Genomic DNA, 57,671 nt, shown 5'->3' with positions numbered 1-57,671 from the left:
GACCCAAGGCATGACACAAAAAGCGGCGGCGGAACGCCTCAACAGCAGTGAGGCGTTCGTGCGCCGGATGATTCAGAAAGGCCGGTTGGTGCCGGACGAGCAAGGTCTACTGGACCCGGAACGGGTGGCGGATCTGGCCCAGCTCCTGGACCGACTCCGTGCCAACGGGGTGGGCACGGTGATTGGTCTGATTGGCGAGGAGCTCGGGCCCGAGGAGCGGCACTGACTTAGAACGTCATGGCCGCCATCAGCCACAGCTTTGAGGTATCGGTGGCGTACTCATCGGCACTGTAGTCGGCGTATTTGAGGGTCAGCCCCACCGGTCCCACTTTGGTGCCGGCGACAAAGCCCAGCTCGGTGCCGTAATCCATATCCCCTTCATTGGCGCTCAGGCTGTGGTAGACCACGGTCAGGTTCACCGGGCCGATCGGGTGGCCGGCACTGACATAGAGGTCCTCGACGCCGGTGGCGGGGGTGCCCAGAAACTTGTCGGTCCAGCCCTGGAAGGCGTGCAATGTCGCCAGAGAGGTGGTGAAGGCGGCGTTGCCCTCATCAGAGCCCAGCACTTCGTAGCCCAGCTTGAACTTGAATTTCTGCACGCCAGCGATGCCTTCGGCCAGCATGTAGTCGGCGGAATAGTTCACGGGGTTGTCGCCCGCCTCGGTCTGACTGGCATACTCGAGGTTGTAACCAAGACTGTCGGTCAGTTTGCCTTCCCAGCGTACCCCAAAGGTATCGCTGGATAGGGTCTGCGCCGTCTTGTTTTCAATCAGATAACCATAGCCCACCAGTTTGCCGGCATTGAGACCGCTGAAGCTGGCGTTGAGCAGGTGGGTTTCGTGGTTGTGGTCGCCGGCGGGTGAGGCTTCGCCGAAAATACGGTTGACGTTGTGCACGTAGGCATAAAACAGCTCGACGTTGTCGATGCTTTTGTTGGTAAACGACAGGGCGTCGTAGGTCTGCTCGTTCTGACGCCAACCCACACCTCCGACAAAGCGCTGATTGTCCAACAGAATACGCTGGCGCCCGTAGCGGGCTTCGGTGCCCCCCATTTGATAACTGACATAAACCTGGTTGACTTCCGTGCCCTCCGGGTCGGCGATCACCGCGGTGCCGGGATTGATGCCTGAGCCGGTTCCGTCGTTGTAATCCACATCGGTGATGGCCGTGGTGTCGTCCATTTCCAGCAGGAAACTCAGGTTGTTGAAGCTGCCTGACTGGAACGTCAGTCGCGTCTTCTGGGTCAGCGCGCTGGAGGATTCCACGCCGTCCTGGTCCACGTCTTCAAAACGGGTGCGTAAGTGCAATTTGGTGTCGCTGTTCTCAAGTGCTTCGGTCAAGGTATCCGCCGCCAGGGCGGGCGTGGCCGATAGCGTTGTCAGAGCGATGCAGGCCGCGAGCGGGCGAAGTGTCTGGGTCATGCTGGGTCTCTCCGTAACGGTTCATCAATCAGTCAAAAAATGTGTGTGTGTTCTGGCGAGGCAGGGCCCCACCCAATTAACCGGTAATTTTGAGTTTTTGCGCCCAGGATTTGCGCGGTTTGCGCTTGGCGTCAATGGACTCGACTTTCTTCTGTTTTTCGTACAAAAAGCGTAGCACCGCACTGCGGCATTCGTTGTACTCGCGGCTGTCCACCAGTTCCAACCGCTCCCGAGGGCGGGGCAGGTTGACCGGCAGAATTTCCCCGATGGTGGCGGCCGGGCCGTTGGTCATCATCACGATGCGGTCCGAGAGCAGCACGGCTTCGTCCACATCGTGGGTGATCATGATCACGGTATTGCCCAGCTCGTTCTGGATGTCCATCAGCGAATCCTGCAGATGGGCGCGGGTGAGGGCGTCCAGAGCGCCGAAAGGCTCGTCCATCAGCAGTACCTGAGGCTCCATCGCCAGCGCCCGGGCAATCCCGACGCGCTGTTTCATGCCGCCCGAAATTTCCTGAGGCTTTTTGTGCATGGCGTGGGTCATCTGTACCAGTGCCAGGTTGTGTTCGATCCACTCGCGCATTTCGGCCCGGCTTTTCTGGCGCTTGAAGACCTGTTTGACGGCAAGCTCAACGTTTTGGTAGGCCGAAAGCCAGGGCAGCAGAGAGTGGTTCTGGAAAACCACGGCGCGTTCCGGACCGGGCTGGTTCACTTCCTTTCCGCCCAGCACCACACCGCCGGAGGTGGCCTGATAGAGGCCGGCGACGATATTGAGCACGGTGGATTTGCCGCAGCCCGAGTGTCCGATCAATGAAACGAATTCGCCTTTGTCAATTTTCAGGCTGACATTGTCCAGCGCGCGAAACGGGCCTTTGGGGGTGGGAAAATCAATACCCACTTGGGTCAGTTCGAGATGAGTCTGTGACATTGGTTGCTCCTTCCTCTGAATTCGGTGTGCGATTAGCGGACCACGGCGGACTTGTCCCAATTGACCCAGCTCTGCAGGAACAGCAGGGCTCGGTCCAGGAGGAAGCCGATAAAGCCGATCATCAGTACCGCCATGCAAATGCGACCCAGAGAGTCCGAGGAGCCGTTCTGGAACTCGTCCCAAACAAATTTCCCCAAGCCTGGATTCTGCGCGAGCATCTCGGCGGCGATCAATACCATCCAGGCGATACCTAAAGAGAGGCGTAAGCCGGTGAACATCATGGGTATGGCGGAGGGGAGAACAATGGTTTTCACATGGCTGAGCCAGTTCAGGCGCAGTACCCGGCTGACGTTCAGCAAGTCGCTGTTGACGCTGGCGGTCCCCACCGCGGTGTTGATCATTGTCGGCCAGATACTGCACAGCGCGACGGTAATGACTGAGGTGACAAATGACTTGGCGAACAACGGATCGTCGGTCACGTAAACCGCGCTCACGACCATGGTGACCAAGGGTAGCCACGCCAACGGCGAGACCGGCTTGAAAATCTGGATGATGGGGTTGAGCGCGCGATAGGTGGTGTTGCTCAACCCGATCACAATACCCAGCGGGATCGCGATGGCCGTTGCCAGAAAAAAACCGGTCATGACGGTGCCCAGGCTGGTCCAGATCTGATCGAAGAAAGTGGGCCGGCGGTTGTACTCGCGAAAGCGAAGCTCGGTGTTCGGGTCCTGGGCGAGTTGGCGCTCATGCCGCGCGTCCTGACGTTCATAGAAGGCCGCCGCCCGGAGGTTCTCGGCCTGGTGCTCGTCCACCAGGTTGTTCCACTGTTCGTATACGTCCTGGGGGCCGGGGAATGTCCCCAGAGATGTGTCGACCTGTTGCGCGCCCCAGTGCCAGACGCCCAGAAACAGAACCAGGCCGACGATGGGGAGGGTCACGGCACGAATAATTTTACCGATTTGGAATCGCTCCAGATCCCAGCTCAGTTTGTGTTTGACAATGGTTGCGGGGTTCATGAGGGCTTTGCTCCTAAAGCTGTTGGCGTCCGGTCGTGGCGACGCCGAAGCGCCGCCGGGGTAGACCGTGGTATTACAGGGTCTCGTCCGCTTTCAATCCGATGTTCAGCTTGTCGAGATAGGCATTGGGCTTGCTGCCGTCGTAGGTAATGTCGTCCAGAAACTCGGTCTGCGGTGGCTTGAAGCCGGTTTCGCTGGCAAAGTCGGGGAACTCGTTGGTGTCGGCGTGGCCTTCTTCAATCAGCGCTTTGGCGGCTTTCGCATAAATGTCCGGACGGTAAACCTGCTCGGCGGTTTTGAAGTACCAGTCATCGGACTTGTGCTCACTGATCTGGCCCCAGCGACGCATTTGCGTGAGATACCAGATGGCGTCGGAGTAGTAGGGGTAAGTCGCGTTGTAACGGAAGAACACATTGAAGTCCGGTACCGAGCGCTTATCGCCCTTTTCATACTCGAAGGTGCCGGTCATGGAGTTGGCAATCACTTCGTAGTCCGCCCCGACGTAATATGGTTGTGACAGAATCTTCACCGCTTCGGGCCGGTTGGCATTGTCATTGGCATCGAGCCATTTGGCCGCGCGAATCAGCGCCTTGGTCAGCCGCACGGTGGTGTTGGGGTATTTCTCGGCAAATTCTTTGGTGATGCCAAAGACTTTCTCCGGGTTGTTCTTCCAGATTTCATAGTCGGTAATGACCGGCACGCCGATACCCTTGAACACCGCCTGTTGGTTCCAGGGCTCGCCCACGCAGTAGCCATGAATGGTGCCAGCCTCCAGGGTCGAGGGCATTTGCGGCGGAGGTGTTACGCTCAGCAGCGCGTCCGCCTGAAGCTGCCCGGAGGTGTCGCCCTTGTGCGGGGCGTAGTAGCCCGGGTGAATACCGCCTGCGGCGAGCCAGTAGCGCAGCTCATAGTTGTGGGTAGAGACCGGGAAGACCATGCCCATTTTGAACCGCTCACCTTTCTTGCGAAACTGCTCGATGACGGGCCTGAGCGCGTCGGCGTGAATGGGGTGCTCGGGCAGGCCATCCTCGCGTTTGGGAATGTGCTTCTCCATTTCCTTCCAGACCTCGTTGGAAACGGTGATGCCGTTGCCGTTCAGGTCCATGGAAAAAGGTGTAATGATATTGGCCTTTGTGCCGTAGCCGATGGTGGCGGCCAGGGGCTGGCCGGCGAGCATGTGGGCGCCGTCCAGCTCACCGGTGATTACTCGATCGAGAAGCACTTTCCAATTGGCCTGCGCTTCGAGCTCGACGAACAGACCTTCTTCCTCGAAGTAGCCTTTCTCCAGCGCGATGGCCAGCGGCGCCATATCGGTCAATTTGATAAACCCGAACTTCAGGTCGGTTCTTTCCGGCTGACCGACGGCCAGTGTCTGTTGGCTGGCTGCGACAAACAAGGCCGCCATACCGAGGTGCTTGGTGACAGTGCTCAATGAGTTGGATCGACGCAACAATGATCGACAGTTCGAGCATAGAGCGTGAATAAAAGCGTGCATAGTGTGCTCCTGACGTAACAGGCTTGGTTCAGCCAACGCGCTTGGGCTTGTGCCCTGAAGTCAACGTGACCATGGCTCGAATTGCGATCGCAAAAATTTGGAAGTTTTCATTCCGTGTGCACGCCTTGGTCTATTCAAACTCTGTGCCAAAGGCCGGAAAAAGGCCAAAAAAACTGATTTTCTCCCGTTACAAACGATTTTTCGGAGCGCCTGCACTTTATTGGGATTCGAAATATGGCAGTGCGTCAATATGGCTCATCTGAAAATTGGATTGCTTGCCTCATATTCGTTCACTTTTGACGCCGGTGTGCGCGAAAATAAAACAGCAATTGTGAATTTCTAATGCGCTCTTTTAAGGCACGGTTGGCTCTCGTCGTCCTTGACGAGCACTAAAGCGGTGCCTTCGGGCGCTTCGATGTTTTGGCGCGGAGGGTTTACCAGTGCTTGTAGGGAAGAAACTTCCCGTTCAGGGTAATCACCACCCGGTCGCCCTTTGGGTGGTCCTCCTTGTCGATGTTCATGGTGAAGTCGATGGCGCTCATGATGCCGTCCCCAAACTTTTCGTGGATGAGCTCCTTCATGGTAGTGCCGTAGACGCCCACCACTTCATACAGTCGATAGACCAGTGGGTCCTGGGGAACGGCCGCTTCCCAACTTTTGCTGGGGAAAGCCATCAGGGCTTCCTTGGCGCCGTCTGGCAATCCGAGTACTTTGCACAGCGCGTTTGCCTGAGGCTCCGGTGCGGAGTTCATACCCAGGCAAACCGATGTGGTCCACACAGGTGACATATCAATCTCGGCGGCGATTTTCTCCCAACTGAGGCCTTTGGCCTGTTTGGCGAGTATGACGGTCTCTACCAGTTCGTGTTTCTTCATGATGAGTCTCCAGAATCAGGTGTGTATGGCCCGGGCTGTACTGAATGGACGAAATCCGGGCAAACGTATCGAGCGGTCCTCTTTTGAGGCAGATACCTGGATTGAATCCGGGCGTGAACCACTCGGAGAAGGTGTTGCGAGGAGCGTGCCAATGTTGAGGCTATGCGTTGCTTGTCGGCGATGGTGTGTTTGCGTTTTGGGTGGGACACTGCAGGGGGCGATGGTGCAGTGGGGCACTAGCCCACTACGCCCTCTAGCATTTGAGGCAGTCGGGTACTGATCGGCAATCAAGTGTTGGGGGTCGTAGGCTCCGCTGTCTTGGTACCGGCCGCGATAACAGATTCTACTTCGGGCTCCTTGGCGTGGGTGTGGATTCGGCGTGCTTCCTCCACATCTCTGACCAGGACAGAGCCCCAGGCTCTCAGCTTCTCAAAGCCCAGTAGACACAGGAGCAAAGCCATCACGGAGAGCACCATGCCGGCCATCCCCAAGGTATTGCGCTCGTCGTAACAGGTCCAGACAAATTGCCCGACGCAAAGAAACGCTACCACAAGAAGCGTGGGCCGACGTCCAATCAACTCCACGATGAAAACCCCGAGCGGAGCGCCCAGTATTACCACCGGGGCGGCGGCCAGCCAGTTTTCGTACACTCCCGGCTGCCAACTTCCCGAGAGCGATTTGACCACCACGCCACACACCGAGGTAAACGCCATAATCAGCACTGAAGTGGGAATCGCGATTTTGAGGTCGGCGCGGCACAATAAAACCAGTGCGGCGTAGATCACCATATCGATGCCGACCCCCGTGACCGAAACGGCAATGGCGCTGGAAGCCAACCCCAGGGAAAAGCCCACCTTGTGGTCCCAGTGCTCGTCGAAGTCGGTCATGCCCGTGTGACCGGCGATTTCATTCAATCGGTATAAATGAAGAACGCCGAAGCTTCCCCAGAGTACCGCGAAGGTGACTTTGATCCACAAGTCCGGAATCAGTGGTGCAAACCACAGAATGCCAAGGGGCGTACCGATGATGGCGCCCAACATTGCGCCCTTTAATAGTGGCCATGCTAATGGCTGACGACGAGCAAGAATGAAGATGCTGGCACTGACCATACCGATGGACTGAACCGCAAAGCTGAAATCCCGGCCCAGGCTGGCGGGCAAATCGAAAAACAAAACCAGTACAGGAAAACCCACCGTGCCCCCGCCCATTGGCGTCGATCCGGCCGCATAGCTACCAATCGCCATCGCCAACGCAATGGGCCAATGTTCCCGAGCGCTGTCCCAGGCGCCATCGGCCTGAAGGAGAAGCAGCCAGACGCCGTAAAAAAGGACAACCCAAAGAAACCAGACCCAGAGGTGTTTGCGGGGGTGGGGCTTGATGGACATCGATAACTTCCTCGCCCCGGGGTGGGACTATCGCTTGGTTGTTATGGTGATATTGTACCGGGACGTAACAAACCTTGGGCAGTAAAATCTTAACGGTAAATCGACACCACACATTTATAAGATCATAGTATTTAATGGGTTTCGCATTGAGGACGTCATTTCTCATTGCGTAGCGGAAAGAGTACTTCTACGCTTAAGGCAGCTCTGGCGCGACATTCGGTTATAAACTCTTCAGTATTTCTGAGGATTGGTTATTGACAAGGCATAGTCTCGGGTGTAATAGTCTCGAAGACTAACAATTATAGTCAAAAGTACTTTTATGTTGATTTAGGCGGCAGCAGTGGTCGCTTTTTAGCACATGACAACCGGTAAATTTCTAATCCGAATAGTTTGCTGGTATGTTAATACTGAAAAGCGATTAGCCCTCTGTCCAGAAGAAATGACACCGTTTACGGAGCGTATGGTGGTTGGTGTTCGGCGTGTGGGAGCGTCAAGATGCCGACAGGATCTTAATAAAAACAGTAGGGAAGCACGGGTGGGCTCTAAAAGCGGTAATAATCAACTGGAACACTGTACAACAGCTATTTTCGGATTGCTGGCGAATGATTTGCGGCATGTCGATTGCCGACAATAATAACCTGGTCTCATTTAAGGAGAGTTCCATGAATCCCAATAGAAAGTATTTCCAAAAGCGCCTGATCGCTTCTGTGGTTGCCTCATCGGCCCTCGCTGGTTTCAGTGGTGGTGCTTTGGCGCAACAGGGCGAGCCGGTGCTGGAAGAAGTGGTCGTCACCGGTATCCGCGGCTCGCTTGAGCGGGCAATGGACATCAAGCGTGACGCCTCGGGCGTGGTCGATGCCATTTCCTCTGAAGATATCGGTAAATTCCCCGATACCAACCTGGCTGAGTCGCTGCAGCGGATCACCGGTGTGTCTATTGACCGTGTAAACGGCGAGGGTTCCACGGTAACCGTGCGTGGTTTCGGCGGTGACTACAACCTTGTGACCCTGAACGGTCGTCACATGCCCGCCTCTAACTCAAGCATCATTGGTGCTGACCAGAGCGGTGACTTCAGCCAGCCTCTGAGCCGCTCTTTTGATTTCGGTCTGCTCGCCTCTGAAGGGGTAAGTGGTTTGGAGGTCTACAAGACTTCTCGTGCAAGCCTCCCCTCTGGCGGCCTGGGCGCTACCATCAACGTGACAACTCATAAGCCGCTGGACAATCCCGGTACCCAGCTCAGTCTTGGTGGCAAGCTGGTCAACGACAGCAGCGTGGTTGATGGTGACGAAGTAACTCCGGAGGTCTCCGGTCTGTTCAGCTGGACTGATGACGACGAGACGATTGGTTTCTCCCTCTTCGCCAGCTACCAGGAGCGTCAGTCGGCCAGCCCGAGCGCGACCAGTAATGACTGGGCGATTATGCCCTACTCGGTGTTCTCCGATCCTGCCACTGGCTTGGTTACCGAAGATACCGTGATCCAGAATGCTCCGGCCAATCCCGATCAGTTGGTTTCCCGGCCCCTCGATACTCGCTACCACTTGGCCGAAGCGAAACGCGAACGCTTGAACGCTCACGCCACCTTCCAGTTCCGCCCGATGGACACCCTGACATTGACTGTCGACGGTTTCTTCGCAAACAACGAACAGGAAGAGCAGCGTGCGGACCACACCATGTGGTTCAATACACCGTTCAGCCACGTGCGTTTCAATGACAATATTACGCTGCCAACCACCACTTTCTTGCGCGAAGACATTAATGGCGTCAAAGATGTTGGTTTTGAGCAGCAGTATCGTGCCATGGAAGATTCCATGGAATCGTTTGGTTTCAATGCCGAATGGGATCTCACCGACGACTTAACGCTCACCTTCGACGCGCATACCAGCGAGAATGAAACTTCACCCAATAACCCTCTCGGCCACAGTTCCACCCTGTTTGGTATGGGTGCGGTTGTCATCTCCGAGCATTCGCTGGAGTTGGAGCGAGGCAATCAGTACTTCCCCGTCTGGAATATCATCGATATTGATGACAGCCCGCAAACCGAACCAGGTTCGGACCGTCATCCAGCGCCGAACGGTAATGGCATGATTGATAAGGGTGACCTGGGTGGTCAGGTGCTGCGCTCCAATACCGCGAATCAGGTCACAACCATGGACCAGTTCAGCCTGGATGCCAGCTGGGATCTGAACGAGAATGTCGGATTTGATTTTGGTGTTGAGCAGCGCACCCTGGAGATGAACCAGACTCGCATCCAAACTCAGGACGTGTTGGGCGGTTGGGGCATCGAAAACCCGGGTGACCTAAATACCGATCTGGTCGAGACCTACTGCTTGGCCTGCCTTTTCGACGACTTCAAGTCCTACGCTGACTCAGGAGATAGCGAGGGAACTTCTTTCAAGGGCGACGCAACCGCCTTGTTCACTGATCTCTTTGACTACTATGGTGTTGCCAGCCCCAACGTCACGGGTACTGAAAACAACTGGGTAGAGGAAGAAATTTCCGCGGTCTTTGCTCAGGCGGATCTGAACTTCCAGATCGCGGGGCTTGACGCTGAATTGCTCGCGGGTGTTCGTTACGAGGAGACCACGGTTACCTCTACCTCCTATGTTACATTGCCCGATCAGATTCTCTGGACCTCGGACCAAGACTTCCAGCCTGACTTCGAGGGGGGGGCAGGCGAGCCTGAGCCCGACAGTATCCAAGGCGAGTACGACAACGTCCTGCCCAGCCTGGACTTTTCAGTTAACCTGACTAGCGACCTTATTGCTCGTGCTTCCATCAGTAAGAGCATCGGCCGCCCGGGCTATGGCGATCTGATCGCCGCGCGCAGCGTAGGTACTCCGCCTCGGCCGACAGCGCTTGGTGGTGTTGCGAGCGCCAGTCAAGGTAATCCGGGTCTGGCTCCGCTGGAGTCGCGCAACTTGGACCTCTCTTTGGAGTGGTACTACGGGGATGCGAGCTATGTGTCCGCCGGCTATTACGAGAAGAAAATTGAGAACTTCGTCGGTACTAGCTCAACCGTCGTGACTGCAGACGGTCCCAACTCTCCGTTGCAAGTCGCGCTTCGTGACGTTTCCGCCGGTGCAGAGGGTAGCCGTTCTGGTATCGCACTGGATGAACTGGAAGCTTTGGGCATCAACCCGACTGAAACTCGTTTCTTCACAATGACCGCTCTGGTCGATCAGGAGCAGAAAGGAACGATTGGCAATATCCCGGGTTGTGAGGCCGGCGACCAGGCCAGCGTCTGCTTCCAGAACAATCTGGATGGTGACGGTAATCTGCCACAGACCTTTATTGACGATGTCTACGGAGAGGTCAACTTGGCGCCGAACGACAGCGATCCGTATATGCAATTCCGGATGACTCAGCCGATCAATACCGAGGAAGCTCGTATCCACGGTATGGAGCTGGCCGCTCAGCACTTCTTTGGTGATTCCGGCTTCGGTGTTCAGGCTAACTACACGACGGTGAACGGCAATGTGGGTATTGATGTTGCCGCTGACCCGAGTGAGAATGAATTTGCCTTGACGGGGCTGAGCGACACCGCCAACGCCTCTCTGATCTATGAGAAGTATGGCTTCTCCGCGCGGTTGGCCTGGAACTGGCGCGATACTTACCTCAACAGCACAGGTCGTGGCGGTAGCAACAGCCCAGTGTTTGTTGATGAGTATTACCAATATGACCTGAATGTTGGTTATGAGGTGACCGATAATCTCCAGGTCACTTTCGAGGCCATTAACCTGACCGGCGAAGATGTAAGTCATTTTGGCCGCGACGAGAGCAATATCTGGTTTAAGCAGGAACTCAGCGCTCGCTATATGCTGGGTGCTCGTTACTCCTTCTAGACCGGGGAACGGCAAAAGGACTCTGCCGGAAAGGCCGCTGCATAGCAGCGGCCTTTTTTCTTGCCTGAAGGGTGCAAATATTTCATGATGTGCGCTTGAGGGCACCATTAGTGTCAAAATAAATGCAAATCAAATCGCTTATTGGTCGTTACTATGTCAAATGTAGAATTACTGGATAACGTCAAACACAAGGATCTGAAAGTCGATCCTCGCTACCGCGCCGAGTACGGCGATAGTATCAATCAGGTATTGGTGTTTCCCTCGGAATTTGCTGAGCTGCAAAAAGAATACCCCATTCTACTCAAAAAGGATAAGGAGACCGGCCAGTTTATGGCTGTGGTCTTGTTGGGGTTGGATCTCGATGAGAACCTGTTTCTGGATGATTCGGGCTGGAACGCACACTATGTGCCCGCCATTCAGGCGAGGGGGCCCTTTTCCATTGGTCTACGACGCGAGGAAACAGCCGCTCAAAAAACTGTTGAGGCCATGATCCAAGTAGACCGCAACGACCCGAGAGTTCGCGAAGAGGGCATGCCAGTGTTTCTGGAGCATGGCGGTTACAGCCCCTACCTGAAACAGATCTCCAAAGTTTTGAAAGTCATCCATGAAGGCTGGGCGGTGGCCAAAACACTGTATCCGACTTTGGATGAAATGGGATTGATTGAGCCGGTCACCATCAACGTCGATCTGAGCGATAATCAGACCTACTCAATCACTAATTACTTCAGCATTAGCGAAGAAAAGTTGGCCCAATTGAGCGGCGATCAACTGAAAAAGCTCAATGAAGTGGGCTATCTTGAGTCGGCCTATCACTTGCTGGCATCGCAAACCAATATTTCACGTCTGATCGGAATGAAAAACCGTAAGCGCGCCAAAGAACATGCGTGATAAATGAATTTCCGACCTGAAGACTACTCGAAGGTGTCGCTATGGCCGTGACAGAGCGCCGGACCCGAACAATCGAAGCCCAACCCGGTGAGCCCGTTTGTTTTCAGGAGTGGGTAGACGCCGGCGAGCCGGTGATCCTCAAAGGGTATGCAAGGAATTGGCCCCTGGTTCAGGCTGGCCTGGTCTCCTCTGGAGAGGCGATGGCTTACCTGCAGCAATTCTCGGTGGATACGCCCGTCACCTACTATGAGGGAGAACCTGAAATGCGAGGGCGCTTCGCTTATAACGAGGATCTAACAGCCTTCAATTTTAGCAGTGGACGTATCCGTTTCAATGAGTTCATGGATCGGCTATCCGAGCAAAAAGGGTCTGAGGGTCAATATCTGTATATCGGCTCGAGCACCCTGGACAGGTACTTCCCCGGTATACGTGAAAAGAATGATTTGAACCTCTCGGATCCCGCCTTGAAGGCCAGCCCTCCCTTGGTCAGCATTTGGATGGGAAACAGAACCATCGCCTCCGCGCATTACGATCTGGCAAATAATATTGCATGTTGCGCAGTTGGTCGCAGACGCTTCACCCTTTTTCCGCCCGAGCAGGTGCACAACCTCTACCCCGGTCCACTTGAACCCACTCCGGGCGGACAGGTGATCAGCATGGTCGACTTTCGCAACCCGGACCTGGATCGCTATCCAAGGTTCGCGGAGGCGATGGAAGCAGCCCAGGTGGCTGATCTGGAAGCCGGAGATGTATTGGTCTATCCGAGCATGTGGTGGCACAACGTCGAGGGGCTGGACGATTTTAATGTGCTGATTAACTACTGGTGGAATACCGTACCCGGTTATATTGATACACCTCAAAATACCTTGCTACATGCGATGTTATCATTGCGCGACCGCCCTGAGCACGAAAAGCGCGCCTGGCGCGCTCTGTTTGACTATTATATTTTCGGCGAAATCGAACGCTCCAGGGCCCACATTCCAGAGCATGCCCAGGGGCCCCTTGCACCGGTGGATGAAACAACCGCCCGCCGTCTGCGAGCTCAGTTGATGTCCAAATTCAATCGTTAATCACATGATAAAGGAGACGCTCAGTGAAGCAGTCGAAGCCCGTTCAGAAAGTGGTGATTGCCGGTGGTGGCACGGCTGGATGGGCGGTGGCCGCTGGCTTGTCAAAGCAACTGGGTCATTTGATAGATATTGAGTTGGTTGAGTCAGCGGAAATTGGCACCGTCGGTGTGGGCGAGGCAACGATTCCTCCCATGCGCTCTTACCATAGAATCGCAGGGATTGACGAACAGGAATTCATGCGTGAAACCAGTGCAACCTTTAAGCTGGGTATCCTTTTCAAAGGATGGCGGGATAAACAATCGGAGTACATACACTCTTTTGGCGAAGTGGGAAAGGCCAGTACTTGGTTAACTCATTTCCATCACCTTTGGCTCGAAGCGCGAGAGCGTGGGCTGGCGGGGCCTTTGGATCGGTACTGTCTGGAAGCAACCGCTTCGTGGGAGCACAAATTTGCGTTCTCCGAGCGCGGGGGCCCCAATTTTGCTTATCACTTGGATGCAGGACGCTATGCGCAATTTTTGCGCGGCAAGTGTGAAGCACGGGGAGTTAAACGTCGCGAAGGAATGATTGAGCAGGTCGAACTGGATCCGGACGATGGCTTTATCCGACGACTGCATTTGAAAGATGGCAGCCTGGTTGAAGGCGATTTTTACATTGACTGCACCGGTTTCAAGGGGCTTTTAATAGAGGGCGCTTTGAAAACCGGCTATGATGACTGGAGTCACTGGTTGCCTACCAACAGAGCGCTTGCGGTTCAGACTCGGGCTGTGAGCGACCCTGTTCCTTATACCGTTTCCACCACTCGCTCAGCTGGCTGGCAGTGGCGAATTCCTCTACAGCACCGGGTGGGGAATGGAATGGTTTACTGTAGTGACTATATGGACGACGATCAAGCCAGAGAGGAGTTGCTGGCCAATATTGAGGGCGAGATGCTATCGGAGCCCCGACCGATTCGCTACACCACTGGAGCCCGGCGTAAACAATGGAACAAGAACTGTTTGGCTTTGGGGTTAGCCAGTGGTTTTCTCGAGCCGCTTGAATCTACCAGTATTTATCTGGTGATGATCGGAATCAGCCGCTTCATGCAAATGTTCCCTTTCGACGGCGTGACCGAGTCCGCCATGGAACAGTACAACTCGACGTGCCGACTTGAGCTTGAGCGAATCCGGGACTTTATTATCTTGCACTATAAAGTGACGAACCGTTCAGATACCCCTTTTTGGCGCGACCGCCAGCAACAGGCCATTCCCGATACGCTGGCGCACCGCCTAAAGCTGTTTGAAGAGACCGGTCAGATTGAGCAGGCTGAAGCCGATTTATTCCAAATCTCCTCCTGGCTACAAGTGATGCTGGGCCAGGGTATAGAACCCAGAAGCCATCATCATTTGGCGCGAGCAATGCCCGACGACAAGCTGCGGGGAATGCTGGACGACCTTGAGACCAACATCGCCAGAATGGTAGATAGTATGCCTAGCCACAAAGCATTTATTGAAAAGTTCTGCCCAAGCTCTTCTAATAATGCCCATAGCGCGTAGAGAAAGAGGGATTTATGGCGACGGAAACGAGCGTTAGTGTGAATCGGAGCCCAAAAATCCAAGCCTACCGGCTTGGGCAGGAAAAGGCGCCGTTACTCGTTGTAGATTCATTCGTTGACCACCCGGACCATCTGGTCTCGCTCGCTCGAGACCTCGATTTTAAACCGCCCAGAATGGCGTACCCCGGAGTTCGAGCGGTTGCTCCGACAAGTTACCAGGAGGCTCTGTTATCCTTTGTTGGCGCAATGGTCGAGCCATATTTCGGCATCCGACCCCGTGGCCTGAAGCTGTCGATGTGTCATTATTCGCTGGTGACGACCGCACCAGAAGAACTTTCCGTTGTTCAAAGGGTGCCACATGTGGACTCTTTTTCTTCTGAAGAGCTGGCAACCGTCCATTATCTGTTTCACGGAAATCACGGAGGAACATCGTTCTATCGACACCGTGAGACAGGTTACGAAGTCGTAAATGAGGATAGAAGATCACATTATTTTGGTGCCCTGCAACGTGAGGTCAGTGGCGCTAGGCAGCCCCCCGCCGCGTATATCAATGGTGATACCGAGTTGTTTCAGCGTATTGCCTCTATGGAGGGGGTTTTCAATAGGCTTCTGGTCTACCGGAGGAACTCCCTTCACTCTGGTAACATTGAAGAACAATTCGTGCCGGATCCCAGCCCAGATACCGGGCGTCTCTCCATTAATGGTTTTATCGATCCGGTTTTCTAGAGGCCCCTTCGACTGACTTGTGAGTCAAAGGGGCTTCCTGATCAAGTTAATCGTTCAGATAAACTCGCCAGTTATCGCAGTTCCCGCTGACGTAGTAGCTGTCATCTCCTGGGTAGAATGTGCAGGATGTCCAATCTTGGCCCCATGAGATCGGGGTTATGGCGGTATACACTCCAACCTCGTAGGTGCCATATGAGGGACAGGTAATTTCGTACTCATCGTACAGGTAACCGGCCCCCCCCGTTCCATAGACTTTTTCGAACTCGCAATCGTTGTAGTCATTGCCGATCACGGGGTCGCCGTATTCGGCGACTTTCGTGGCAGAGGCGTTTGCGGAAGCCGCAATGGCCGCGGCGGCGAACAGCATTTTATACTTCATGATTCCTCCTGATTCATATTAATAGAATGACGGCTGTGCGTCCTGTCTCGCCCCTGAGTAGGGTTTGATAAATCCAGCCAAGATTTACCGCGATACCACTCCTTGTTATTTATCAGGCCTAAGGTCCGAATAAGGTTTCGACTCCACTCTCAGAGACGTACATGAGGAGTTGCCCGTTTTGTGGATCGTTGAAGTAGGAGACGGACGTGTTTTCTCCTTCTCCGGACTGCTGTATCGAAGCGTTGAGAAAAGCGTTGTAAATGGCCCTGCCTTTCTGTTCGTTACCGGCCGCCATCACTATCTGACACGTTTCGGATTTGCAGCTGACATCCAAGGGGGCGTAGTTATCAAGTGCCGCTTGGCTTTCAAACAACGAGAGCAATTGCTCTTCCTTTTGCATGGCCCACTGATAGTCCACAGGCTGAGATTGATATTGGTGTTTTACGGCTTCAAGGGGCGATTCTTCTTTCAATGCTGCAATGTTCTTTCTAAAGCTGCTTACTTGGGATTCCTGGTGACGAAGTTGGTCCAAAGAAATCTTCGGAGCTTGGTTTTCTTGAGGGCGGCTTTCTCTTGCTAATGTTTCCGTTGGATGTCGATTGTGGTTCTTGTCTTGATTTGTTGCAGGTGCCTTGGCGAAACAACTGTCGCTGGATTGATGGGCCTGCTGCTCAGCTAACTCGATTGTCTCCTTCCGGGAAGAATCCTCATCTGACGTTTTTGAATTTTTCTCAGAAGCGTACTGGAGAGAGGTGATCCAGGCCCCGAAAGCTGCACTGATTATGATAAGAACAAGCGCTTGGGCAAATTTCAATTTTCAGACCTCCAATTCGAGTCGTTTGATCGAACTTTCGAACTTTATGGCTAACCTTAATGTCTTTGGGAATATATCACGGGGGCGAAAACTGTAGAACGGAGACGGACGCCAACTCATGGACTACTTTCGAATGACGTGATATATCGATTCGAACTAAATGTAATGAGGAGTTTTCCGGCTATTGGCAGAGGGCTGAGAAGCCGGGCGAAAAAAGGAATCGATAATAGGGCGGGAAGGTTTTCTAGGAAGTGAGCCAAACCTCAGTGAGCTGTGGTTTTCTGTTTTCCACAGCGAGCGCATTCATAAACCGTCACAAGCCGCCCCTGTTTGACGTCAAACTTTTTCTCGGTCACGATTTTCCATTTGTGAAATCCGGAGCGGCACAATGTTTTGCCCTTGTGTTTGTCCTTGGCGCTGGGGCGTTTGAAGGGGATGATGTTATCGTTCACAGTAACTTGTCCAGTTCAGCAATGGATTTCAGTGTTTTTACCCAGGGGGCAATGCGGTTTTCATCGCCCGTCTGGTACTTGCCGGTTTTGACCAGTCGGGCCTGGAGACCGGCGTTGAGAGCGCCTTCGATGTCACCGAAGACATCGTCGCCGATCATCATGCATTGCTCAGCCGTGACGTCGGTGGAGGCCACAACTTGATTGAAGAAGGCGCTGCTTGGCTTTCCCATGATAACGGGTTCGACGTCAGAGGCCCAGGCGATCGCTCTGACAAACGGGCCTGCATCCAGGCAGAGCTGATCCCCATCGGAGAAGTATTTGTTGTCGCCAATGGCTATCAGAGTCCGGTGCTCCAGGGCATACCGAAAGGCCTGGTTCAAATTGGCGTAGTTGAGATCTTCGCGCGCATCTCCCAGAACGACGCAGTTGGGCTCCTCTTCGGCTTGGGCGTCAAACATGGGCTTGATGCTGGGGTGTACCAGGGCGTAGGGGCGTAAGTTTTGGGCTTGAAGGTAGGACAAGGCCGCGTCCGGAGCAGTGAATAGCTCCTCCGGCTCAACGGAAAATCCCATGGTGGCGAGGTTTTCGAGAATGGTCTCCCGGGATTGGGTGGCGGTATTGGTGACAAACCGCAGGGTCAGCCCTTTTTGCCGGGCGTGGCTCATCGCCTCCAGCGCACCGGGTATGACGTCTTTCCCATCGTACAGAACACCGGAAAGGTCGATAAACAGGGCTTTAACGGGGGTGGTCATGGTGCACCTCTTCAATACAGTCGGGTACACCTGAACGCTACCCCAAATTGAAGATAAGGTACAGTTAGTCGCTTTGAGCGCCCTCGCTCCCCCCTGCGATATAGGCGGCCACCGGGTCGTAGGGGCGAGTGTTCAGGGTCAAATTCCCATGAAAGCCTGATTCCACGCCCTCCATATCCGGCAGTTTGTGGGCGATGCCCTTGTGGCAGTCGATGCAGGTCTTTTCGCCACTGGCCAGCAGCGTGCTGTGCATTTCCCGGGCGCGGGGTGACTGCTGGGTAAAGTCCATGGACTCCACCTGATGGCAGTTCCTGCACTCTCGAGAATCGTTGGCTTTAAGTCGGGCCCATTCCCTTTCCGCCAGCATGCGCCGTTTTTCCAGGAATTCCTCCCGGGTATCGATCGTTCCGAAGATCCAGCCCCAGACTTCTTTGGAAGCTTCCATTTTACGGGCGATTTTGTAGGTCCAGTCATGGGGCACGTGGCAGTCCGAGCAGACCGCGCGAACCCCTGAGCGGTTCGTATAGTGAATGGTGGGAATCAGTTCCTCGTAAGGGTTGGCTTTCATCTCGTGGCAACTGATACAGAACTGTTCGGTGTTGGTGTATTCGAGCGCGGTATTAAAGCCGCCCCAGAAGATGATTCCGGCGATGAAGCCACCCATGGCCAGTACGCCAAGGCTAATGTGGGTGGCGGGACGGTTGAAGGTGCGCCAGTAGGCTTTGATGGTTCTCCACATAAGTTGCCGGTCCTCGTTTACCCGCTATCGCTCAGTTGCCCGTAATTGCTCGGTCGTTACCGTCATTGCCTGATGTTGGTAACGCTTGGGTCGGTCTGGTTATTGCTCTTCCGACTGCCGTTGCTCAATGGCCTTCTGCAGTACCTGGTCCATGGTCCGGAAGGTGTTGCCAACCACCGGTTGAACGTCGTGTTGGGGGACATGGCACTGTTGGCAGAAGTAGCGGCGCGGTGACACGGCGGCCAGAAACTGACCCTCGCGGTCGCGAAAGTGGGTAATGCTGACCATTGGAGCGCCGCTGACCTGAGTGTTGGAGCGGCTGTGACAGCTGAGGCACTGGTTGAAGTTCTTGTCCACCTGGTACCCGCGGATATTGTGTGGAATCACTGGTGGCTGCTGGGGCCAGTTGCGGACCTTGCGTGGGAGCCTGGTGTCTTGGGCGGCAATTGGTGGTGCCTCAAAGTGTTCTTTCAGCGTGCCGCCGGGCCGCACACCGTCGGGCGCGGGGGCGTTTCCGCGTTGGGTTACCGGCCCGGCCTCAGTGTCATCGTCTTGCGAAATCGTGTCTACCGCCAGCAACGCCAGTGGTAACAGCAATGTCATCAGTGCCAGAGTCCTCATGCTTTGGCTTTTCATCGGTAACCCCCTCAGGCCAGGCTGATCAGTTCGAGCCGGACGGCGCATTTCTTGAAATCGGTCTGTTTGGAAATTGGGTCCGTGGCGTCCAGGGTCAGCTTGTTGACCAGTCGATTGGCATCAAAAAACGGCACGTAGATCAGGCCCGGCGGTGGCTTGATCCGGCCTCGAGTTTCAATGCGGGCGCGAATGCTGCCGCGGCGGCTGATCACCCTGACTTCACTACCGCGTCGGAAACCCTGATTGCGGGCGTCGTCGAAGTTCATGTAGATCAGTGCATGCGGCACGGCCAGGTTCAGTTCCTCGACCCGCTGGGTCATGGTGCCGGTGTGCCAGTGCTCCAGCACCCGTCCGGTACTGAGCCAGAAAGGATATTCCTCATCCGGCATTTCCGCCGGCGGTTCGTAGGGTAGCGCGAAAATGATCGCCCGGTTGTCGGGCTTGCCATAGAACTGCACGCCGGTGCCTTCCTTCACATAGGGGTCGTAGCCTTCGCGATAGCGCCATTTGGTCTCCTCTCCATTGACCACCGGCCAGCGCAGGCCGCGTTCGTCGTGATAGCGCTCGAATTGGGCCAGATCGTGGGCCTTGCCCCGACCAAAGCGGGCGTATTCCTCGAACAGGCCTTTCTGGATGTAGAAACCGAAAGCGTCGGCCTCGTCGTTGCGAAAACCCTCTTCGATTTCCGAGTTCGGATAGGCGTTGACCTGGCCGTTTTCGAACAGGATCTGGTACAGCGTTTTGCCGCGGAAGTCCGGCGCCTTGGCGAGCAGCTCCTCGGGCCAGACGTCGTCGGTGCTGATGCGCTTGGAAATCTCCACCAGCTGCCACAGATCTGAACGGGCCATGCCCGGCGGCGGCACCAGTTGGTGCCAGAACTGAGTGCGGCGCTCGGCGTTGCCGTAGGCCCCTTCCTTCTCCACCCACATGGCGCTGGGCAGTATCAAATCCGAGGCCTGGGCTGACGTGGTCGGATAAACGTCGGAGACCACCACGAAGGCCTTGGGATTACGCCAGCCAGGCAGGGTTTCCTGCATCAGGTTGGGGCCCGCCTGAATATTATTGCTTACCTGAGTCCAGTAAAAGCGGATGACGCCGTCATTCAGCTTGCGGCTTTGTTCGACCGCGTGGAAACCGACCTCGCTTGGCACAGTGCCCTCGGGCAGCTTCCAGATCTTTTCCGCAAGGGCTCGGTGCTCGGGATTGGTGACCACCAGATCCGCCGGCAGTCGATGGGCGAAGGTGCCTACTTCGCGCGCCGAGCCGCAGGCCGAGGGCTGGCCGGTGAGCGAAAACGGGCTGTTGCCGGGTTCGGAAATTTTGCCGGTCAACAAGTGGATGTTGTAAACCATGTTGTTGGCCCAGACTCCACGGGTGTGTTGATTGAAACCCATGGTCCAGGTGGACATCACCTTGGTGTTGGGGTCGGCGTAGAGCTTTGCCAGCTCTTCCAGCCGGCGAGCGGGGACGCCGGATTCCGCCGCCGCCTTCTCCGCCGTATAGGGCTTTACGAACTCGGCGAACTCCTCGAAGGTGATGTCGGTCCAGGTGTTGGCCTTGTCCGCGCCTTCGGCGCTCTGCTGGCGGGGGTCTTCCGGGCGCAGGCCGTAGCCGATGTCCTGCTGGCCTTTGGCGAAGCGGGTGTGCTGGTTGACGAAGTCCTTGTTCACACTGCCGGACTGAATGATGTAGTTGGCGATGTAGTTGAGGATGTACAAATCGGTATGCGGCTTGAACACCAGTGGCAGATCGGCCAGCTCGAAGCTGCGGTTCTCGTAGGGCGAGAGCACCGCGACCTTGACGTGGTCGAAGGACAGTCGGCGATCGGTGATCCGGCTCCACAAAATGGGGTGCATTTCGGCCATGTTCGAGCCCCAGAGCACGAAGGCGTCGGCGTGCTCGATATCGTCGTAGCAGCCCATGGGCTCGTCGATGCCAAAAGTGCGCATAAAGCCGGCAACCGCCGAGGCCATGCAGTGCCGCGCGTTGGGATCAATGTTGTTGGTGCGCAAACCGGCCTTCATCAGTTTGCTGGCGGCATAGGCCTCCCAGACGGTCCACTGGCCCGAGCCGAACATGGCCACGCTTTTCGGTCCGTCTTCGCGAATCGCTGTTTTGATTTTCTCCGCCATGATGTCGAAGGCTTGGTCCCAGCTGATTTCCTGAAAGCTGCCCTGCTTGTCGTACTGACCGTTTTTCATCCGCAGCAGTGGTTGGTGCAGACGATCCCGCCCGTACAGAATTTTCGACAGGAAGTAGCCTTTGACGCAATTGATACCGCGATTCACCTCGGCCTTGGTGTCGCCGTGGGTCGCCACCACCCGGTCGCTATGGGTCGCGACCATGACGCCGCAGCCGACGCCGCAGAAGCGGCACGGCGCCTTGCTCCATTTCAGTTCGGTCAGGTCGCGGTTGGCTACCAGGTTGCTGGCCTCGGCGGGCAGAGCCATACCCAGTGTCGAGGCCGCCACGGCGGCGGCGTTGGCTTTGGCAAATTGACGGCGAGTGAGGTTCATGCTGTGGCCTCTTCCGATGGAATGACTTCGTGATAGACGAGGGCCGCATTGACGACGCCGGGCTGCTCAACGGCGTCATCAATCAGGTCGAGGATGTCCTGTGGGTTGTCACTCTCGGTTACCACGACGAGTTTGCCCTGGGGGCTTTGGGCGTGCACTTCGGTTCTGGGACGGTGCTCCAGCCACTCAATGGTCTGGCCCAGCGCCTCTGGTCGGGCATGGATCGCCACGCTGGCCACATGCCACTCAGTACCCAGACTCTTGGTCGGAATACGGGCGGGGTGCTCCGAGTCTGCTATGAACATCCGAACTCCTTGTCAGCCGCCGGGGTGGCCGGCGATCAATTGATACATCCAGATGGAAAAGCCGTAGGCACCGACAAGCGCCACAGTGAGAATCGGGAACAGGAACACGACGATGAAGATGAACAAACGCCATTCGCGGCGCTTGTTGTCCTGTGTGTCAGCGTTGGGGGCGCGCTCGAAATCTGACATGGCCGCTCCGTCTGCGAGTATTAAATGGGTGCATGCTTCTACAGCGTAGTACAGATCGCGTGCTCTGCTTTGATGCAGATCAAACAAAAATGGATCGAAAAGTGGGCGCCGCCCTTAGCAAAAAAAGAAATAAAGGAGGCGTTGTTTTATTCGGTCGTTGCGTTACGTTTTTACGCGGAGGCAGTGTTTAATCAGGCGACCTGAAAATTACTTTCACAAAAACAAAAAAGTGTTGATATTTTATTTCACGATTGCTATGTTCGTTTCATGACCTCTTTTTGACCCATTTTCAAAAGGGGGTATTGCCTTGGGAAAAGAGCCTGAGTGATGGGGCCGGGGCGGACTCCCCGGAGTGATCTCATCGCGCCAGAACAACAATTTCTGTATGACCAAAAGCCAAAAAATAGGGGATTGAACACATGCCAACTGCGTTTAACAAAAAACTGCTGAGCCTGGCCGTCTGCGGTGCGATCGCCTCCGCGACCCAGCCGTTGATGGCCGAGGAGCAAGAAGGCACCGCCATGCTGGAGGAAATTGTCGTCCGCGGCATGCGGGTCAGTATCGAAAATGCCCAAGAGATCAAGCGCAACGCCGGTACCGTGATGGACGTGATTACCGCGTCGGACATTGGGGCTCTACCGGACAAAAGCGTCACCGAAGCGCTGCAGCGCGTACCGGGCGTAACGATCGAGCGCTTCGCCGCCTCCGATGATCCGAATCACTATGCAGACGAAGGTACCGGCGTGTTGGTGCGGGGTCTGGACCGGGTGCGCAGTGAAATCAACGGGCGCGATTCATTCAGTGCTAACCCCGGCGGAGGTTTGAACTTCGAAGACATTCCCCCGGAGCTGCTCGGCTCTGTGCGAGTGATCAAAAACCAGACGGCCGACATGATCGCCGGCGGTATTGCCGGCACGGTGAACCTCGTCACCCGTAAGCCTTTTGATACCGACGGTCAGGTGTTCGGCGCGACGGTCAAAGCCAATTATGGCGACTTTCGTGAAGAGTGGACGCCCAGCGCCTCCGCGCTCTATAGCAACAACTGGCAAACCGACGCCGGTGAATTCGGCTTTCTGATTTCAGGCTCGCACTCCGAGTACAAAACCCGTGGCGATGGTGTCGGGGTAGCCAACTACTACTCCCGTGGTGACGCTTTCGAGGGCATCTATGACCAGTGGGGTGGCCTGATCGGAACGGCGGAAGATTCGCCCCTGGAGGGACCGGCCGTCTATGGCCAAGAGCCTGGCAGTGTGGTGTTTGTACCCGGCCAGTTCTCTATCAGGTCGGCGGAAAATGATCGCGAGCGTACCGGCGTTGCGACATCCTTTCAGTGGCGAAACAATGAAGGCACAGTTGCCACCACTGTGGAGTACATAAAGTCAGAGGCCTCTCTGGAGTATCGCGAGCGCGTTATCGGTACTCAGGGTCAGGGGTTTGATGCGGCCACGAAAAACACCGTGACGGTTGTTGATGAGCCGGGATATCAGCCCACGTTCAATAACGCCGGTTTCTTTACCAGTGGTGTCTTGGCCGCCGGGGCCAACTTGCCCATGAGTGCGTCCAGTCGATTCAATGAAACCTCCAACGACGTGGAGGACCTGTCCCTCAATATTGAGCTGACGCCCACCGACCGGCTGACGGTCGACTTGGACTTCCAGCGCATTGAAGCGACCCAGTCGGTACAGAACTATGGCGTCAACGCCCGGCATCAACCCCCTACCAGCAATGCGTATCTTGACCTGCGAGGTGAGTATCCCACCGTTGAGTTCATGAACAGTCGTTTCTATGAGCCGGAAACCACACCCAACTGGGATGGCGATAGAGACGACCTGTTCCTGGCCACGGCGCTGGATCAGAACGTCGATTCGGATGCGACCTCGGACGCGTTCAAGCTGGACGTGGAATATCAGTTGGATAATGGTTGGGCGAGAAGCGTAAAAGCCGGCGCCTACTACTCTGAAAAAGAGTTGACCATTCGCGATACGGAATATTCGAACTGGGGCGCGCTTAACGAAGGCTGGATGACCACGAGCATCAACGCCGGCGGCTATGCTAACAACCCAGACGAGTTTGAACGGGTGGATTTTGGCAACTTCTTTGGCGGTGGCGTATTGGATGGCCGCGGCGACTTCCTGTTTCCCAAGATGAGCAACGCGGAGAACTTTGTCGAGTTCACCCGCCGCGGTTGCGGTGACTTTATTGTGGCCGCCTATGGTGGCAATGTCGCTTCCGAAGATGCGCAGAACAATCCCGAGTGCTACTTGGCCCAGCCGGATCTTGGCGGTCGTGTCGCCGAAGGAAGCCCCTACGCGCCGCATCATATCTCCTCGTCGACTGAAGAGCGCAGCGAAGCCTACGTACGTTTTGATTTCGGGTTTGACAACGTTGCCCTGCCCATCGACGGTAACGTGGGTTTGCGCTACGTAAACTATCAACTGTCCTCCACGGGTTACACCATCATGCCCGCGGCGGTCGGCGGCAACGGCGCCGAGCTTTTTGCCGAGGAGTATCCGAACTTGGCCGCTCTGGCGGACGGCAGCGGTCAGCTGCAAACCGTCGACGGCACAGACTATGACACAGTGTTGCCGAGTTTGAACCTGGCATTTCATGTGACGGACGAGGTCATGTTGCGCTTCGGCGCTTCGAAAGGGTTGTACTTCCCGACGCTGGATCAAACACGAAACTCCCGCGTGGTGTTTCTGACCAAAAACGACGTGCTTGAAGACAATACCCAGCCGGCCAGTGAAGACAACCCCGTGGTGGGCTTTAACAATGTGGCGCTCAATGGTGTTGCCCGCAATCCATTTCTGGAACCGGAAGAGTCCACCAACCTGGACCTCACGGCAGAGTGGTATTTCTCCGAGAGTGGCTCGCTGACCCTCAGTCTCTTCCACAAGGAGATTGAAAACCTGTTCCGCGAACGTAGCTTCCGGGCTCCGGTGACCAACGAAAACAACGGTGCGACCGAAGTGGTGAGTTTCACCGGTCCGGCCAACGAGGGTTCTGGCTCCATCCAGGGCTTCGAAGTCGCCTACTCCCAGTTCTTTGATCAGTTGCCGGGCGCCTGGAGTGGCCTGGGGGTTCAACTGAACTATACCTACATTGATCAAGAGGATCTGAACGACCCAGCGGGAGACGATCAGAAAGGCCAGGTTCGGTTTGATTCGGCGGGCAACCCCATCAGTGACGAGCGAAACTCATTTCGTGCGTTTACTGGATTGCCGCTGCCAGGCTACTCCGATGAAAACTACAACATCGTCGGTATGTACGAGTACGAAAAAATCTCGGCTCGTATAGCCTATACCTGGCGCTCGGATTACCTGGTTACGCGCCGGGACTCCAACGAGTTCGCACCCATTTACAGCCAGGATGCCGGTTACATGGATGCATCCATTTATTACACCATCAATGACAATCTGAAGATTGGCTTGGAGGGCAGTAACTTGTTGGATACGATTACCACCACAGAAGCACAGTTCAACCAGGAAGGCTATCGCACCGAAGCGTTGAACTTTAAAACCGACCGGCGTTATGCGCTGAGTCTTCGCGTAAACTTCTAACGGGTATGCCTGCGAACTTGAGCGCAGGGACGCGCTCCTCTTTTTTTATGAATACAGCGAACCGGACTCATCATTGGATTATCGTCGGCGGCGGCACCGCAGGCTGGATGGCCGCTGCCGCCTTTTCCGCCAAATTGGACGCTTCGGAACATCGCATTACGCTGATCGAGTCGGATGCCATCGGCACGGTGGGCGTTGGCGAGGCGACCGTGCCGCACCTTCGTTATTTCAATCAGGTTCTGGGTATCGATGAGCGTGATTTTATGCGCGAAACCCAGGCCACCTACAAGCTGGGCATTGAATTTGTCGACTGGGGCCATGTTGGGGATCGATACCTCCACCCTTTCGGCGTTTACGGTGAACCCGCTCATCAGGTTGGTTTTTTCCAAAGCTGGTTGAAAGCCCGCTCGCTGGGAGATAAAGCGCCTTTGGAAGCGTACGCCCCCGGTGCCGTCATGGCCCGGCACGAACGGTTTGCCTATCCGGGTTCCAGTGCCCATCCGTTTTCCCGCAAATACAGCTATGCCTTTCACATCGATGCCAGCCGGTACGCCCGGTTTCTGCGTCGTTACGCCGAAGCGAGAGGCGTGGTCCGGATCGAGGGTAAAGTCTCGGATGTGCAGCGCAGTTCGGTTACTGGCGACATTCAGCAGTTGACCCTGGACTCTGGCGAGCGGCTGTGGGGCGATGGTTTTATTGATTGCAGTGGTTTTCGGGCAGTGCTCCACGGCCAGACACTGGGTGTCGGCTTTGAAAACTGGAGCCAATGGCTGCCGTGTGACCGGGCCGTCGCGATTCCTTCTGCCAGTCAATCGGCGCCGCGCCCTTACACGCGGGCGATAGCGCATGCGGCGGGCTGGCGTTGGCAGATTCCTCTGCAACACCGAACCGGTAATGGCGTGGTGTACTGCAGCGAACATATGAGTGCTGACCAGGCCACCCGAAAGCTTCTGGAGTCGATGGATGGAGAGCCGCTGGCCGAGCCCAACCATTTGCAGTTTACCACCGGCGTGCGCTCGAAAAGCTGGTCCCACAACAGCGTCGCCATCGGGCTGTCGGCCGGTTTTCTGGAGCCGCTGGAGTCGACCAGTATCTACCTGATTCAATCGGCGATCATGAATTTCCTTGAGTGTCTGCCCCGTGGCGAGGAGAACGCGGTCGAGGCGTTGCGGAATGAGTTCAATCGTCGGATGGCGTTGGAATACGAGCGGGTCAGAGACTTTCTGATTCTGCACTACACGCTGACTACCCGCGATGACAGTGCCTTCTGGCACAGAATGCGCACCCTGGAAAGGCCGCACAGCCTGGAGCGAAAAATCGCTTTATTTCGCGAGCAGGGCCAGGTTGAACACTATGAGCTGGGCATGTTTCTGGAACCGAGTTGGCTGGCGGTCTACGAGGGCCAGGGGTTGCTACCCGAGCGCTGGCACCCCGCGGCGGATCGAGCCGCTGAGGGGGCATTGCTCGCCTCGCTCCGACGCTTCCGCGAGGAGACGGCGCGGTGGGTGGATACCCTGCCGGGCCACGACCACTGCCTGACGCAACTCGGTATGGAGGCCGATGAAGCGCCTTGGCCTCCGGCCGCCATGAGTCTGTACGGGGTTTTTTCATGACAGCGGTGAACTCGATTCTGGTATATGGCGGGAGCCTCGACGGCTGGATGGCGGCGGCGTTACTCGCCCGCAGTTTGCCCCTCACCGTCACGGTGTTGGATACACAACCCCAAGAGTCGGGCGTGGAAGCGACACTGCCCGCCATTACCGGCTTTCACCACCGCCTGGGGCTGAATGAGCGGGCTTTGATAGACAATGGCATTGCGACTCCGACGTTGGCCACCCATTACCGTGCCAGTGATTCGTGGGTGCCGTTCGAGGCGCCGGGGTTCACGCTCGATGGTCTCCCCTTTCATCACTATGCCGTGTACGGCCACTTGAACGGGCGTCTGGAGGCCGCTTTTGATGCGTTTTCGCTGCCGGCTCAGGCCGCGCGTCGGCAGCGTTATCACCCTCAGTCGAACGACGCCGGCTCCCTTTTGGCGACATTGAATAGCGGCCTGCAATTGGACCGGGACCGATACCGCTCGGTGATTATGGCATTGGCCAAAGAGTTGGGAGTGCACCGTCGCACCGGCGCACTGTTGAAGGTAGAACGGGCGGGCGACGATGTGGAAAGCCTTCTGCTGGAGGACGGCGAGCGTTTGAGTGCCGAGCTGTTTGTCGACGCCGACGGCGCTCTGATGAGCGATGCACAGAAGGAACAGACCGAGCGCCTCGCCAGCGCAGAGGGTTTTGCGGTTGAGCGCCTCGTCGCCCCGCAGACGGAAGTGGCTTGTCCCTGTACTCGTGTGACCCAGAGGGAGGAGGGGTGGGAGCTGGAACGCGGGACCGCGGCGTGCGTTGAGCGCCTTCGGTTGGGCGCTGAGGACTCGCCTTCGGAATTTGGTCGTTACTGCCCCACGCCCTGGATGGGCAACACCCTCGCGGTCGGTCAAGCAGCGGGAGAGTTGGAGGCGTTTGTTACCGGCCCGCTGCACTGGTTGCAGACCGCCGTCGTCCGCCTGCTGGACGCCTTTCCCGCCAGCACCGATTGGCGGGCGACCCGCGCGGAATACAATCGGCGCACGTTATTGGAGTGGCGAGATCGACAGGCCTTTTTTGAGCTCCACCTCTATCTGGCGGCGCACTCCCAGGGCGCATCCGATGTCTGGCGCCAGCGTTGGCACAAGGTCGATAACCCCGAGCTGCTGCGCTGGTTGACGCTGTTTCAAACCGCCGGGTTGGTTGCCTCCCGAGAGCTTCAGGCCCTGCCGGACGCCCTGCGAGTTTCGTTGCTGCTGGGTCACCAGCTGTGGCCGCAGGCGTGCGATCCTCAGGTCTCGGCGCGCGAGCCCGCGGCGGTCGCTCACGAGTTGGCAAAAATGCGCCAGATGATCGACCGCGCCGCCACGCAGCTTCCGCCGTACCCCTAGCAATCCAGGTTTTCCCCGGGGCTGATGCCCATCGTCTCGGTCAGGGTGCGAGGTTGAAAACCTCCACCGCGCCGCGCTGCTGCAGGGTGACGTAGGCGCGGGGCTGGTCGCCCAGATCCAGAGCGATATTGGTGGGGTAGCGGCCCTTGAGCTGGATGCGATCGATCAATTGTCCCCGAGGCGAAAGCACGGCGATTTCTCCGGCGCCGTAGCGGGCGATATAGAGATTGCCCTCCGGGTCCGTGGCCATGCCGTCGAGACCGTAATCGTCGAACTCGAAAAACAGCCGCTTGTTACTGAGCGCCCCTCGGGCCGAGACGTCGTACACCCAGACGCGGCGCTGAGCGCTTTCGTTGACGTACAGGCGGCGCTGGTCCGGACTCAGCTCAATGCCGTTGGTGGTGCCCATATCGGCTTCCAGGCGGGTAAAGGTGCCGTCCGGGTCCATGCGCCAGAGCTGCCCGGTGCTGTCGGCCCAGTTGGGGTCGCTGGCAAAGATCGCGCCCCAGCGGGTCACGGCGATATCATTGGGTTGATGCATGTCCGGGTTGTGGTGGATGGCCAGTACCTCTCCGGTTTGATGATGTAGGCGGATCAGGGTGTGACCCGTGTAGTCGGCCAGCCAGAGCTGTCCGGCCGAGTCGAAGCGGATGCTGTTGGCAGTGCTGCCCTCTGGCAGGGCGGCGAACACTTCCCCTTCTCCCTGTGCCGTGACCCGGCCGATGGTTCCCTGCCGCTTGAAGTTGACCGCATAGAGGTGGCCGTCCGGTCCCACGGCGGGACCTTCGATCCCGGAGGTGAAGCTGCCGTCGGGCATCCAGTCCCGGGTCTGGGCTGGTTCGGGCACCGCATTGAGCAGCTGCTCGATCGGATAGGCGGCCGCCACCACCATTTCCTCGTCGATCCTCTGTGCCCGCCGCAAGGCCTGCTGGGCCGCACTCCGCAGCCCGTGACTCAGGCCTTTATGCTGTTCCCAATGGTCCGACAAAACGAGGCCCCACTCGGCGACAGTAAGCACTTGCTCCGCCTGATTCTCAATGGCTTGGTCGCCATCGAACGGCAGCTGTTGCAGTAGTTGTTGAGCGGCATCCCGCCAGCGGGTCAGCGTGGTGCGAATGGCCCGGGCGTGCTCGGTGTCGTTGGGGGCGGCCAGCCATTGGTCGATCTGCTGGGACAGCGTACGTACCGCCAGGCTCTCGGCCGGCAGGGCGTCGACCAATCGGTTCAATGGGTCGCGCCGGGAGTAGGTTTCATTGACGGATTTTTCGTGGTGACGGTGGTAATACTGGGCGGGCTCGATTGCTTCGAGCAGCACCTCCACCGACGGCCGTTGGCTGACGGGGAAAAGCCGCTCCAGGGCCTGACGAGTCTGCGCCTGGTGGCGCAGACCGACTGAACTGGCGGCCCAGTCGGAGACCGCTGGCAGGCGTTGGTAAAGAGGGTCAAGGTCCCGTCGCTCAACGGGGGACCAAAGCCGTTCCGCCACCACAAAACCACGGGGCCATAGGCGATGGTCGATACTGTTCTCGTCAATCAACTCCGCCCAGAGGGCGATTTCACCACCGAGAATCCGAGCCCGATCCGCGTCGGAGAGTTCGGGCTTGGCGATGGCCTCGGGGATTTGGGCTCCGGTTTGGCCACTATGGGCTTTGCGCTTGCCGGTGACGGGGTAGGCGGCATTACCCACCACCATGTCGCCGCTCAAAACGGCATCGCTCCGCTTCAGCCGAGCCCGCACCGGACCCATCCAGGTGTCCAGTTCAAAGGTAATCCGGTCATCAATCAGTCGCAGTCGGTCCAGCGCCTGGCGGGATTTGCCGGCAAAGTCGATAAAGCCCCGTCGCTGGTTGGCCGGCCCCTCGATCAGCGTGAAGGTGCCCCGCACGGCCGAGCCCCGTTTGCGTGGGAATTCAAACGTCCAGCTCTCCCATTGTTCGTCGGCGCTGGCAGTGGCTTCCATCGACAGTGGTTCGGGGAATAGGCGGTTACGGTAGTGATAACCGGCCGGTTGGGGCTGGTCCAGATAAAAACCGGTGGACAGCACCGCCGGGTGACCGGCCGCCGCCGCTTGGGCCAGGGCGTCCGGGCCACGCCAGGACTGTACGGCGGTAGTTTTCGGTAGCGCCGGGTGCAGCACCTCATCCCAGCCCATCATCTTACGATCGAGCTGGCCGAGAATAGCGGACAGCCGCTGATTGAAGTAAGCGTGAAGGTCGCCCGCGTCCGCCAAATCCTGCTCGCGCATAAACGCCTGAATCTCGTTGTTCTGGTGCCAGTGTGCCGGGTCGACTTCGTCACCGCCGATGTGGATATAGTCGAAGGGAAAAAGCGCCGCGACTTCGGTCAGTATGGCCTCGGCGAACTCATACACCGCGGGGTTGGCCGGGTTCAGCAATGCCTGATGAACGCCCCAGCGGTCTTCGGGGTGGAAGGGGCCGTCTGAGGACATCAGCTGTGGGTAAGCGACTGCGATGGCGCTGCTATGGCCCGGCATATCGATTTCCGGCATCACCTGAATGCCCCGATCGGCGGCGTAATTCACCACCTCCCCTACCTGCTCCCAGGTGTAGTACTGCCCATTTGACGCGTTCTGATGCAGTTTGGGATAGGCGCGGGATTCCAGACGCCAGCCCTGGTCGTCGGTCAGGTGCCAGTGAAAGATATTGAGCTTGGCCGCTGCCATGCCGTCCAACTGACGCTTGATGGTTTCGACGGAAAAGAAATGGCGCACCGAGTCCAACATCAGACCCCGCCAGCCAAAGCGCGGCTGATCGTCGATGCACATCACCGGGAGCGTGTCGGTATCGCCCTCTCCCAGCAGTTGCAGCAAGGTTTCCAACGCGTGGCCGGCGCCGAGCTGGGTGGTGGCCTGGATGTGAATACCACTGTCCACCACATGAATCTGATAGCCCTCCACCTGAGGCTGCAGCTCGGTGGAGGTGCGAAAACGCGGCGCTCCCTGTTCGATGTGAATCATCAAGGGGGTGGCGCCCTCAGTGGGCGTTTGTCCATGTGAACTTGCGTGATGGGTGCCGTGAGCGCCGTGATGGTGGCCTTCGCCCTCTATGCGCTCGACGTTCATTCCAGTCTGGCGCTGGAGCCGTTGCGTGAAGCTTGCCAGTACCGGCTCGGGGAGCGCTTCTGCGGCGCCGTCGGCGAGTGTCAGTTGGAAGGTATCCGAGAGCACCAACTCGCCCTCGGCGATCTCGATGGAAGCCGGATAGGGCATCAGCGGCCACTCAGGGGCGGCGGCGTGGGCGGGACTGCCGGCCAGCAGTCCGAGGAGCAAGAGACTGAATAGCGTTTTCTTATTCTGGGGCATGAGCGGGACTCGTTAGAAGTGAGTGTCAACGCGGCGCAGGAGCTGGTACTGGTCGTCAATCACCAGCAGCTCGCGCCACTTGTCAAAGGTCAGGCAGGGGTGGGAGGTGGAGAGTGCGATGATGTCGCCCACTTTCAGATCGGCGTCCTGCGGTATCACCAGCCGACTGTGGTGGTCCATGATGTGGTCCAGCTTCCACAGAGCGGGCGCGGCCTTGGGCTTGGTGTCGGCGCCGGGGCGAAAGTGCAGAACCGGCTGGGGCAGCCCCGCATCGAAGGCGACTTCCCGTTTTCCCAGGGTCAGAATCGCCATCGCCGGCTCCGGTATCGACTGCACATAGGCCCAGACCTCCAGGCTGGACTCCAGGTCGCCGCCGGGCCGACAGTCCCGAGGTAGCCGGTCCATGATGCGGCTCTGGGCGTCCCAGTAAATGCCTTTGTCGTGAATCAGATAGCAGCCGGGGCGCAACACCGGGCGGAAGCCATCGGCTCTGGCCGGTCCGAACTCGTCCATGACGACGTCATACCAGGCGGAGCCCGCACCGGTGAGGATGGGGGCTTCATCGCCAAAGCGGCCCGCGGCCTTGAGCTCCCGGCCTAACTCCCGCACCCACTGCAGGTGTTGACGCACGGCCGGTTCGGGATCGTCGCCGTGGATGACCCCTTCGTAGGTTTCAATGCCGGTCAGTGTCAGCGCGGGGGCGTCCGCCAGCGCGTCGAGCACGGTGTGCACCTGTTCGGCCGTGCGGCAGCCGCAGCGGCCGCCGGGCACGCCGATCTCGAGCAGGACCTTGAGGGTTTGGCCTTTTGGGTGGAAGAAGTCATTGAGGGCGCGAATGTTGTCGGCGCTGTCGACCAGGCAGTAGTACTCGAGCCCGTGGGCGATCAGTTCGCTGATGGTGTTCATGTTGGCTTTGCCGACCAGTTGGTTGGCCATGAGCAGGCGTGTGAGGCCGGCGTCGGCGGCGGTTTTTATTTGGGGGACGGTGGCGAGTGTGAGGCCCCAGGCGCCGGCGTTGATTTGCCGTTGGAAGAAGTCGGGGGTCATGGTGGTTTTGCCGTGGGGGCAGAGGTAGACGCCGTTGTGTTCGGCGAAGCGTTGCATCCACTGGACGTTGTTGTCGAGCCGGGATTGGTAGATGACGGCGGCGGGCAGCGGGAGGCTTTCGTCGAGTAAGTTCGGTTTGCTCATAAATTGGCCTTGGTAGCTTGTCCAATGTTTATTGACTTCATCGTGTCGGGAAGCCCGGCGGGGTCGGGGTATACCGTTTGGTGACCCGCCGTGAACCCATCCATGGGGGCTTCTCATCGGCATCCATGCCTCAGAGAGTCACCAAACGGTATACCCCGACCCCGCCTCAGTGCCATTCAGCAAAGGTTGAAGTGAACTATGCCATGGTCTGTTTCCAAACGTTAATTTGGCACAGAGGCCCGGAGTGGGTAGCACCGATTCGAGACCGTCGGAGGCAGGACGCCGACGCAGAGCTACATGGATGTATTCATGCGGGTCCGAATCGGTGCTACCCACTCCGGGCCGAAAATTTCTATTGGCACCATACCTTGCGTTCAATGATAGAAATTACCATAAATCAAAGTCAAGTATTGAAAATAACAAACACGGTACCTATACTGAGCTCAAGTTTCGTATGATCGGCGCAGGGGCTTCGGGAGCGCGATGTCGGTGAATCCTGGAGCGACGATCTCAAACGAACGATCTGATAACGATAGGACGGTGCCCGTGAGTCACGAGCCAGATATTATTTCCCGGATCAACGCCCTGTACAGCCACTTGCGCGATGCGGAACAGAAGATTGCCCGGCTGGTGCTGGATGATATGAGCTTTGCCGCTCAGGCCAGTATCAGTGAGATGGCGGAGCGGGCCGGGGTGAGTGAAGCCACGATCACCCGGTTTGCCAAGGCCATTGAGTGCAAGAACGTGCGGGATTTGAAGATGCGTCTGGCTCAGGCCGAGGCGGTGGGGCAGCGGTTTTATGCCGAGGTGCGTCCCGAGCCGGGTGGTATTTATGGAGTGTACGAGACCATCAAGGCCACGCTCGATCACAACGCGCAGTTGGTGACCGAGGCAGTGATACGCCCGGCGGTGGAGTGGTTGTCGAAGTCCCGTCAGATTCTGATTTTCGGGGTGGGCGGCGGCTCGACGGTGATGGCGCAGGAGTGTCAGCACCGGTTTTTTCGGTTGGGCTTCGCGGCCACCGCTTATTCGGACCCGATGTTGATGCGCATGGCGGCGTCGGCCATTGATACCAACGATGTGGTGCTCTGCCTGTCGCTCGGTGGCTACAGTCCGGATGTGCAGGACGCGGCGGAAATTGCGAAAGAGTATGGCGCGCGCACCATCGGGATTACGGTGGCGGATTCGCCCCTGGGTAAGGCGGTGGATCATCTGATTCCGATGCAGCCGCTGGAGACCGATTATATTTTTAAACCGAGTGCATCCCGCTATGTGATGCTCGCGGCCATTGATGTCTTGGCCACGGAATTGGCGGCCAAGCATAAGCGCAAAAGCCGGGAAGCGTTGCGGCGAATAAAACACACGCTGGACAGCCACAAACGCGGACAGGATCGTCTGCCGCTGGGGGACTGAGCCGGCTCTGTCAATGGGCTAGTCATGATGTATCACACGCTGATTCGTGGCGCGCAGGTGGTGGATGGCACCGGCGCACCCCCCTACCGTGCCGATGTGGCGATTGAGAACGAGCGTGTGGTGCGTATTGCCGAACACATCGATGCACCCGCCCGGAATGTGATTGAGGCCGAGGGGCTGTACCTTGCGCCCGGTTTTATCGATGTGCACACCCATGACGACCTGGAAGTGATTCACCGCCCGGAAATGACGGCGAAGCTGAGCCAGGGCGTGACCACGGTCATCGTCGGCAACTGTGGCATCAGCGCCAGCCCCGTCAAACTGGGTTCCGAGCCGCCCGATCCGTTGAACCTCCTCGGCGAGCGTGCCGACTTTCGGTTTCCCCAATTCTCTGATTACGCCCGAGCGGTACAAGCCGCTAGGCCGGCGGTTAACGTGGCGGCGTTGATTGGCCACACGGCGTTGCGTGTGACGCAAATGAGCGAGTTGCAGCGCACGGCTACTGAGTCTGAAATTGTCGCCATGCGCGAGCAGCTGCGAGGCGCGCTTGAGCAGGGAGCCATCGGTATGAGTTCGGGGCTCGCCTATTACAATGCCAAGCAATCGGACACCGCGGAAGTGATGGCGCTGGTGCGAGAGCTCACCGCCTTTGATGCCATCTATACGACGCACCTTCGCACCGAGTTTGATCAGATCATTGACGCAATGGATGAAGCGCTCGAGACCGCCCGGGAAGGGCAGGTTCGGTTGGTGGTGTCGCATCTGAAGTGTGCCGGCAAGGGTAACTGGGGTCGCAGTGGCGAAGTCTTGTCGCATCTGCAAAGCGCCGCCTCGCGGCAACGGGTTGCCTGCGATTGTTACCCCTACAGCGCCAGCTCCAGCACCCTGGATCTCGAACAGGTGACGCCGGAGAGTGAAGTGACCATCACCTGGTCCCGCCCCTTCCCCGAGCAGGGTGGCCGCCCGCTCGCCGATATTGCAGAGCAGTGGGGGCTGTCACTGCAGGAGGCGGCTCAAAAGCTGCAGCCGGCCGGTGCGGTCTATCACTGCATGGACCCGAATGATGTGGAAACGATACTGCGTCACCCACTGACCATGATCGGCTCCGATGGCCTACCCAAAGACCCACACCCGCACCCCCGTCTTTGGGGCGCTTTTCCGCGAGTGTTGGCGCACTACTGCCGCGAACGAAAGCTGTTCGATCTGGCCACGGCCGTTTACAAGATGTCGGGGCGATCCGCCGAACAGTTCCGGCTGCGCGATCGCGGGGTGGTGAAAGAAGGAGCCTTCGCCGACCTGGTGCTACTGGACTTTGAACGCATTGAATCCACGGCGAGCTTTGAGCAGCCGCAGCAGGCCGCTCGCGGTATTGAGGCGGTATGGGTCAATGGCACCCGGAGTTATGAGCCCGGCAAAACCGGACTGGCCCGAAACGGGCGAATGTTGTTGCGAGATCATTAACGGAGGAGAACAGGCGTGAGTATTGAACGATACGGAGCGGAAGGTGGTGTGGGTACCGGTGGCCAGGCCCTGCCCTTCGCCAAAGCGGCAGGCGCCGATGGTTGGCTGTACGTCTCGGGCCAGACGCCCATGCGCGACGGGGAGGTGGTCGAAGGCGGCATTGTCGAGCAGTCCCAACTGGCGATCGATAACTGTTTTGCGATCATGCGCGACGCCGGTTACGGCCCGAAGCACGTCGTGCATGTCACGGTGATTTTGACCGACGCCCGTTATTTTCAATCGTTCAACAAAGTGTTCAAGGAAAATTTCGGAGCTAACCCCCCGGCCCGCATCTGCTCGGTGTGCGATCTGGTAGTGGATTGCAAAGTGGAAGTGGGATTGGTGTGCTACAAAGCGGATAACGCATGAGCCCCACGTTGTTTCTCAGTGTATTTGCCGCCTACATTGTGTTTCTGATCGGGCTCAGTTGGTGGGTCACCCGTCGCCATGAAGGCGGTGAGGATTTCCTCCTGGCCGGCCGAAGCCTGCCGGTGTTCTTAACGATCGGCACCACCGTGGCGACCATGGTCGGCACCGGCTCCTCAATGGGCGCGGTGGGGTTTGGTTATGCCAACGGTTGGGCCGGCGCGCTGTACGGTATGGGTGGTGCTATCGGCATATTGTTGCTCGCGCTCTGGTTTGCACCGGTGCGCGATTGGCGCTTCATGACCATGAGCGAGGAGCTGTCGTTCTACGTGGGTGCCAACCGGTTGGTGAAGAACCTGGTGGCGGTTCTGATTTTTCTGGCCTGCATCGGTTGGCTTGGGGCGCACATTTTAGGGGGCGGTTTGTACCTGGCCTGGATTGCGGATATTGAGCTCAGTTGGGCGCGCACCATTGTGGCGTTGGGCTTTGCGGTCTATGTGATCGTCGGCGGCTACCGGGCGGTGGTCTGGACCGACACCCTGCAAGCGATCGTTCTGTTCGGTGGCTTTTTGTTGATGGCGGCCATGGCCGTTCATGCGGTCGGAGGCTGGGAGGCGCTGATGGCGGCTCAGCCTGATGATAACGTCACGACCCTTGCGCGCGAGTCCATCGGCGGGCTGCCCGCTCTTTCGCTGGTGTTGGTTATTGCGGTGGGCGTTCTGGCGACGCCCTCGTTTCGTCAGCGGATTTATTCCTCCAGGAGTGTTGGGGCGGTGCGCCGCTCCTTTTTTATTTCCGGCACCCTCTATCTGTTCTTCTCCTTTGTGCCCGCCATTATCGGAATGGGCGCTTACGCTCTGAACCCCGAGCTCGACAATCGCAATTTCGCCTTTCCCTTTATTGCCGTGGAAGTATTGCCGGTGGGGGTGGGCCTGGTCGTGTTGATCGCCGGTTTATCGGCCACCATGTCCAGTGCCAGCTCCGACGCTATGGCGGGTGTGGCGGTACTCATGCGCGACCTGTTCGTGATGGTCACCGGCCGAATGCCGCCGCGGGCTTCGGTGGTGCGCGATTCCCGCTGGGGTCTGGTGGTGGTCATCGGTACCGCCTGGTTGATGGCCTCATTCTCTGACGATTTGATCGGCTATATCACCGGCATGATTTCCACCGTAATGGCGGGCATGTTTGCGGTAGGCCTGCTCGGTCGCTTCTGGCCACGGTATAACTGGCAGGGCGCCGTGGCCTCGTTGGTGAGTGGCGCCGTCGCCTCGCTGATGGTTATGAAGTCCTTCACAGCGTTCTGGGGCAACCCGGTCATTCCGGCTGTGGTCGCGGCGTTGACGACGGGCGTTGCGGTAAGCCTCATGACTCCCGCACAGCGCATGACACCTGAGCAGGCGCTCGCCCAGCTGGACCTTGAACGCGAGCAGATGGAAGCGACGCATTCGCCATAAAAGGCGGGCTTGCGTATCATTTCTCCTGACGACGAAACGATTGGGGAGGATGACACTGTGACTGATCAAGAACGCGCTCTGGAATTGGCTCGCGCCGGGGAGTGGGACAAAGCCCACAGCCTGGTGCAGGCTAATAGTGACTCACTGTCCTGTTTGATCCATGCGTACTTGCACCGGGAAGAAGGGGATCTTGCAAACGCCAACTACTGGTACCGCCGGGCGGGTGAAACCATGCCCGATAATACCTTGGAGGAAGAGTGGGAAAGGCTCCATCAGCGCACCAGGCATTGATTGGGCCCAAGCCGTTCTCGGATGAACCGACGTATTAGTCTCGCTCCGTTGTTTGAGTAGCACTGCTCAGGCAGGCTACTCAATATTCTGGATCTGTTTGTTGAGTGCTGAAAAAATATTAATAAAAACAACAGGTTGCGGGTGTTGTGGGTAAGATTTTGCCGTTTACTCACCGTTTTAGTGACCTGTCACCGATTTTATCAGAATTTTGATCTCGGCTCTTGGTGTTTACCGGTGGGGAATGATACCCCGGTTCCGCATCTATGTGGGGAACGGCCCTGGCAGTTTCCGCTCGAATGGTCGCCACATGGGGAATTGGGGTCGGGTTCCCCACATAGATGCGGAAACCCGAGGGCGTTCCCCACCAGCTCGATATTTTGCTAACCGCCTTAAGTTGGTGGGGAACCCGAGCAGTTCCCCACATAGATAGTAATGTGGGGAGTGACTGGCATTGTGGTGTAGTTTGGTTTCCGGAGAGTTGGCTTGATTGAACGGCACGGCAATGGTTAAAAGCGTCTCGTTGGTACAAATCAAACTCCCAGTTCGTGCGATAGCCATCCTTATATCCGTTATGTCGAAACCTCAGGCAGTTGTGTCTGCTATCCGCTGGAACTCGCGGCCTAAACTACAGACGTGGTTTCGGTTGATCCCTTTCAATTGTCGTGACATGGTGAACGGGGCTCCGGTTCTCCACATAGATGCGGAATCGGGTGGGCATTCTCCGCCAGCTCAATATTTCGCTAACTGTTATAAATTGGTGGAGAACCCGAGCAGTTCTCCACATAGATAGTAATGTGGAGAGTAACTGACGTTTTGGTGTAGTCTGATCTCCGGAAGGTTGTTCTGATTGCACCTCACGTCGATGGTGAAAAATGTCCCATTTGTACATTCCAAAATCCGAATTCATGCTAAAGCCTTTGGCCTATATCCAACGCGTCGAAACATCGGGTCATACCGTTGTGATCACGGACTCTGGTGCACCAACTATTGAGGTTCGCCGCTATCGCTCCGGCAAACGTCCTCCTCTGGAGGTTCTCCGAGGCAGTGTCGTTAGCTACATAAACCCGTTGGAACCAGTGGGTTGGAGCGAGTAGGCATGCAGGACGTAATTGACGCGACAGTCCTAGGGAGTGTCTGATACCCCGAATTCCCGAGCTTCAAGAGCGCTTCCCTGGTGTTCTAACGCTTCATTTGACACGTTACGACATTGCTTCGGGGTATCAGACACGCTTAGATTACATGGGTACCCGACTGTAGAAGTCTTCTGGTAGAGGTCCCGAAATCGTTCCGAACCCTATACCCTTGATGCCTAGATTTCGGTTTAGTGCTGGTTGATTTATGGCTGCTTACATGCCAGTCTTTCGGAAAATCTGGGCGGCGCCCAAATATCAACCCACTCGCGCGAGAGACTGAAATTGAAGGATACTATCGACAACGGTCTGGTTACCTTTGATCAACTAATGAACCCATTGCTGGCGGCTCTGGTCAATCTCGGGGGCTCTGCGTCAGTCGATGAAATGTATGAGGCTGTTGTTGAGCAGGAAGGGTTCTCAGATGACGTGCTGTCACAGATGCAGAACCCGGAGCGTTCCAACCAGACAAAAATTGCATACCGTCTCGCTTGGGCACGCACTTACCTGAAAAAAGCGGGATACCTTGAAAACTCCTCTCGTGGTGTATGGGCTCTAACCGACCATGGCAGGCAGCAACCCCATGTTGATCCCTCTGAGGTTGTCCAACTCGTCAGGGCGATGGATAGCAAGCGATCCTCCCCGCAGGTCGAAGGTGGGGCCAACGATATGCAGTCGCACCCAGACGAGGCGTCTGAGTGGAGAGAAATGCTCCACGAGATCTTGATTGATAAAATGGAGCCAGCCGCTTTTGAGAGGTTAGCACAGAGAATTCTACGGGAGTCGGGATTCATCCATGTCGAAGTAACTGGACGTACCGGAGATGGAGGGATTGATGGACGTGGAATAGCTAGAATTAATGGATTGATGAGCTTTCATATTGCGTTTCAATGTAAGAAATACAAAGGCTCCGTGGGGGCTGGAGAGATCAGGGACTTCCGAGGCGCGACGATTGGTCGGTCAGACCGAGGACTTTTTCTCACAACGGGTACATTCACCAAGGCCGCTATCGATGAAGCTAACCGGGACGGTGTTGCCCCTATTGATCTGGTCGATGGTGAGCAGCTGGCAGACAAGCTAAAGGAGCTGCAACTCGGGGTGAGCACTGAGCTGGTAGAGAAAGTGACGGTAAAGCCAGATTGGTTTCTGTCGCTGTGACCAAGTTATTTGGATTTGACTGGAAATTCTTGTTGGTCTAGGGAGCCCAGCCTGTCCAAAAAGTCTTCGACAGTTCTCCACCCTTCTTTAATTCTAATATCTCGCACCTTCAGTAAATCTGGACTGTCAGTTTTCAAGTAGCCTCTAATTTGACTCTCGATTCGGAAGTATATGTCACACAAAAGAGGCGTGGTGAAAGTATATTTTCCGCAACTAAACCCTGAAATATAGCTTCTAAAAGCTTCTTCCTTGCAAGAGTGTTTGTTTTGAATCAAATCTGGCGATTTCGTTTTGAACCTCTTGATATCCCTTTGTACTCCGTTGTCGGTCAGCTTGCCCGCCATTTCAAAAATATTACTATTTGCGATAGCAAAACCACTGTAAACGAGTAGGTAGTCATCTCGTTTGAAAGTTGCCGCATTGGTTGGAATGAGAAGGCCTTCGTGAGCAACATTGTTGCGAAAAAGTTGTATGGCAAAATGTTGCCCTGGGCTGAGGTTTAGGAGGCTCTTCGCCAAGCTTTCGTTCTTCATATATGCAAACACTATAGTTAAGACGAGAAACGACCTGGCGTACTCGATGTGATCTGCTTTTGTTTTTGGCTTAACTGTCGTGGCATGCTCATTGAGAGCAATAATATTCTCCATTTCCTTGTTGGCAGCTATCAAGTCTACGACTAGCTTGGTTAGCTCTGAATAAAGCTGACCTTCCTCAGACCTAAATGCCGTCTCGTGATTGTCTAATCTTTCAAAGGCTCTCATTTGACTTTCGCTTAAGGACATCGTGACACTCCACGCTTATGTGAAATTTCAGATAATTGTAATCTATATTCAAGCCCCGAATATTGAGTAGGAGCCGGTAAGCCAGGTGAATCAGAGCTCTGACTCGGTTTGATAACCCGAAAGCGAACGATAGTCACCAATAACCTCACCGAAATGGCACGAGGATCGTAAATTGTTCCGTTGGTGCATTGTACCAGTAGTACAATTGACGTCAGAGTGGGGGGCTAGATCCAGAAGAGAATTCGGATTGCCGCAGTTGACTTGAGAGAGTCCAACTCTCAGAATATTTGGAAATTACCGGGTACGTATATTCATATGTCCATGACCTTAGCGCTAACAGCCTATCTATCATTCATCCTGTTTCTCACGGTGGTATGTGTTCTCGGAATAGTTCATGGCGACCGTCTTGAGCGGTTGGCTTACAAAAAGTTTAAAGGTAGCCATTGAGGCCACCTATTTTTTGGGAATTTGATCGCAGTCAGAAAATCTGGCTCTCAGATTGTCAGATGCTTTTTATCCATGACTGTATATCGGATAGCCTCCACAGAGCCTTTCTTATTCCACGAATTTTTCTAGGTACAAGCCCCTGACGCTCTCTTCGCCACCACGTGGTTTTGCTGATCCCGGTGATTCTCCGGCGCTCTTGCTCATCTATCAGTCTGTCCTCAATATTCATTACATTCTCAGTCATTTGATACCTCAATTCTATTTCGCGTTATCCACTGAATGATTTCCGGCCGTAGAAAGTAGATTTTCTTTCCGTTTGGGCGATAGTAGGGAATCTTTCTAGAGCTGGTAAGTTTGTACAGGTAGGACAAACTAACTCCCAGTAGCTCCGCGCATTGGTGGGAGCTAATCAGATCATTTGTATCCATAAGGTTACCCTCTCGTTGTAAGTAGGGTTTAATTATCTCAGAAATAATTTATCAGTTTGCTTCGGTTTCCCGCCCATTTTGGGCGGGAAACCGCGACTAAGAGCGTCCAATAGACAAAAAATGAGGATATGAGAAAAAATTAACCACTAGGTCGCGTAAAGCACCCAAAATGGGCGAGAAACCGAGGCCAACAACCATACGATGCTGTTTACTATAGCTGTTCCCGTTAGAGAGTTGATGCGAGAACATTATGAAAACAGTTGCTTCCCTCCGAGAGGAAAGCCTAAGCGAATTTATGGCCAATCGGCGCCTTCTGTTCGCACCCACCTTCATTTGTAAGGTTTCGCCGTTCCCGGAGGTTATAGTCTCAGGTCAAGGCGGGGATACGTTTTCTCGAGAGAATGGACGAGATTCGGTATCTGTCGTCTGCCATGACGACTATGGAATGCCATATGGTATTTTTTGCCGATTTCTTCTGATACTGATAACCACAGTTGGCTGTGTGAAGAAAACAACTGAAATTGATCTTGGGTCAATAGCACAGGTATTGGATGCACTTCGAACACCCAAAAGTGCAGAATACTATAGGGCTATTCGAAAGCAGATCTTAGCGCTATCTCATTGCATCATCTGCATTAGGCATCAGGAAGGAAACAGGATTATATCGATAAGAAACCACCTTCCGGTGAAGGAATCAATATCGAAAAAAGTGCCAAAAGGCGGGTTCTGGCCGGCACGAATAGTGTTAAGCGGGGATTTTCTAGCTGATGCGCTACGAAACGCGATGCCGGTAAAACCTGAGGTACTGACCAGCCTTAGGTCGCCACTAGCGCTGGATGTATATCTGTGGATCTCATGGAGGTCGGGCTCAATATCTGGCCCGTTGATTCGTGTTGGCTGGCTTAACTTGCGAAACCAGTTTGGTTCACAAACTCAGTCACTGAGGGCATTTCGGTCGAGGTTTTTGAGGGTGTTAAGGCGTGTTGAACTTGTCTATCCAGAACTGTCTGGCAGGTACTCCGCTGACGCAAAGCATTTTACTCTACTGAAATTGCCGTCTCCGGTGAGAAGGGGGCGTAAACCGTCCTGTGGATAACTTTGGGGATACGAGATTATTGGTTGTACATTCAGTTACGCTTGGATTTGTGCCGTTTGTACAATCGTTTACACCTTGTTTGTATATTTGATTACGGGTATTTGTACATTCGGTTACGCACTCCGGGCTCATGTGATTGATAACTGATTGATTTATAACGACTTATTCAGGTTGTTGAGGGTTGGCAAGTAGTTATACAAGTAGGGTTCAAATAGTGAAAGATGACAAATAGTATTGGGGCTGTGGAATTTGGGGATAACACCGTGTCATTGAGGGCTTGGAGTGGTCTGGTCACGGACTGAGATCATAGGTTATTCTGGGCGCCAATCATTTGTCTCGGTGCGACAAAGCACTTAATGCGTCAAAATATGTGATCAGCCACTCCAAAATGAGGCGTTCGCGAGAATACGGAACAGGGGCTAGCCGGTGGAGAACAAGCACAACACGGATTCAGTGAATTTCGGCTTTCTCGCAGAGCACGATGCCCTGTTCGTCCAGCTGGCTACCGCCGCCGAGCGCGCCTTCTCCAGCGACCCCAACACCACCCTGATCAAACTGCGTCAGCTCGGCGAAGCCCTCGCTCAGAATCTTGCCGCGCGTTCCGGGGTTGATTTTGACCGCGAAACCAGTCAATCGGAGCTCCTCTACCGGGTAAACCGCGAGCTGCGGCTGGACCCCAGGGTGCGGGAGATGTTTCACACCCTGCGGATCGAGGGCAACAAGGCCACCCACCAGTTCGAAACCCGCCACAAAGAGGCCATGGACGGCCTTAAAATTGCTCGCGAGCTCGCCATTTGGTTTCACGACTCGTTCAGCAAGGCGGGGACCAAGTTCAAAGCCGGGCCTTTTACCCCACCACGCGACCCCAGTGGCCAGTTGCGCCAGCTGCAAAACGATATTGAGAAGCTGAAACACGACCTGCTGCAGACCAATATCCAACTGGAGGATAGCCAGCAACTCAATGAACTGGTGAGCCAGGAGCGCGAGGAATACGAGGCTCTGGCGGTAGCGATGGACGAAGAGTCCCGAGCACTCGCCGAGCAAGCCAAAGCTCACGAGGTGTCCCTGGCGGCACAGCGATCCGGCTACGAACAGAAAATTCGGGACTTGCAGGCACAGCTTGCAGCACAGGGTCCGCAAGCGCAGTCAGCTGAGCGGCAAAAGGTCTCCAGGCGCACTCATGCAGCCAGCCAGCACATTGTCCTGAGTGAAGAGCTGACCCGCATCCTGATCGACCAGCAACTGGTGGAAGCCGGTTGGGACGCCGACAGCCAGGATCTCACCTATCAGAAAGGCGCACGCCCTGAGAAAGGCTCCTACAAAGCCATTGCCGAGTGGCCCACCCAACATGGCCCCGCGGATTACTTGTTGTTCGCGGGCCTGACGCCCATCGCGGTGGTCGAGGCCAAAAAAGAGAACAAAAACGTCGCCGGCAAGATCGGTCAGGCCGAGCGCTACAGCCGGGGGGTAAAGGTGGCGCCGCCTCTGGCGGGTGCTTGGGAGCTGGAGGGCCGCACCATTGCTTGGCCGGATGAGGCAGACGGCCACTATAAGGTCCCCTTCGTCTATTCCTGTAACGGACGGCCCTACGTCCAGCAGCTCGCCGAGCAGTCCGGCACCTGGTTCCGGGATGTCCGTGAACCCAGTAATACCAAGCGGGCCATCGCCAGCTTTCACTCCCCCGCCGGCTTGTTGGACCTTCTAAAGCGCAGCCGGGAAGATGCCGAGGCCAAGCTCGCCAAAGAGCCCTTTGGCTACCTGAAGCTGCGGGACTATCAGGAAAAAGCCATCGTGGCCGCCGAAGAGGCACTGGCCGCCGACGCTCGCCGGATACTGCTGGCCATGGCGACAGGCACCGGCAAGACCCGCACCATTCTTGGTCTGATGTATCGCCTTCTGAGTGCGGAACGTTTCCACCGCATCCTGTTTCTGGTGGACCGCCGAACGCTGGGCCAACAAGCCCTGGATGCCTTTGAAGAGGCGCCCCTGGAGCAGAATCAGTCCCTATCCCAGATATACAACATCGCTGAACTGGGCGATATGGCCGCCGAAGCCGAAACCCGCATCCAGGTGGCCACGGTACAGTCCATGGTCAAGCGGGTATTCATGAGCGACGACCCGCCTCCGGTGGACCAGTTTGACTGCATCATCGTGGACGAAGCCCACCGGGGTTACACCCTGGATCAGGACATGACCGAAGGTGAGCTGGCCACCCGAGATACCGGTCAGTACCTCTCCAGCTACCGCCGGGTGCTGGACTACTTTGATGCCATCAAAATCGGGCTGACCGCCACCCCCGCCAAGCACACCAGCGACATCTTTGGCCGCCCGGTATACACCTATTCCTACCGGGAAGCCGTGGCCGATGACTGGCTGATCGACTACGAGCCTCCGATTCGCTACGAAACCCTGCTCACGCAGCAGGGAATCCGCTTTGAAAAAGGCGAACAGGTCAGCGCCATCAACACCCAGACCGGTGAAGTGGAAGCGGCCGAGCTGGAGGATGAGCTCAGCTTCGATGTGGAATCCTTCAACCGCCGGGTCATCAACGAAAACTTCAACCGGGTGATCTGTGAACAGCTGGTAGACGAGCTGGAGCCCTTCGGCGATGAAAAAACGCTGATCTTTTGCGCCACGGACCTGCACGCCGATATGGTCAAACGCCTGCTGGATGAAGCCTTCAAGGAAGAGTACGGGGAAAGTTACAATCAGGCCGCTGTGGCCAAAATTACCGGCGAAAGCGACAAAGTCGACCAACTCATTCGACAGTACAAGAACGAGCGCAACCCCAACATCGCCATCACCGTGGACCTACTCACCACCGGCATTGACGTGCCCGCCATCTGCAACTTGGTGTTCCTGCGCCGGGTCCGTTCGCGCATCCTTTACGAGCAGATGATAGGCCGCGCCACCCGCCGCTGCGACGACATCGGCAAAACCGTCTTTCGAATCTTCGACCCCGTGGATATATTCGCTGCCCTGGCCGACGTCAATACCATGAAACCCCTGGTCAAAGACCCCAACGTAACCCTGGAGCAGCTGACCGGTGAACTCACGGACCCACCCACGCTGGAGCGGGCCCTGAATGCACCGGGTGAGCAGCAGGGCGAAAGCCAGGCCGATGTGGTGCTGAGCCAGCTCAGCCAGAAAGTCATGCGAGTGTTACGAAAAGCGGAGAAAAAGGCCGAGAGCAAACCGGCGGTGAAAGAAAAGCTCACCGAGCTGGAACAGCTCTGGGGCGTGGAGCCGAAGTCACTGCATAAGCACTTGAAGGAGCTCGGCCCGACCCAAGCGGCGGAATTCATCCGCCAGCATGCCGGGCTGGTCAGCCAACTGGGAGAGGTCAACACCCTGCTGGGCAGTGAGCGCCAGCCTGTTTTGTCCTACCATGACGATGAGTTTAAGAGGCGCCAGCAGAGCTACGGTGTGCATGAGAAACCGGCTGACTACCTCGACAGCTTCAACCAGTTCATCAAGGAGCAATTAAACCAGTCCGCCGCCCTTTCCGTGGTGGTGAATAAGCCCCGCGACCTGACCCGCGAGCAACTCCGGGAAATCCGCTTGCTCCTCGACCATGCAGGCTACTCGGAAACCAGGCTCCGCACCGCCGTGCGCAACCAGACCAACCAGGACATTGCCGCCAGCGTCATCGGCCATATCCGCCGCGCTGCCCTGGGCGAGCCCCTTATTCCATTCGAGCAACGGGTCCAGCAGGGGATGGAGCGCCTCTACGCCCAGCACCAGTGGAACCCCAAGCAGCGTAAATGGCTGGACCGGCTGGCCAAACAACTTGTCCACGAAGTGATTATCGACTGGGAGTTCGTCAATGACCGCTTTGCGGACTACGGTGGCGCCAAAAACCTCGATAAGATCCTTGATGATCAGTTGGATAGCGTTCTGGAAGAGCTGGGGGATGCTATTTGGTCCTCTGAAGGCGCATAAATGCTATACCTATTTGAAAAACGTTTATAGATGTTGACAATAAGTATACATTAACCGAAAAAAATATATAAAATATCGCGTTTTCTATACATAAATAAGGTCTGCTGACCAAACTCCGACCCGACGGTACAGGAACACACTCATGGCCACCGAGCTCCCCAGCCTCCCATTGGCCCAAATTGCTGACCTGGAAACCCGCGCGGTACTGAAGAAAGTGGCCGAGGCGCACCGCCACCTAGCGGAGCTCAAGGGCGTGGCCGCCACCATCCCCAATGAAGCCATCCTGATCAATACTCTGAGTTTGCAAGAGGCCAAGGACAGCTCCGAAATCGAAAACATCGTGACCACCCACGACGAGCTCTACCGGGCGGACCTGTTTGATGAGAGCATCACCAACCCGGCCACCAAAGAGGTACAGAATTACGCCTTCGCCCTGCGCCAAGGCTTTCAAGTGGTACGCCAACAGAAGCTGATACGGCGATCGGATATTCTGGAGATCCAGCAGCACCTGGAGAAGAACAATGCCGGTTTGCGTCGCCTGCCGGGAACCGAGCTGAAAAATGCCAAAACCGGCGAGGTCGTCTATACACCACCGCAGCACCCAGACGATGTCGCCCGTTTAATGGACAACCTGGTTCACTACATTAACGACGATGATCTCTGTGATGCCGATCCGCTGGTAAAAATGGCCATTATCCACCACCAGTTTGAGAGCATTCATCCGTTCTATGACGGCAATGGCCGCACCGGCCGCATACTCAATATCCTGTATTTGGTGGCCAAGGATCTGCTTAACCTCCCGGTGCTCTACCTGAGCCGCTTTATCATTCACCACAAAGCCGACTACTACGCGCAACTTCAGGCGGTACGGGAAACTGGCAACTGGGAACCCTGGTTGCTGTACATGCTCTCCGGCGTGTCGGATACCGCGCAGAACACCATTGAGCTGATCACCGCCATCAAGCAACTGATGAAAGACTACAAACACCGGATAAGAGCGCAGCTACCCAAAATCTATCGACAGGAGCTATTGAACAACTTGTTCAATCACCCCTACACAAAGATCGAGTTCGTCATGAGCGATCTGGATGTATCGCGGATTACCGCCACCAAATACCTGGACCAGCTTGTCGAGCACCAGTTTCTGGATAAGCAGAAAATTGGCCGAGCCAACTACTACATCAATGCCCCGCTGTGCGACCTGCTGGTCGACCATCGCTAAGCATCACTCAACGGAATCACTATGACCAACAACGATATCGTCCAAAAACTCTGGAACCTGTGCGACGTCCTGCGTGACGACGGCATTAACTACTCGGACTACGTCACCGAGCTAGTGCTGCTGCTGTTTATCAAAATGGTCCACGAGAACACTGAAGCGGGCACCCTGAAAAAGCACCCTCTGCCCAAAGGCTGCCGCTGGACCGACCTGAACGAAAAATCCGGCCTCAACCTGCTTAACGACTACAAACGCATACTCCTGAGCCTGTCCACCGGCACCGACGGCGAGGGCAACCAGGTCCACGAAGACCCGCTGATCAGCGCCATCTATGCCGACGCCCAAACCCGGCTGCGCGAGCCCCGTCATCTGGAGCAAATGATCAAGACTCTGGACCAAATTGATTGGTTTAGCGCCAAACAAGACGGGTTGGGGGATCTCTACGAGGGCCTGCTGGAGAAAAACGCCAATGAGACGAAATCCGGGGCTGGCCAGTACTTCACCCCACGCGCCCTGATCAACAGCATGGTCCGCTGTCTGAAGCCCCAGCCACTGGAAGTCATTCAGGACCCCTCTGCCGGTACGGCGGGCTTTCTGATCGCCGCCGACCAGTACATCAAAGACCAGACCGATGATCTGTTCGACCTGAGTGCGAAAGATCAAAAATTCCAGAAGAACAAAGCCTTTGTCGGCATTGAGCTGGTTCCCGGCACACGCCGCTTGGCGCTGATGAACTGCCTGCTGCACGGCATGGAAGGCGATGACGAAGGCGTAGTACACATGGGCAACGCCTTGGGCCAGGCGGGCAGCACTCTGCCCAAGGCCGATATCATCTTGGCCAACCCGCCCTTTGGTACCTCCAAAGGCGGCGAAGCCAGCATCACTCGGGATGACCTCACCTACAAAACCAGCAACAAGCAGCTCGCTTTTTTGCAACACATCTACCGGGGCCTGAAACCCGGCGGCCGTGCCGCTATCGTTTTGCCGGATAACGTACTGTTTGAGGCGAATACAGGCACTGACATTCGCCGGGACCTGATGCACAAATGCAACCTGCACACCATCCTGCGCCTGCCCACCGGCATCTTCTACGCCCAGGGCGTAAAAACCAATGTGCTTTTCTTCACCAAGGGCACCGCTAAAAACCCAATTCAGGACGAAAACTGCACCAAGAACGTCTGGGTATACGACCTGCGCACCAATATGCCCAACTTCGGCAAACGCACCCCCTTTACTGAAGGCCACCTAGAACCCTTTGAAAAGGTGTACGGCAAAAAGCCCGACGGCACCAGCAAACGCACCGAAGGCGAGTGGAGCTTTAACGCCGAAGACATCGACCTGTCCGACGAGGCCAAGCAAGCCAAAGAAAACCAGAGTGTAGATGAACGCCTGGCCCACAGCCGCTGGCGCTGTTTCTCCCGTGAGTGGATTGCCGAAAACAAGGACGACTCCCTCGATATCAGCTGGCTGAAAGATAAAGACAGTGTGGATGCCGCTAACTTGCCGGGGCCGGAAGTGCTGGCGGGTGAGGCCATGAGCGAGCTTGTGCAGGCGTTGGGTGAGCTGGATGGGCTCATGAGGGAGTTGGGGGCTGAGGAGGAGGCGAATGCTCAGCGGGTACTACTGAGCGAATGTATGAGCGAGGCTGGACAATGAGTCTTGGGTACCTTGGAGATTCGCTCCCAAAACTATGGTGCGCTCCCCTACTCGCTGAGTTGACAACTCCAAAACAGTGGAAAACTATTCCGAAAACTGCTTTGTTAAAAGAAGGGTTCACCGTATATGGGGCTAACGGTGAAATTGGATTCTTTAGTGAATACACTCACGCAAGTCCAACCATAATGATCACCTGCCGTGGCGCAACTTGCGGAAATTTACATATCTCAAAGCCCTACTCTTACATAAACGGAAATGCGATGGCGCTAGACCATCAACCAATTGACCTGGTCGGACTGAAGTTTCTTTACTATGTGCTTAAAGCCAGAGGTTTAGAGGACACAATCTCGGGATCTGCGCAGCCTCAAATTACGGGTAAAGGGTTGGAGGCGGTTAGAGTTCCGCTTCCCCCGCTCGCCGAACAAAAAGCCATCGCCGACAAGCTCGATGCCCTCCTGGCCCAGGTGGAAGCCACCAAAGCCCGCCTCGAACGCATCCCCAAAATCCTAAAACACTTCCGCCAATCTGTCCTTGCTTCAGCAGTTAAAGGTGATTTGACTGAAGAGTGGCGAAAGTCTAAGGGTTGCACGTTTCCATATATAAATCGCAGTTTATCGGAAGTCATTTTCGAAATGCGTAACGGGCTATCGTCTAAGCCAAATGCGAAAGGGGTTGGTCACCCTATTCTTAGAATAAGCTCAGTAAGGCCGTTTACAGTCAACCAAGACGATATTCGGAATCTTGAGGTCTCAAAGAAAGATGAGGAGCGATATGCAATATCCCCAGATGACCTACTGTTTACCCGCTACAATGGGAGTGTTGATTTTGTTGGCGTTTGCGCCCGAGTAAGGAGTCTTGACCATCCTGTTCTTCTCTATCCAGATAAGCTGATTCGTGTTCGGGTAGATGATAATCAGCTCGTCCCAGGATACTTGGAATTGTTTGCAGCGAGCCAAGAGGCGCGCGAGTATATTTACTCCCTCGTAAAATCAACATCGGGCCAGAAGGGAATATCCGGTAAAGATTTGAAGCAAATGAGGATAAAGCTACCCTCAGTCGAGGAGCAAATCGAAATCGTTCGTCAAGTAGATCAGTTTTTCAACTATGCCGAACGAGTCGAAAAGCAGGTTAATAATGCGTTGGTCCGGATCAATAACCTCACTCAATCCATCCTGGCCAAGGCTTTCCGTGGCGAGCTCACCGAACAATGGCGCAACGATAACCCGGACCTGATGTCCGGCGAAAACAGCGCCGAAGCGCTATTACAGCGAATCAAAGCCGAACGCGAACGGTTAATCGCCCAAAATCCCAAGCGACAACGAAGATCCAAATAGTACGGAAGCCGGTTGATCACCCATAACAAGAGGTAAACAATGGCGACGCAGTTGAATTTCACTGAAGACGAAACCCTGAAGGCCACCCTGGAAGGCATCAAGCCCTTTGAGCGCAACCCCGACTGGCTCAGTGGGCTTACTGCTTTTCTGGAGTTTGTTCAAAGTGCCGATCTGGAAACCCGAAAAACGCGCGAGTTCCAGCAGGTGCTGTGGGAGGAAAGCCGGGTGAGCGGTGTCGGCATGGGCACGGTCGACGTCAGTGCGGCGCTGGAGGCTCCCGAGTTTTGCGAGTGGGTGGCGGAGCAGTCCGTGCGTCCGGTGCCGGAGGACCCCGAGGCGCGGCTGGCATTCTTTCAGGCGTTCCATGATGGCCTGGTCTCGCAGATGAAAACCTATTGCAAGCGGGTTGCTTGGGTGAAGATTTTTCGGGTGTTAGCGGCCTTTTATCCCCGCTACTTTACCACTATTACTTATCGACGTATGGCGCTCGAGTGCCACCGGGCCTGGTTTGGCAAACAAAAGAAACCGGGGGGAGTCAAACGCCAGTTGGACTTGATGACACGGTTGCACGACTTACTGGGGCCACCCGATGACAGCCCCCGTTTGCTCGCGGAGCGTATGACCCTGCCGTGGATGGTGTACCAGGAGTATGTCCAAAGCGTCAGTACGGAAGCCGAGGCGGAAACCACGACGGATCAGGGCGAGATTACGTTGAAGCCGTTGCCCGCGCTACAGCGTCGTAAAGGTTTTACCAGCATCCGGGGCGGCCTGGCCTCAATTATCAGTGCGCTGAGCTTTGTGGTGGATGGCGTCAGCCGCGAGGAGCTGATGGACTATCTGCGCTCGGAGTTGCCGGATTACCGGGACAGCAGCCTGCGCACCTTGATCACCATCCTGAAAAATGAATTCTATGTGATTCAGGAACAGGACGGTATATTTACGCAGACCGCGCGCGGCGAGCTTTTCTTGGAAACCCAGGACCCACAAGAACTGATCCCGTTGTTTATTACCCGCACCTTGGGGGTAGATCATGTTCTTTGTGCTCTTAAAGAAAAGGAGCAAAACCAGACCGAGTTGGTTCAATTATTACAAAAGGTCAACCCCGGCTGGACGACCACTTATGCGCCGGCGGCGATGCTCAAGTGGTTGCGGGATTTTGAATTGCTGGAGCAGCAGGCCAATGGCCAATATCGTTTGACGGACATCGGGCGGGATTGGGTCGAGCAGATTCATTGGGAACCGGAGTTTCTGGAGGTTCGATCGCTGGGAGAAGAGCCTGAGCTGAGTAAGAGTAGCGGTGAGGCGTTGTCGGTTGCAACGGTCGACCAAACTCAGTTGATTCAATCTGTCGTGGAGGATACCGCGTTCGCCGAGCGCCTGGTGAGCCAGCTTCACCTGGGCCTTTGGTCCCGCCCGCGCCGACACTTTGCCATTCTGGCGGGCTTGTCCGGTTCCGGTAAAACGCTGCTGGCGCAACGCTACGGTGCGGCACTGGTTCAGCAGTTCAAGGCCGACCCAGCACGCCATGTATTTGTGCAGGCGGTGCAGCCCGGCTGGTATGACCCTTCCCCCTTGTTTGGCTACATCAACCCGCTGGTGCCGGAGAAGTATGAGCGCTCCGGCCTGCTGGACTTTTTATTGCAGGCGTCCAACCACCCGGAGCAACCCTTTGTGGTGATTCTGGACGAGATGAACCTGTCTCACCCGGAGCATTATTTTGCCCCAGTGCTGTCCTCCATGGAGTCAGGGGATCAACTGCGCCTCCATGATGAAGCCGATACCTTTGACGGGGTCCCCAAGGTCATCCCTTTTCCCGCCAATGTGGCCTTTATTGGCACGGTCAATATGGACGAAACCACCCACGGCCTGTCGGATAAGGTGCTGGACCGGGCCTTTACTCTGGAGTTCTGGGATATTGATTTAGCGGACTATCCGCGCTGGGAGCAATTCGGTCTGGAGCCGGCTCAACTGGCGGAGGTGCGTCAATGCCTGTCGGGTTTGCTCACGGCGTTGGCGCCGGAGCGCCTGCACTTTGGCTGGCGTTCGGTTGAGGATGTGTTGTCCTATTTGCAACTGGCGAGGGAGGCGCCGAACTTCAGTATGCGCGAAGCGCTGGATGATGTGGTTTATGCCCGCATTCTGCCCAAGCTGCGCGGCTCGGAGAGTGAGCGGCTACAGGCGGCATTGACTCAGGCGCTGACGGTACTGGATCAGCACGGCTTGTCACGCTGTAAGGCCAAGGTTCAGGCGTTGAAGACCGATCTGTCCGACACCGGCATGATGCGGTTCTGGCGCTGATATGGAGCTGCAGGTCTTTCAGTTTCGTGAGGGTGAGCATCAAGGCGTTGGTGTTCTGTTCGCTGAGGCGACCTTGCGTGGGCTGCAAGAAGCCAGCGACTATCGGATTGCCTGCCCTTGCGAGGGCGCCCAGCTCTTTGTGGATGATGCGCCCCTGCCAAGGGATGCCGTGGGCGATCACTGGTGTTGGTCGCCCGGCTACTATGCCGGGGAAGTGGCGTTGGAGCTGGAGCTGCCCCATCGGGCCGCGCCACTGTGCTACGTCGCCGATATAGGCCCGACGCCCCACAAAACCGGCCGCGAGCAGTACGTAGAGTATCTGGCGCAGATCGTCGATTACGCCCCGGATCTGTTGCTGGGCGCCGAACCCGCTCGACACGGACTGGGTGGGACGTCGGGCACCGCGCTGTCCCTATGGCTGCGCTACGCTCGTCTGCGACAGTTTATCGAACGGTACCGGCGTGGCTTACAGCACATCATCGAACGTCCGATCATTCGTACCCGGAGCCGACGCGAACAACTCGCGCTCCCCAGAGTCCGTCGCGTGGACGGCACGACCTTGCGTCAGCTAGCGCAATCCCCTCAAATGATGGCAGCGCTGTCGGACGTTCCTGTGTCACCGAGTGACGTGCATGAACAGCGACTGGATGTGCCGTTTCACGAGCCGACTTTCGATAATCCTGCCAACCGCCTGATCACCCGCCAGCTGGGCGAGGTTCGCCGCCTGGCGAAGCGGCTGATTAACGACCTGGTCGACTATACCGAACAAGTTTCCGAAACCGTCACCGAGCTGACACCGCGTCTGCCTCGGCGCATCAAGTATTTGCGCCGGGTGGAGAAGCAGCTTGCCCGTCTGTTCCGCCAGGAGCCCTTTAGCAGGGTGGATACACGACAATCCAGCGCCGCTGAGTTGAACGCGGTATCGGGCAACCCTCACTACAGCATGACCCACCGCCTCGGCGTCCGCCTGTTGCGACAGGGGCTCTCGGCATTGGCCGACGATGAGCAACACTACCTGGCGCCCACCTGGGAGATTTATGAGGCGTGGTGCTTTGTCGCGCTGGCCCAGCAGCTCGAAACGCAGCACCCTGAGTACGACTGGAGATTGCGTCAAAACCCCAGAGCCGCTGAAAGAACCCTGGTGGGCCGCAAGGGTGAGCACACCATTACCCTCTATTCGCAGCTCGTGTGTCCGTCCATGGAGAGAACCAACGCTCACGGTTACACCTCAATCAGCCGGGAACGCCGGCCCGACCTAGTGCTCGAATTCGATGACTCAAAGGGCAAGCGGTTTATCTGTCTGGACAGCAAGTATTCCGCCAGCAAGGCCAGAATACTGGATGCCATGGCATCTGCTCACATCTACCGGGACTCCCTCAGGCTGGATGGTCGACCGCCCGATCTATCAATCATTCTGGTGCCAACCAACCAGGCGGTTAGCCTATTAGCGGATGAGGGATACCAAGCTCGTCATGGCGTAGGATGTGTGGCTTTGTCCGCCGCAGAAGATGCCGAAAGGCTGATGGCGCGGCTCATGGCATGACATCTACCTTTTAGAAGAGGTTAAAAACTTTCACATGCGAAAGTTTTAGGCCGCCGCTGGGGTGCTGAGAAAGCTGATTGAGGGGGGAGAGATGATCCCCTCCCCCCGGTCAGTTAACGCCGCTTACGGACCCGGATCGGGAAGACCTTGCCCTTTTTGGGGCGAATGATCTTGCCATTCTTCCGAATGTAAGGGCGAAAAATAACCTCGTACTCGTCGTTTTTGCGAGCCATGAGACTACCCTCGACCTGCATGGCCTTGGAAACTCTGGCTTGACTATTCGCGGGACGAATACTACATTTCATCCTGCAATCACAACGTTGCAAGCACTCGAGAGAGGTGGGCCGCCATGGTAAGTCCGCCTCTTTTGCGTATCCTGGCTCGGGTTGCCGCCCGAGCCGGGAATTCTCATGGCCTCCTGCCTTCTGTAAAAATCCCTTATTTGCCAACTGATTCACATATATCTACCAGATCTAGGGCTAGTCTATTCTTGAAGTTGACAAAAAGTCAACCTTTAACAATAATGTCAACCATAGGTTGTCAATAGCCTGTGGATAACTAATTGTCGACAACCCAGGGGATACTAAAATGCTACATGAGCGCATAAAGCGTGCGCGGGTACTGAAAGGGATGTCTCTCCAGCAGGTGGCGGACGCCTTGGGAGATATCTCCAAGCAGGCACTCTCTAAATACGAAAAGGGTAAGGATGCACCTAATTCCACTCGATTGATCCGGCTGGCAGAAGTGCTAGGTGTCAAGCCCGAGTACTTTTTCCGTCATAGCGATGTAGAGCTTGGGGAGGTCGACTTCCGGAAGCACTCAACTTTTGGTAAGCGCCAGCAGGAAGCCGTTAAGGAGCAGGTGCGAGAGCATCTGGAGCGCTATTTCTCCGTGGAGGAGCTCTTCGACTCTGAAGCTCAGGAGCACTCGGTCGCTCGTTGGCTCCACTCCATCCCCGTAGGAAGTCCCTCTGATGCAGAGGGAGCAGCGGAAAAGCTTCGACAACAATGGGATCTCGGCACCAACCCGATCTCCAATATGACCGAGACCCTAGAAGAGAACGGCGTCAAGGTCGTGGGGCTGGAGGCCCATGAGCAGTTTGACGGCCTTTGTGCTGAGTTGAACAATGGCGCTGATGCAGTGGTGGTTTCTAATATCAATAGGCCAGGCGAGCGGCAACGGTTCAATCTTGCACATGAGCTAGGCCATCTGCTTATGGAAATTCCAGAGAAAGTCCATGGCACCCGCGACGAAGAAAACTGGTGCCACCGGTTTTCTGGTGCCTTTCTGTTTCCAGCCGAACAGGTCAGAGAGACTTTCGGCGAAAGCCGTCACCGGGTGCTGCTAAAAGAGTTCCTGCTGGCGAAGGAAGAATGGGGTATTTCGATTCAAGCGATTCTAAGGCGGTTGTTTGACCTTGAGGTTGTTTCTCAAAGTTATTACCAGTCGACCGCAAAGTTCTTCTCTATCAAAGGTTGGAGAAAGAGCGAGCCACGTGAGCTAAAGCCTGAATCGTCTTACCGCTTGCGCCAGATGGTTTACCGCGCCTTGGCGGAAGACTTGGTGACTCCCTCCCGGGCGGCGGAATTACTGAATACCAGCCTCCACAGTATTGAAAAGGTGCTGGCCAACGAAGATCCGGAAGAGGGAAAGGATGCCTACGAAAGTCCTGGTATCTGATACCAATATTTGGATCGACTTGCATCGTGGCGGTTTGCTGGAGTCAGTCTTTGAGCTCCCGTACCAGTTTGTGACGACGGAGTTTGCGTGGAGCGAGCTTCGTCGCCCACCTGGTGCCGATCTAGTGGCGCTCGGCCTGTCGGTTGAAGTCCTGTCCGGTGAAGCGACCTTGGAGATTTTCGGGCTAAGAGCAACGCTTAAAAACCCATCGTTGGCCGATGTGTCCTGCTACTACTTGGCGGCCTCCCAAGGGTGGACGCTACTCACTGGCGATAAGGCGGTACGACGAGCTTGCCACGCCGAGAATCTGGAAGTTCGTGGCACACTGTGGTTAATGGACGAGCTTTACGAACGCCGAGTGGTTGCCGGGCATACACTGTCTCAAGCACTAAAGAAAGTGCTTGAAGCAGGTGGGCGACTTCCTGAGCATGACTGCAACGCCCGATTTTCTCGTTGGGACAAATCAGAATAATAACCGCCCCAAACTTTCGCATGTGAAAGTTTCTGCATCCACTTGTTGCGACGTGACAACAGTACAATTCAACTAGGCGAGTCTTGAAGGCATTCTCTACCGTTGCCAAGGACCTCCATTCATGGACGACTATAGGTTCATTGCACCGAAACATATAGGTTTGCTGCACCGGACGGGCGTCACACTGCGTGTGAGGCGGCATTTCGCTGCGTAATTGTTCAATCACTGATCTATTTTCGGTGCGAATCGCCCTTTTTGGGGGGGCAAGGAAGCGAGAAATGGGGTTTCACAGGGTGGTAGGTTTGTTGCACAGACATGGCCCTCGGTGAGCCCCACTATAGGTTCGTTGCACCGAAACATATAGGTTTGCTGCACCGGACGGGTGTCCCACTGCGAGTGAGGTGGCATTTCGCTGCGTAATTGTTCAATCACTGATCTATTTTCGGTGCGAATCGCCCT

43 protein-coding genes are annotated in these 57,671 nt (G+C 56.1%); 24 read left to right on the top strand and 19 right to left on the bottom strand.

Translation table 11 applies throughout. The annotated features are described in order from the left end of the window. The first annotated feature begins 10 nt into the window (after positions 1–10). Positions 11–226: a hypothetical protein gene (locus G547_RS0111085; RefSeq protein WP_157209843.1), complete on the top strand. Its 216-nt coding sequence runs from the start codon at positions 11–13 to the stop codon at positions 224–226. A gap of 1 nt (position 227) precedes the next feature. Here the strand turns inward: G547_RS0111085 and G547_RS0111080 are convergent, their stop codons facing one another. The 6 genes from G547_RS0111080 to G547_RS0111055 all read right to left on the bottom strand — a co-directional run bounded on the left by G547_RS0111080 (position 228) and on the right by G547_RS0111055 (position 7,120). Next, positions 228–1,421, bottom strand: coding sequence for an alginate export family protein (locus G547_RS0111080; protein ID WP_027329915.1), 1,194 nt, complete (start codon positions 1,419–1,421; stop codon positions 228–230). A 76-nt stretch (positions 1,422–1,497) separates the two neighbouring features. Continuing rightward, positions 1,498–2,349 (bottom strand): ABC transporter ATP-binding protein, encoded by an 852-nt coding sequence (locus G547_RS0111075; RefSeq protein ID WP_027329914.1) that lies wholly within the window; start codon positions 2,347–2,349, stop codon positions 1,498–1,500. Between the two features lie 32 nt (positions 2,350–2,381). Next, a complete protein-coding gene (locus G547_RS0111070) occupies positions 2,382–3,365 on the bottom strand; it encodes an ABC transporter permease (RefSeq protein ID WP_027329913.1) in 984 nt (327 codons plus the stop codon). 73 nt (positions 3,366–3,438) lie between these two features. Continuing rightward, positions 3,439–4,770, bottom strand: coding sequence for a CmpA/NrtA family ABC transporter substrate-binding protein (locus G547_RS0111065; RefSeq protein ID WP_051235274.1), 1,332 nt, complete (start codon positions 4,768–4,770; stop codon positions 3,439–3,441). Between the two features lie 524 nt (positions 4,771–5,294). Next, on the bottom strand, positions 5,295–5,735 hold the full coding sequence (cynS, locus tag G547_RS0111060) for a cyanase (RefSeq protein ID WP_027329911.1): 441 nt from the start codon (positions 5,733–5,735) through the stop codon (positions 5,295–5,297). A gap of 287 nt (positions 5,736–6,022) precedes the next feature. Beyond that, positions 6,023–7,120, bottom strand: a complete 1,098-nt coding sequence (locus G547_RS0111055) for a sulfite exporter TauE/SafE family protein (protein ID WP_027329910.1) — start codon at positions 7,118–7,120, stop codon at positions 6,023–6,025. A gap of 662 nt (positions 7,121–7,782) precedes the next feature. On the opposite strand from G547_RS0111055, the gene G547_RS0111050 reads away from it, so the two are divergent. From G547_RS0111050 to G547_RS0111030, 5 genes are all read left to right on the top strand, one after another. After that, positions 7,783–10,962, top strand: a complete 3,180-nt coding sequence (locus G547_RS0111050) for a TonB-dependent receptor (RefSeq protein WP_084645935.1) — start codon at positions 7,783–7,785, stop codon at positions 10,960–10,962. Between the two features lie 153 nt (positions 10,963–11,115). Further along, entirely contained in the window at positions 11,116–11,850 is a 735-nt protein-coding gene (locus G547_RS0111045; protein ID WP_027329908.1) for a SapC family protein, read from the top strand. Between the two features lie 41 nt (positions 11,851–11,891). After that, positions 11,892–12,920 (top strand): cupin-like domain-containing protein, encoded by a 1,029-nt coding sequence (locus G547_RS0111040; protein ID WP_027329907.1) that lies wholly within the window; start codon positions 11,892–11,894, stop codon positions 12,918–12,920. Positions 12,921–12,943: 23 nt separating this feature from the next. Continuing rightward, entirely contained in the window at positions 12,944–14,455 is a 1,512-nt protein-coding gene (locus G547_RS0111035; RefSeq protein ID WP_027329906.1) for a tryptophan halogenase family protein, read from the top strand. A gap of 14 nt (positions 14,456–14,469) precedes the next feature. Then, on the top strand, positions 14,470–15,180 hold the full coding sequence (locus tag G547_RS0111030; protein ID WP_036188144.1) for a DUF6445 family protein: 711 nt from the start codon (positions 14,470–14,472) through the stop codon (positions 15,178–15,180). Positions 15,181–15,226: 46 nt separating this feature from the next. Here the strand turns inward: G547_RS0111030 and G547_RS22685 are convergent, their stop codons facing one another. From G547_RS22685 to G547_RS23075, 9 genes are all read right to left on the bottom strand, one after another. Then, the gene (locus G547_RS22685; protein WP_051235272.1) at positions 15,227–15,559 is read right to left on the bottom strand and encodes a hypothetical protein; all 333 of its coding nucleotides are present in this window, start codon (positions 15,557–15,559) and stop codon (positions 15,227–15,229) included. A 118-nt stretch (positions 15,560–15,677) separates the two neighbouring features. After that, positions 15,678–16,373: a hypothetical protein gene (locus G547_RS0111020; protein WP_027329904.1), complete on the bottom strand. Its 696-nt coding sequence runs from the start codon at positions 16,371–16,373 to the stop codon at positions 15,678–15,680. A 263-nt stretch (positions 16,374–16,636) separates the two neighbouring features. Continuing rightward, complete coding sequence (locus G547_RS23825) at positions 16,637–16,825, bottom strand: hypothetical protein (protein ID WP_027329903.1); 189 nt, start codon at positions 16,823–16,825, stop codon at positions 16,637–16,639. After that, positions 16,822–17,577, bottom strand: coding sequence for a TIGR01458 family HAD-type hydrolase (locus tag G547_RS0111010; protein WP_027329902.1), 756 nt, complete (start codon positions 17,575–17,577; stop codon positions 16,822–16,824). Before G547_RS0111010 ends, G547_RS23825 begins: the two co-directional genes overlap by 4 nt. Positions 17,578–17,641: 64 nt before the next feature. Continuing rightward, the gene (locus G547_RS21075; RefSeq protein WP_084645917.1) at positions 17,642–18,316 is read right to left on the bottom strand and encodes a NapC/NirT family cytochrome c; all 675 of its coding nucleotides are present in this window, start codon (positions 18,314–18,316) and stop codon (positions 17,642–17,644) included. Between the two features lie 99 nt (positions 18,317–18,415). Continuing rightward, positions 18,416–18,952, bottom strand: a complete 537-nt coding sequence (locus G547_RS21070) for a nitrate reductase cytochrome c-type subunit (protein ID WP_245573465.1) — start codon at positions 18,950–18,952, stop codon at positions 18,416–18,418. Between the two features lie 11 nt (positions 18,953–18,963). Further along, a complete protein-coding gene (gene napA, locus G547_RS0110995; RefSeq protein ID WP_027329901.1) occupies positions 18,964–21,468 on the bottom strand; it encodes a nitrate reductase catalytic subunit NapA in 2,505 nt (834 codons plus the stop codon). Then, complete coding sequence (locus tag G547_RS0110990) at positions 21,465–21,773, bottom strand: chaperone NapD (RefSeq protein ID WP_084645915.1); 309 nt, start codon at positions 21,771–21,773, stop codon at positions 21,465–21,467. The genes napA and G547_RS0110990 overlap by 4 nt, the downstream gene beginning before the upstream one ends. 12 nt (positions 21,774–21,785) lie before the next feature. Next, the gene (locus G547_RS23075) at positions 21,786–21,962 is read right to left on the bottom strand and encodes a periplasmic nitrate reductase, NapE protein (RefSeq protein WP_084645913.1); all 177 of its coding nucleotides are present in this window, start codon (positions 21,960–21,962) and stop codon (positions 21,786–21,788) included. Positions 21,963–22,381: 419 nt separating this feature from the next. Between G547_RS23075 and G547_RS0110975 the strand changes: the two genes are divergently transcribed. From G547_RS0110975 to G547_RS0110965, 3 genes are read left to right on the top strand one after another with little or no spacing between them, the layout of a single operon-like run. Then, positions 22,382–25,522 (top strand): TonB-dependent receptor, encoded by a 3,141-nt coding sequence (locus G547_RS0110975; protein ID WP_027329898.1) that lies wholly within the window; start codon positions 22,382–22,384, stop codon positions 25,520–25,522. 47 nt (positions 25,523–25,569) lie between these two features. Then, on the top strand, positions 25,570–27,135 hold the full coding sequence (locus G547_RS21065) for a tryptophan halogenase family protein (protein WP_036188142.1): 1,566 nt from the start codon (positions 25,570–25,572) through the stop codon (positions 27,133–27,135). After that, positions 27,132–28,490: a tryptophan 7-halogenase gene (locus G547_RS0110965; RefSeq protein ID WP_027329897.1), complete on the top strand. Its 1,359-nt coding sequence runs from the start codon at positions 27,132–27,134 to the stop codon at positions 28,488–28,490. Before G547_RS21065 ends, G547_RS0110965 begins: the two co-directional genes overlap by 4 nt. A 40-nt stretch (positions 28,491–28,530) precedes the next feature. Here G547_RS0110965 and G547_RS21060 read toward each other — a convergent pair whose 3' ends face one another. Then, complete coding sequence (locus G547_RS21060; protein ID WP_051235270.1) at positions 28,531–31,812, bottom strand: family 20 glycosylhydrolase; 3,282 nt, start codon at positions 31,810–31,812, stop codon at positions 28,531–28,533. 12 nt (positions 31,813–31,824) lie between these two features. Continuing rightward, positions 31,825–33,003: an amino acid deaminase gene (locus G547_RS21055; RefSeq protein WP_211224542.1), complete on the bottom strand. Its 1,179-nt coding sequence runs from the start codon at positions 33,001–33,003 to the stop codon at positions 31,825–31,827. A 546-nt stretch (positions 33,004–33,549) separates the two neighbouring features. On the opposite strand from G547_RS21055, the gene G547_RS0110950 reads away from it, so the two are divergent. The 6 genes from G547_RS0110950 to G547_RS0110925 all read left to right on the top strand — a co-directional run bounded on the left by G547_RS0110950 (position 33,550) and on the right by G547_RS0110925 (position 40,315). Then, positions 33,550–34,416: a MurR/RpiR family transcriptional regulator gene (locus tag G547_RS0110950; protein ID WP_027329896.1), complete on the top strand. Its 867-nt coding sequence runs from the start codon at positions 33,550–33,552 to the stop codon at positions 34,414–34,416. A gap of 24 nt (positions 34,417–34,440) precedes the next feature. Further along, the gene (locus G547_RS0110945) at positions 34,441–35,877 is read left to right on the top strand and encodes an N-acyl-D-amino-acid deacylase family protein (RefSeq protein WP_027329895.1); all 1,437 of its coding nucleotides are present in this window, start codon (positions 34,441–34,443) and stop codon (positions 35,875–35,877) included. Positions 35,878–35,892: 15 nt separating this feature from the next. Further along, entirely contained in the window at positions 35,893–36,285 is a 393-nt protein-coding gene (locus G547_RS0110940; RefSeq protein ID WP_027329894.1) for a RidA family protein, read from the top strand. Further along, positions 36,282–37,736 carry a sodium:solute symporter family protein gene (locus G547_RS21050; RefSeq protein ID WP_051235268.1) on the top strand — a complete coding sequence of 485 codons (1,455 nt, stop codon included), beginning with the start codon at positions 36,282–36,284 and terminating at the stop codon, positions 37,734–37,736. The genes G547_RS0110940 and G547_RS21050 overlap by 4 nt, the downstream gene beginning before the upstream one ends. 57 nt (positions 37,737–37,793) lie before the next feature. Beyond that, a complete protein-coding gene (locus G547_RS0110930; protein WP_027329893.1) occupies positions 37,794–38,027 on the top strand; it encodes a hypothetical protein in 234 nt (77 codons plus the stop codon). A gap of 1,415 nt (positions 38,028–39,442) precedes the next feature. Continuing rightward, complete coding sequence (locus tag G547_RS0110925; protein WP_245573464.1) at positions 39,443–40,315, top strand: restriction endonuclease; 873 nt, start codon at positions 39,443–39,445, stop codon at positions 40,313–40,315. 5 nt (positions 40,316–40,320) lie between these two features. Here the strand turns inward: G547_RS0110925 and G547_RS0110920 are convergent, their stop codons facing one another. Both G547_RS0110920 and G547_RS24060 read right to left on the bottom strand, forming a co-directional pair. After that, entirely contained in the window at positions 40,321–41,097 is a 777-nt protein-coding gene (locus tag G547_RS0110920) for a hypothetical protein (RefSeq protein WP_027329891.1), read from the bottom strand. Between the two features lie 683 nt (positions 41,098–41,780). Continuing rightward, on the bottom strand, positions 41,781–41,972 hold the full coding sequence (locus G547_RS24060) for a helix-turn-helix domain-containing protein (RefSeq protein WP_084645909.1): 192 nt from the start codon (positions 41,970–41,972) through the stop codon (positions 41,781–41,783). Positions 41,973–42,222: 250 nt separating this feature from the next. Here G547_RS24060 and G547_RS24055 point away from each other — a divergent pair, with 250 nt between their 5' ends. The 9 genes from G547_RS24055 to G547_RS0110870 all read left to right on the top strand — a co-directional run bounded on the left by G547_RS24055 (position 42,223) and on the right by G547_RS0110870 (position 57,212). Next, complete coding sequence (locus tag G547_RS24055; protein ID WP_084645906.1) at positions 42,223–43,068, top strand: replication protein RepA; 846 nt, start codon at positions 42,223–42,225, stop codon at positions 43,066–43,068. A gap of 426 nt (positions 43,069–43,494) precedes the next feature. Then, positions 43,495–47,010 carry a type I restriction-modification system endonuclease gene (gene hsdR, locus G547_RS0110910; protein WP_027329889.1) on the top strand — a complete coding sequence of 1,172 codons (3,516 nt, stop codon included), beginning with the start codon at positions 43,495–43,497 and terminating at the stop codon, positions 47,008–47,010. Between the two features lie 142 nt (positions 47,011–47,152). Beyond that, the gene (locus tag G547_RS0110905; RefSeq protein ID WP_027329888.1) at positions 47,153–48,232 is read left to right on the top strand and encodes a Fic family protein; all 1,080 of its coding nucleotides are present in this window, start codon (positions 47,153–47,155) and stop codon (positions 48,230–48,232) included. A 21-nt stretch (positions 48,233–48,253) separates the two neighbouring features. After that, positions 48,254–49,885 carry a class I SAM-dependent DNA methyltransferase gene (locus tag G547_RS0110900; RefSeq protein WP_027329887.1) on the top strand — a complete coding sequence of 544 codons (1,632 nt, stop codon included), beginning with the start codon at positions 48,254–48,256 and terminating at the stop codon, positions 49,883–49,885. Further along, a complete protein-coding gene (locus G547_RS21045; protein WP_051235264.1) occupies positions 49,882–51,219 on the top strand; it encodes a restriction endonuclease subunit S in 1,338 nt (445 codons plus the stop codon). Before G547_RS0110900 ends, G547_RS21045 begins: the two co-directional genes overlap by 4 nt. Positions 51,220–51,258: 39 nt before the next feature. After that, a complete protein-coding gene (locus G547_RS0110890; RefSeq protein WP_051235262.1) occupies positions 51,259–53,517 on the top strand; it encodes an McrB family protein in 2,259 nt (752 codons plus the stop codon). Between the two features lies 1 nt (position 53,518). Continuing rightward, positions 53,519–55,060 (top strand): DUF2357 domain-containing protein, encoded by a 1,542-nt coding sequence (locus tag G547_RS0110885; RefSeq protein WP_027329885.1) that lies wholly within the window; start codon positions 53,519–53,521, stop codon positions 55,058–55,060. 588 nt (positions 55,061–55,648) lie between these two features. Next, positions 55,649–56,740, top strand: coding sequence for a helix-turn-helix domain-containing protein (locus G547_RS21040; RefSeq protein WP_084645904.1), 1,092 nt, complete (start codon positions 55,649–55,651; stop codon positions 56,738–56,740). After that, on the top strand, positions 56,715–57,212 hold the full coding sequence (locus G547_RS0110870) for a PIN domain-containing protein (protein WP_027329884.1): 498 nt from the start codon (positions 56,715–56,717) through the stop codon (positions 57,210–57,212). Before G547_RS21040 ends, G547_RS0110870 begins: the two co-directional genes overlap by 26 nt. Positions 57,213–57,671 lie beyond the last annotated feature (459 nt).

The organism is Marinimicrobium agarilyticum DSM 16975, assembly GCF_000423345.1.
GTDB lineage: Bacteria > Pseudomonadota > Gammaproteobacteria > Pseudomonadales > Cellvibrionaceae > Marinimicrobium > Marinimicrobium agarilyticum.
Note: the sequence above shows the minus strand (reverse complement) of the source record. Positions and strands in the feature narration are given on the sequence as shown.

What these genes read in the sequence shown, in the direction of transcription:
- G547_RS0111085 (WP_157209843.1), top strand. Translation starts at nt 11, where the DNA reads ATGACACAAAAAGCGGCGGCGGAACGCCTCAACAGCAGTGAGGCGTTC.
- G547_RS0111080 (WP_027329915.1), bottom strand. Translation starts at nt 1,421, where the DNA reads ATGACCCAGACACTTCGCCCGCTCGCGGCCTGCATCGCTCTGACAACG.
- G547_RS0111075 (WP_027329914.1), bottom strand. Translation starts at nt 2,349, where the DNA reads ATGTCACAGACTCATCTCGAACTGACCCAAGTGGGTATTGATTTTCCC.
- G547_RS0111070 (WP_027329913.1), bottom strand. Translation starts at nt 3,365, where the DNA reads ATGAACCCCGCAACCATTGTCAAACACAAACTGAGCTGGGATCTGGAG.
- G547_RS0111065 (WP_051235274.1), bottom strand. Translation starts at nt 4,770, where the DNA reads ATGGCGGCCTTGTTTGTCGCAGCCAGCCAACAGACACTGGCCGTCGGT.
- cynS (WP_027329911.1), bottom strand. Translation starts at nt 5,735, where the DNA reads ATGAAGAAACACGAACTGGTAGAGACCGTCATACTCGCCAAACAGGCC.
- G547_RS0111055 (WP_027329910.1), bottom strand. Translation starts at nt 7,120, where the DNA reads ATGTCCATCAAGCCCCACCCCCGCAAACACCTCTGGGTCTGGTTTCTT.
- G547_RS0111050 (WP_084645935.1), top strand. Translation starts at nt 7,783, where the DNA reads ATGAATCCCAATAGAAAGTATTTCCAAAAGCGCCTGATCGCTTCTGTG.
- G547_RS0111045 (WP_027329908.1), top strand. Translation starts at nt 11,116, where the DNA reads ATGTCAAATGTAGAATTACTGGATAACGTCAAACACAAGGATCTGAAA.
- G547_RS0111040 (WP_027329907.1), top strand. Translation starts at nt 11,892, where the DNA reads ATGGCCGTGACAGAGCGCCGGACCCGAACAATCGAAGCCCAACCCGGT.
- G547_RS0111030 (WP_036188144.1), top strand. Translation starts at nt 14,470, where the DNA reads ATGGCGACGGAAACGAGCGTTAGTGTGAATCGGAGCCCAAAAATCCAA.
- G547_RS22685 (WP_051235272.1), bottom strand. Translation starts at nt 15,559, where the DNA reads ATGAAGTATAAAATGCTGTTCGCCGCCGCGGCCATTGCGGCTTCCGCA.
- G547_RS0111010 (WP_027329902.1), bottom strand. Translation starts at nt 17,577, where the DNA reads ATGACCACCCCCGTTAAAGCCCTGTTTATCGACCTTTCCGGTGTTCTG.
- G547_RS21075 (WP_084645917.1), bottom strand. Translation starts at nt 18,316, where the DNA reads ATGTGGAGAACCATCAAAGCCTACTGGCGCACCTTCAACCGTCCCGCC.
- G547_RS21070 (WP_245573465.1), bottom strand. Translation starts at nt 18,952, where the DNA reads ATGAAAAGCCAAAGCATGAGGACTCTGGCACTGATGACATTGCTGTTA.
- napA (WP_027329901.1), bottom strand. Translation starts at nt 21,468, where the DNA reads ATGAACCTCACTCGCCGTCAATTTGCCAAAGCCAACGCCGCCGCCGTG.
- G547_RS0110990 (WP_084645915.1), bottom strand. Translation starts at nt 21,773, where the DNA reads ATGTTCATAGCAGACTCGGAGCACCCCGCCCGTATTCCGACCAAGAGT.
- G547_RS23075 (WP_084645913.1), bottom strand. Translation starts at nt 21,962, where the DNA reads ATGTCAGATTTCGAGCGCGCCCCCAACGCTGACACACAGGACAACAAG.
- G547_RS0110975 (WP_027329898.1), top strand. Translation starts at nt 22,382, where the DNA reads ATGCCAACTGCGTTTAACAAAAAACTGCTGAGCCTGGCCGTCTGCGGT.
- G547_RS21065 (WP_036188142.1), top strand. Translation starts at nt 25,570, where the DNA reads ATGAATACAGCGAACCGGACTCATCATTGGATTATCGTCGGCGGCGGC.
- G547_RS0110965 (WP_027329897.1), top strand. Translation starts at nt 27,132, where the DNA reads ATGACAGCGGTGAACTCGATTCTGGTATATGGCGGGAGCCTCGACGGC.
- G547_RS21060 (WP_051235270.1), bottom strand. Translation starts at nt 31,812, where the DNA reads ATGCCCCAGAATAAGAAAACGCTATTCAGTCTCTTGCTCCTCGGACTG.
- G547_RS21055 (WP_211224542.1), bottom strand. Translation starts at nt 33,003, where the DNA reads ATGAGCAAACCGAACTTACTCGACGAAAGCCTCCCGCTGCCCGCCGCC.
- G547_RS0110945 (WP_027329895.1), top strand. Translation starts at nt 34,441, where the DNA reads ATGATGTATCACACGCTGATTCGTGGCGCGCAGGTGGTGGATGGCACC.
- G547_RS21050 (WP_051235268.1), top strand. Translation starts at nt 36,282, where the DNA reads ATGAGCCCCACGTTGTTTCTCAGTGTATTTGCCGCCTACATTGTGTTT.
- G547_RS0110920 (WP_027329891.1), bottom strand. Translation starts at nt 41,097, where the DNA reads ATGTCCTTAAGCGAAAGTCAAATGAGAGCCTTTGAAAGATTAGACAAT.
- G547_RS24060 (WP_084645909.1), bottom strand. Translation starts at nt 41,972, where the DNA reads ATGGATACAAATGATCTGATTAGCTCCCACCAATGCGCGGAGCTACTG.
- G547_RS24055 (WP_084645906.1), top strand. Translation starts at nt 42,223, where the DNA reads ATGAAAACAGTTGCTTCCCTCCGAGAGGAAAGCCTAAGCGAATTTATG.
- G547_RS0110905 (WP_027329888.1), top strand. Translation starts at nt 47,153, where the DNA reads ATGGCCACCGAGCTCCCCAGCCTCCCATTGGCCCAAATTGCTGACCTG.
- G547_RS0110900 (WP_027329887.1), top strand. Translation starts at nt 48,254, where the DNA reads ATGACCAACAACGATATCGTCCAAAAACTCTGGAACCTGTGCGACGTC.
- G547_RS21045 (WP_051235264.1), top strand. Translation starts at nt 49,882, where the DNA reads ATGAGTCTTGGGTACCTTGGAGATTCGCTCCCAAAACTATGGTGCGCT.
- G547_RS0110890 (WP_051235262.1), top strand. Translation starts at nt 51,259, where the DNA reads ATGGCGACGCAGTTGAATTTCACTGAAGACGAAACCCTGAAGGCCACC.
- G547_RS0110885 (WP_027329885.1), top strand. Translation starts at nt 53,519, where the DNA reads ATGGAGCTGCAGGTCTTTCAGTTTCGTGAGGGTGAGCATCAAGGCGTT.
- G547_RS21040 (WP_084645904.1), top strand. Translation starts at nt 55,649, where the DNA reads ATGCTACATGAGCGCATAAAGCGTGCGCGGGTACTGAAAGGGATGTCT.
- G547_RS0110870 (WP_027329884.1), top strand. Translation starts at nt 56,715, where the DNA reads ATGCCTACGAAAGTCCTGGTATCTGATACCAATATTTGGATCGACTTG.